The 52,120-nt window shown below is 45.0% G+C and carries 44 protein-coding genes, 1 tRNA gene, 7 pseudogenes, 1 CRISPR repeat array and 1 riboswitch; of the genes and pseudogenes, 23 read left to right on the forward strand and 29 right to left on the reverse strand.

Features of this window, described 5'->3' with window-relative positions; all coding sequences use genetic code 11:
• The coding region (locus tag QTN94_RS10305) for a hypothetical protein (RefSeq protein ID WP_331427589.1) at nucleotides 1–236 on the reverse strand (236 nt) is incomplete at its 3' end.
• Nucleotides 237–436: 200 nt separating this feature from the next.
• Between QTN94_RS10305 and QTN94_RS10310 the strand changes: the two are divergent.
• Nucleotides 437–642: pseudogene (locus QTN94_RS10310) on the forward strand (hypothetical protein); the annotation flags it as partial.
• 363 nt (nucleotides 643–1,005) lie between these two features.
• Nucleotides 1,006–2,205, forward strand: coding sequence for a type III PLP-dependent enzyme (locus QTN94_RS10315; RefSeq protein WP_331427590.1), 1,200 nt, complete (start codon nucleotides 1,006–1,008; stop codon nucleotides 2,203–2,205).
• Between the two features lie 95 nt (nucleotides 2,206–2,300).
• Here QTN94_RS10315 and udp read toward each other — a convergent pair whose 3' ends face one another.
• The 9 genes and pseudogenes from udp to moaA form a co-directional block, all read right to left on the reverse strand.
• The gene (gene udp, locus QTN94_RS10320) at nucleotides 2,301–3,059 is read right to left on the reverse strand and encodes a uridine phosphorylase (protein ID WP_331427591.1); all 759 of its coding nucleotides are present in this window, start codon (nucleotides 3,057–3,059) and stop codon (nucleotides 2,301–2,303) included.
• Between the two features lie 255 nt (nucleotides 3,060–3,314).
• Nucleotides 3,315–5,615: a zinc/cadmium/mercury/lead-transporting ATPase gene (locus tag QTN94_RS10325; protein ID WP_331427592.1), complete on the reverse strand. Its 2,301-nt coding sequence runs from the start codon at nucleotides 5,613–5,615 to the stop codon at nucleotides 3,315–3,317.
• A 57-nt stretch (nucleotides 5,616–5,672) separates the two neighbouring features.
• Nucleotides 5,673–5,975: pseudogene (locus QTN94_RS10330) on the reverse strand (MATE family efflux transporter); the annotation flags it as partial.
• 187 nt (nucleotides 5,976–6,162) lie between these two features.
• Nucleotides 6,163–6,579 (reverse strand): CBS domain-containing protein, encoded by a 417-nt coding sequence (locus QTN94_RS10335; protein ID WP_138973601.1) that lies wholly within the window; start codon nucleotides 6,577–6,579, stop codon nucleotides 6,163–6,165.
• A gap of 317 nt (nucleotides 6,580–6,896) precedes the next feature.
• Nucleotides 6,897–7,355, reverse strand: a complete 459-nt coding sequence (moaE, locus tag QTN94_RS10340; RefSeq protein ID WP_138973602.1) for a molybdopterin synthase catalytic subunit MoaE — start codon at nucleotides 7,353–7,355, stop codon at nucleotides 6,897–6,899.
• 2 nt (nucleotides 7,356–7,357) lie between these two features.
• Complete coding sequence (gene moaD, locus QTN94_RS10345) at nucleotides 7,358–7,603, reverse strand: molybdopterin synthase sulfur carrier subunit (protein WP_331417375.1); 246 nt, start codon at nucleotides 7,601–7,603, stop codon at nucleotides 7,358–7,360.
• Nucleotides 7,600–8,079, reverse strand: a complete 480-nt coding sequence (gene moaC / locus QTN94_RS10350) for a cyclic pyranopterin monophosphate synthase MoaC (RefSeq protein WP_331427593.1) — start codon at nucleotides 8,077–8,079, stop codon at nucleotides 7,600–7,602. Before moaC ends, moaD begins: the two co-directional genes overlap by 4 nt.
• Before the next feature lie 15 nt (nucleotides 8,080–8,094).
• Nucleotides 8,095–8,607 (reverse strand): molybdenum cofactor biosynthesis protein B, encoded by a 513-nt coding sequence (moaB, locus tag QTN94_RS10355; protein WP_331427594.1) that lies wholly within the window; start codon nucleotides 8,605–8,607, stop codon nucleotides 8,095–8,097.
• A 76-nt stretch (nucleotides 8,608–8,683) separates the two neighbouring features.
• A complete protein-coding gene (gene moaA, locus QTN94_RS10360) occupies nucleotides 8,684–9,673 on the reverse strand; it encodes a GTP 3',8-cyclase MoaA (protein WP_331427595.1) in 990 nt (329 codons plus the stop codon).
• Nucleotides 9,662–9,798: riboswitch (molybdenum cofactor riboswitch) on the reverse strand. It overlaps the preceding gene by 12 nt.
• 168 nt (nucleotides 9,799–9,966) lie before the next feature.
• Between moaA and QTN94_RS10365 the strand changes: the two genes are divergently transcribed.
• Nucleotides 9,967–10,854, forward strand: a complete 888-nt coding sequence (locus tag QTN94_RS10365) for a YvcK family protein (protein ID WP_331427597.1) — start codon at nucleotides 9,967–9,969, stop codon at nucleotides 10,852–10,854.
• Here the strand turns inward: QTN94_RS10365 and luxU are convergent.
• The 3 genes from luxU to uvrB form a co-directional block, all read right to left on the reverse strand.
• Entirely contained in the window at nucleotides 10,840–11,181 is a 342-nt protein-coding gene (luxU, locus tag QTN94_RS10370) for a quorum-sensing phosphorelay protein LuxU (protein WP_138973608.1), read from the reverse strand. The genes QTN94_RS10365 and luxU overlap by 15 nt on opposite strands.
• Nucleotides 11,181–12,575, reverse strand: coding sequence for a quorum-sensing sigma-54 dependent transcriptional regulator LuxO (gene luxO / locus QTN94_RS10375; RefSeq protein WP_331427598.1), 1,395 nt, complete (start codon nucleotides 12,573–12,575; stop codon nucleotides 11,181–11,183). Before luxO ends, luxU begins: the two co-directional genes overlap by 1 nt.
• A 265-nt stretch (nucleotides 12,576–12,840) precedes the next feature.
• Nucleotides 12,841–14,871: an excinuclease ABC subunit UvrB gene (uvrB, locus tag QTN94_RS10380; RefSeq protein WP_331427599.1), complete on the reverse strand. Its 2,031-nt coding sequence runs from the start codon at nucleotides 14,869–14,871 to the stop codon at nucleotides 12,841–12,843.
• Between the two features lie 537 nt (nucleotides 14,872–15,408).
• Between uvrB and QTN94_RS10385 the strand changes: the two genes are divergently transcribed.
• Both QTN94_RS10385 and QTN94_RS10390 read left to right on the forward strand, forming a co-directional pair.
• Nucleotides 15,409–15,484: transfer RNA gene (locus tag QTN94_RS10385), tRNA-Asn, on the forward strand.
• A gap of 165 nt (nucleotides 15,485–15,649) precedes the next feature.
• Nucleotides 15,650–15,919 (forward strand): annotated as a pseudogene (locus QTN94_RS10390) (Arm DNA-binding domain-containing protein); the annotation flags it as partial.
• A 39-nt stretch (nucleotides 15,920–15,958) separates the two neighbouring features.
• Nucleotides 15,959–20,126: direct repeats of the CRISPR family, unit length 28 nt; unit sequence TTTCTAAGCTGCCTGTGCGGCAGTGAAC.
• Nucleotides 20,127–20,280: 154 nt separating this feature from the next.
• On the opposite strand, the gene cas6f reads toward QTN94_RS10390, so the two are convergent.
• The 7 genes from cas6f to QTN94_RS10425 form a co-directional block, all read right to left on the reverse strand.
• Entirely contained in the window at nucleotides 20,281–20,919 is a 639-nt protein-coding gene (gene cas6f, locus QTN94_RS10395; protein ID WP_331427600.1) for a type I-F CRISPR-associated endoribonuclease Cas6/Csy4, read from the reverse strand.
• A gap of 9 nt (nucleotides 20,920–20,928) precedes the next feature.
• Nucleotides 20,929–21,912 carry a type I-F CRISPR-associated protein Csy3 gene (gene csy3 / locus QTN94_RS10400; RefSeq protein ID WP_331417367.1) on the reverse strand — a complete coding sequence of 328 codons (984 nt, stop codon included), beginning with the start codon at nucleotides 21,910–21,912 and terminating at the stop codon, nucleotides 20,929–20,931.
• An 18-nt stretch (nucleotides 21,913–21,930) separates the two neighbouring features.
• Complete coding sequence (csy2, locus tag QTN94_RS10405; protein ID WP_331417366.1) at nucleotides 21,931–22,923, reverse strand: type I-F CRISPR-associated protein Csy2; 993 nt, start codon at nucleotides 22,921–22,923, stop codon at nucleotides 21,931–21,933.
• Between the two features lies 1 nt (nucleotide 22,924).
• On the reverse strand, nucleotides 22,925–24,277 hold the full coding sequence (gene csy1 / locus QTN94_RS10410) for a type I-F CRISPR-associated protein Csy1 (protein ID WP_331417365.1): 1,353 nt from the start codon (nucleotides 24,275–24,277) through the stop codon (nucleotides 22,925–22,927).
• Entirely contained in the window at nucleotides 24,262–27,651 is a 3,390-nt protein-coding gene (gene cas3f, locus QTN94_RS10415; protein ID WP_331417364.1) for a type I-F CRISPR-associated helicase Cas3f, read from the reverse strand. The genes csy1 and cas3f overlap by 16 nt, the downstream gene beginning before the upstream one ends.
• Nucleotides 27,648–28,637 (reverse strand): type I-F CRISPR-associated endonuclease Cas1f, encoded by a 990-nt coding sequence (gene cas1f / locus QTN94_RS10420; protein ID WP_331427601.1) that lies wholly within the window; start codon nucleotides 28,635–28,637, stop codon nucleotides 27,648–27,650. The genes cas3f and cas1f overlap by 4 nt, the downstream gene beginning before the upstream one ends.
• Nucleotides 28,638–28,751: 114 nt before the next feature.
• Nucleotides 28,752–29,546: a WYL domain-containing protein gene (locus QTN94_RS10425; RefSeq protein WP_331427602.1), complete on the reverse strand. Its 795-nt coding sequence runs from the start codon at nucleotides 29,544–29,546 to the stop codon at nucleotides 28,752–28,754.
• 571 nt (nucleotides 29,547–30,117) lie between these two features.
• Here QTN94_RS10425 and QTN94_RS10430 point away from each other — a divergent pair.
• Nucleotides 30,118–30,984 carry a universal stress protein gene (locus QTN94_RS10430; protein WP_240800967.1) on the forward strand — a complete coding sequence of 289 codons (867 nt, stop codon included), beginning with the start codon at nucleotides 30,118–30,120 and terminating at the stop codon, nucleotides 30,982–30,984.
• Nucleotides 30,985–31,095: 111 nt separating this feature from the next.
• On the opposite strand, the gene QTN94_RS10435 is transcribed toward QTN94_RS10430, so the two are convergent.
• The 3 genes from QTN94_RS10435 to QTN94_RS10445 form a co-directional block, all read right to left on the reverse strand.
• Nucleotides 31,096–31,965: a mechanosensitive ion channel family protein gene (locus QTN94_RS10435; RefSeq protein ID WP_331427603.1), complete on the reverse strand. Its 870-nt coding sequence runs from the start codon at nucleotides 31,963–31,965 to the stop codon at nucleotides 31,096–31,098.
• A gap of 113 nt (nucleotides 31,966–32,078) precedes the next feature.
• Entirely contained in the window at nucleotides 32,079–32,534 is a 456-nt protein-coding gene (locus QTN94_RS10440; protein WP_331427604.1) for a bactofilin family protein, read from the reverse strand.
• The gene (locus QTN94_RS10445) at nucleotides 32,420–33,388 is read right to left on the reverse strand and encodes a M23 family metallopeptidase (RefSeq protein ID WP_331427605.1); all 969 of its coding nucleotides are present in this window, start codon (nucleotides 33,386–33,388) and stop codon (nucleotides 32,420–32,422) included. The genes QTN94_RS10440 and QTN94_RS10445 overlap by 115 nt, the downstream gene beginning before the upstream one ends.
• Nucleotides 33,389–33,690: 302 nt before the next feature.
• Here QTN94_RS10445 and QTN94_RS10450 point away from each other — a divergent pair.
• The 13 genes and pseudogenes from QTN94_RS10450 (at nucleotide 33,691) to QTN94_RS10510 (ending at nucleotide 43,959) form a co-directional block, all read left to right on the forward strand.
• A pseudogene (locus QTN94_RS10450) lies at nucleotides 33,691–34,022 on the forward strand (PBPRA1643 family SWIM/SEC-C metal-binding motif protein).
• A 257-nt stretch (nucleotides 34,023–34,279) separates the two neighbouring features.
• Complete coding sequence (locus QTN94_RS10455) at nucleotides 34,280–35,272, forward strand: OmpA family protein (protein WP_331427606.1); 993 nt, start codon at nucleotides 34,280–34,282, stop codon at nucleotides 35,270–35,272.
• Nucleotides 35,273–35,281: 9 nt separating this feature from the next.
• Nucleotides 35,282–36,088, forward strand: a complete 807-nt coding sequence (locus QTN94_RS10460; RefSeq protein WP_331427607.1) for an Ig-like domain-containing protein — start codon at nucleotides 35,282–35,284, stop codon at nucleotides 36,086–36,088.
• A 54-nt stretch (nucleotides 36,089–36,142) separates the two neighbouring features.
• Complete coding sequence (gene flgN / locus QTN94_RS10465; RefSeq protein WP_331427608.1) at nucleotides 36,143–36,475, forward strand: flagellar export chaperone FlgN; 333 nt, start codon at nucleotides 36,143–36,145, stop codon at nucleotides 36,473–36,475.
• Between the two features lie 293 nt (nucleotides 36,476–36,768).
• Nucleotides 36,769–37,350, forward strand: coding sequence for an electron transport complex subunit RsxA (gene rsxA, locus QTN94_RS10470; protein WP_006878603.1), 582 nt, complete (start codon nucleotides 36,769–36,771; stop codon nucleotides 37,348–37,350).
• Nucleotides 37,350–37,934, forward strand: a complete 585-nt coding sequence (gene rsxB / locus QTN94_RS10475; RefSeq protein WP_138973624.1) for an electron transport complex subunit RsxB — start codon at nucleotides 37,350–37,352, stop codon at nucleotides 37,932–37,934. Before rsxA ends, rsxB begins: the two co-directional genes overlap by 1 nt.
• Nucleotides 37,935–37,942: 8 nt before the next feature.
• Nucleotides 37,943–39,904 carry an electron transport complex subunit RsxC gene (gene rsxC, locus QTN94_RS10480; protein ID WP_331427609.1) on the forward strand — a complete coding sequence of 654 codons (1,962 nt, stop codon included), beginning with the start codon at nucleotides 37,943–37,945 and terminating at the stop codon, nucleotides 39,902–39,904.
• Nucleotides 39,904–40,950: an electron transport complex subunit RsxD gene (gene rsxD / locus QTN94_RS10485; protein WP_331427610.1), complete on the forward strand. Its 1,047-nt coding sequence runs from the start codon at nucleotides 39,904–39,906 to the stop codon at nucleotides 40,948–40,950. Before rsxC ends, rsxD begins: the two co-directional genes overlap by 1 nt.
• A gap of 9 nt (nucleotides 40,951–40,959) precedes the next feature.
• The gene (gene rsxG / locus QTN94_RS10490; RefSeq protein ID WP_331427611.1) at nucleotides 40,960–41,595 is read left to right on the forward strand and encodes an electron transport complex subunit RsxG; all 636 of its coding nucleotides are present in this window, start codon (nucleotides 40,960–40,962) and stop codon (nucleotides 41,593–41,595) included.
• Nucleotides 41,588–42,280: an electron transport complex subunit E gene (locus QTN94_RS10495; protein WP_331427612.1), complete on the forward strand. Its 693-nt coding sequence runs from the start codon at nucleotides 41,588–41,590 to the stop codon at nucleotides 42,278–42,280. Before rsxG ends, QTN94_RS10495 begins: the two co-directional genes overlap by 8 nt.
• A 54-nt stretch (nucleotides 42,281–42,334) precedes the next feature.
• Entirely contained in the window at nucleotides 42,335–42,976 is a 642-nt protein-coding gene (gene nth / locus QTN94_RS10500) for an endonuclease III (RefSeq protein WP_331427613.1), read from the forward strand.
• 12 nt (nucleotides 42,977–42,988) lie between these two features.
• Nucleotides 42,989–43,405: a lactoylglutathione lyase gene (gloA, locus tag QTN94_RS10505; protein ID WP_138972078.1), complete on the forward strand. Its 417-nt coding sequence runs from the start codon at nucleotides 42,989–42,991 to the stop codon at nucleotides 43,403–43,405.
• A 116-nt stretch (nucleotides 43,406–43,521) separates the two neighbouring features.
• The gene (locus tag QTN94_RS10510) at nucleotides 43,522–43,959 is read left to right on the forward strand and encodes a DUF2753 domain-containing protein (protein ID WP_331427614.1); all 438 of its coding nucleotides are present in this window, start codon (nucleotides 43,522–43,524) and stop codon (nucleotides 43,957–43,959) included.
• A 66-nt stretch (nucleotides 43,960–44,025) separates the two neighbouring features.
• Here QTN94_RS10510 and motY read toward each other — a convergent pair whose 3' ends face one another.
• On the reverse strand, nucleotides 44,026–44,871 hold the full coding sequence (gene motY / locus QTN94_RS10515; protein ID WP_331427619.1) for a flagellar protein MotY: 846 nt from the start codon (nucleotides 44,869–44,871) through the stop codon (nucleotides 44,026–44,028).
• A gap of 236 nt (nucleotides 44,872–45,107) precedes the next feature.
• On the opposite strand from motY, the gene rnt reads away from it, so the two are divergent.
• Together rnt and QTN94_RS10525 are read left to right on the forward strand one after the other, a co-directional pair.
• The gene (gene rnt, locus QTN94_RS10520; RefSeq protein ID WP_138972075.1) at nucleotides 45,108–45,767 is read left to right on the forward strand and encodes a ribonuclease T; all 660 of its coding nucleotides are present in this window, start codon (nucleotides 45,108–45,110) and stop codon (nucleotides 45,765–45,767) included.
• 28 nt (nucleotides 45,768–45,795) lie between these two features.
• Nucleotides 45,796–47,121, forward strand: coding sequence for a Na+/H+ antiporter family protein (locus QTN94_RS10525; RefSeq protein ID WP_331427615.1), 1,326 nt, complete (start codon nucleotides 45,796–45,798; stop codon nucleotides 47,119–47,121).
• A gap of 64 nt (nucleotides 47,122–47,185) precedes the next feature.
• On the opposite strand, the gene bamC is transcribed toward QTN94_RS10525, so the two are convergent.
• A complete protein-coding gene (bamC, locus tag QTN94_RS10530; RefSeq protein WP_331427616.1) occupies nucleotides 47,186–48,211 on the reverse strand; it encodes an outer membrane protein assembly factor BamC in 1,026 nt (341 codons plus the stop codon).
• 55 nt (nucleotides 48,212–48,266) lie between these two features.
• The gene (gene dapA, locus QTN94_RS10535; protein ID WP_331427617.1) at nucleotides 48,267–49,145 is read right to left on the reverse strand and encodes a 4-hydroxy-tetrahydrodipicolinate synthase; all 879 of its coding nucleotides are present in this window, start codon (nucleotides 49,143–49,145) and stop codon (nucleotides 48,267–48,269) included.
• 300 nt (nucleotides 49,146–49,445) lie between these two features.
• Here dapA and QTN94_RS10540 point away from each other — a divergent pair, with 300 nt between their 5' ends.
• Both QTN94_RS10540 and bcp read left to right on the forward strand, forming a co-directional pair.
• Entirely contained in the window at nucleotides 49,446–49,988 is a 543-nt protein-coding gene (locus QTN94_RS10540) for a glycine cleavage system protein R (RefSeq protein WP_138972071.1), read from the forward strand.
• Nucleotides 49,989–50,111: 123 nt separating this feature from the next.
• Nucleotides 50,112–50,582, forward strand: a complete 471-nt coding sequence (gene bcp / locus QTN94_RS10545) for a thioredoxin-dependent thiol peroxidase (protein ID WP_331427618.1) — start codon at nucleotides 50,112–50,114, stop codon at nucleotides 50,580–50,582.
• Nucleotides 50,583–50,635: 53 nt separating this feature from the next.
• Here the strand turns inward: bcp and QTN94_RS10550 are convergent.
• From QTN94_RS10550 to QTN94_RS10560, 3 pseudogenes are all read right to left on the reverse strand, one after another.
• Nucleotides 50,636–51,347 (reverse strand): annotated as a pseudogene (locus tag QTN94_RS10550) (IS5 family transposase); the annotation flags it as partial.
• 25 nt (nucleotides 51,348–51,372) lie between these two features.
• A pseudogene (locus QTN94_RS10555) lies at nucleotides 51,373–51,985 on the reverse strand (IS66 family transposase); the annotation flags it as partial.
• 24 nt (nucleotides 51,986–52,009) lie between these two features.
• A pseudogene (locus QTN94_RS10560) lies at nucleotides 52,010–52,120 on the reverse strand (IS5/IS1182 family transposase); the annotation flags it as partial.

Raw genomic sequence — 52,120 nt, forward strand, 5'->3', positions numbered from 1 at the left:
CCGTTAGACAACCTAAAATAATCAAATCGTAATTCTGAAATAGCCACACCACCGTTTTCACTGCCCTTAATCCTCTCAGACTGAGTATCAGTCGACATTTCACTTTCATCACCACAAGCAATAAGTGAAATTGCCAAAGGAAAAATAACAATGATATAAAGAAATCGCTTAAAAAAACCAAGCTGAGTTGAGCTTATCGCAACATTCATAAATACACCAACTTTATCCCGCAACATCGTTATACTTTAAGCCCTCTAAGAAAAGCACCTCAACACAACTGATAATAAACAAAACAATAAAAACAATTGTATCAACTAAGTATCGATATTAACAATTAACTTATTTACCATTCTTTAAAGGCTTTGATGCTTAAATCGAAGGAACTAATTCACGAAGCTACGATCTGATCGCTACAGCCATCAATTGTCGTAGTCTCATGCCTAAGCCTCGTCATAAAACAACGAACTGGAAACATGACAACAAAGCCCTAATCAACCGCGGTTCTCTGACCTTTTGGATTGATGAGGAAGCGCGTTTTCTCATTACCATTGTGAGCACTGCAAGGTTTATGGCGAAGGTGAATGGAAGGTTAAGAAACATGGCCTTGAAGGGAAGCGTAGGTGTTGGCGTAAGCTGCATATCGACCAGATACAAGCACCCTCTCAACTTAGCAGTAGCCTGTTAGAATCTCTACGGCTCCAACAAAAAGTGGAAAAACGCTATGGCTACCATGTCTTCTCATCGAATTAAGCATCAAAGCTTGTCGTAACAACAAAAATTATTCACTTTCTTTTGTTCATCCAGCTATTGATTGCAAAGATTGATGCTTTTACTATCACTTTGCTTCTTGATGATAGCCAATCCGAGTACATCACAGCAGATTTGTGGCAAGGCGATAGAGCAACTATCCAAGAGTGACTTTGACTGCGCTTTGCGCATTTTTTGACGCTCCATGTTTCTTTGTCATCACATTGAAACATGCCTATAACTTGTTGGAGACTGGCTATGGCTGCTGCTCACTCTGTTTTAGATTTTCAATCTTATTCTGCTGGTGCTCTATCTGCACCAGAATCTCAACTTATTCAATCCTCGGTAGAGCAATTTGGCGCACCACTGCTGCTGCTAGATTGTGATATTGTTCGCCAACAATATCGTGCCCTAAACAACGCACTACCTAATGTCACTTTGCATTTTGCGCTTAAGCCACTGCCGCACCCAGCCGTTGTACAGACACTATTGGCTGAAGGAGCCAGTTTTGACTTAGCAACCAGTGGTGAAGTTGACCTAGTGGCAGAGCAAGGTGTACCAGCAGAGCGTACTATCCATACTCACCCAATCAAGCGTGACCGTGATATTCGTGACGCACTGGCGTATGGTTGCAGTGTTTTTGTTGTCGACAACATTAACGAGTTAGAAAAATTCATCGCCTACCGTGACGAAGTGGAATTGCTCGTGCGCCTGAGCTTTCGTAACTCAGAAGCATTCGCGGATCTTTCGAAGAAGTTTGGCTGTACTCCTCAACAAGCGCTAGAGCTAATTGCGCAAGCACAAGAGTGGAATATTCGTATCAAGGGGCTCTCGTTCCACGTTGGGTCACAAACCATGAATCCACAGAAATACGTTGACGCAATCGACACCTGTAATCACCTCATGGAGCAAGTTGTTGAGCATGGTTTACCTGCGTTAAGTACTCTTGACATCGGTGGCGGATTCCCTGTGAGTTATAACACTCAGGTAATGCCGATTGAACTGTTTTGCCAGCCGATCAATGCGGCTTTAAACCAACTACCAGAAACGGTTCAGGTTATTGCCGAACCAGGGCGTTTTATTGTTGCTCAAGCGATGACGGGCGTTGCATCAGTGATGGGACAAGCAGAGCGTGATGGACAGATTTGGTACTACCTAGATGATGGTATCTACGGTTCATTCAGTGGTTTGATGTTTGATGATGCTAAATACCCTCTCACGACGATAAAACAGGATGGAGAGTGGCTACCGAGTATTCTTGCAGGCCCTACATGCGATAGCATTGATGTGATTGCGGAAAACATCATGCTGCCAAAACTGAGCAATGGTGACTTAATTGTCAGCCGCATGATGGGCGCTTACACGAGTGCCACAGCAACTGACTTTAACTTCTTCAAGCGTGCACAAACCATTCTGCTCAATGAAGAAGCAACCGAGCAAGCTCGCTTGCTTGGTTAAAAACAAACAAATCCGGCGCGTAACCGATAATCCGAAATAAATAAAAAGGCCCTGCGTATCAACGCAGGGCCTTATCTATTCAGTCACTGTAATCTTTACAGCATCTTACGTGCAGCTTCAACTACCACTTTGATTGAACGAGCTTCTGCCTCTTTTAGAGTTGAATGATCCGGGATTTCTTTCTGAGTACGGTTGATGATTACACCCGCTACACAGCCAGCTTTAAGACCAGAACTTGCACACATAGTAAGAAGTGTTGCAGATTCCATTTCAAAGTTGAGAACGCCCATCTCTTGCCACTCTTTCATAGAGCCTTGGAAGCGCTTAACAACACGACCCGAGAAAGTATCGTAACGCTCTTGGCCTGGGTAGAATGTGTCACTTGATGCCGTTACGCCCATATGAACCGTAGCGCCACTTTCTTCAACCGCTGCTTTCATTGCTGTCGCAACTTCAAAGTCTGCTACCGCTGGAAATTCCATTGGAGCAAAGTGCAAACTTGCACCATCAAGACGAACAGAACCTGTAGAGACAATCATGTCACCCACGTTAACGTGTGGTTGAATTGCACCAGTCGTGCCTACGCGTAGGAAGGTACGAACGCCAAGTTGCGCTAATTCTTCAACTGCAATAGAAGTAGAAGGGCCACCAATACCAGTTGAACATACGACAACAGGCTTGCCATCAAGCTCAGCACGGTAAAGTGTGTATTCACGGTGGCTAGCAAGGAAAACTGGGTTCTCCATTTCTTCTGCAATTTTTTGAACGCGTGCTGGGTCACCAGGAATGATCGCTAATGTTGCGCCAGCGAGATCAGATTCAGTAACACCAAGGTGGAATACAGCTTGAGACATAGGGGACTCCTTATTGTGGCGAAATTTGGTTGATTAAATTTTACCATTCGCTCTATAAATTCATCGGGTACAGAACATACTGTAACCAACTACTAAGAGCTTTATAGTGATACCGATCACAACAACGATCGCAACAAAAAAGCACATTGCAAACAAAATCGTTTTCGATCACATTTTTTAGCAAATCCAATTTGTCAGTTGCATAAAAAATAGCCCTTACATCATAAATGTAAGGGCTATTTATTGTTCTATCCACTAATCGAGTTGGGACTTAAACTTTAACAATCGCAACGCATTGAGTGTCACTATCGCTGTCGCGCCACTATCAGCCAGTACCGCCACCCACAAACCCATTAAGCCGAGCAAGCTGGTAATAAGGAAGACTCCTTTTAAACCGAGTGCCAAAGCGATATTTTGACGAATTATGCCTAACGTTGATCTCGATAACTCAATCATTCCCGCAAGCTCAGTCAAGCGGTTATGAGTCAAAGCTGCATCGGCCGTTTCTAGTGCTACATCAGTACCACCCCCCATGGCAATACCAATACTTGACGCTTTCATCGCAGGAGCATCGTTAATACCGTCTCCAACCATGGCGACATTATCGACCGCCGATAGCTGTTCAACGTAACTCACCTTATCTTGTGGCAGCAGACCAGCCTGGTAGTCAATACCGATCATTGAGCTAATAGCCCGTGCACTGCGAGGGTTGTCACCCGTCAACATGATAGAGCGAACACCCAATTTTTGTAACGCTTTAACCGCTTGTGCTGAATCATCTCGCAAGGTATCTTGCCACGCAATTACCCCCATTACTCTTGCTTGATTTTCAATCGCGACCACAACGGTTTTACCTTGCTGCTCTAACCCTTCAATCTGCGTCAGCCAATTTTCACTAAGTGGAAGAGTCACTTTACTTGGTGCTGTAACCTGATATTCAACATTATCAACGACACCTCGAACGCCAACGCCAACCAAAGCTTGCTTATCTTGGGCTTCGGGAATGTCAATGCCCATGAGTTTGGCTTTGTTCACTAGAGACAACGCCAATGGATGGCTTGAGCCGACTTCAATAGCAGCTATTTTCTCCATTAAGGTCATTTCGGTCCATTCACCAAAGGCAATAAGATCGGTCACTTCTGGTTTACCTTTGGTTAAGGTACCCGTTTTATCGAAGGCGACTGTGTCGATTTTTCCAAGCTGCTCTAAAGCTGCCCCACCTTTGATCAACGCCCCACGCCTTGCTGCCGCCGCAAGCCCAGACGTAATCGCTGCCGGTGTAGATATAACCAAAGCACAGGGACAGGCAATAAGCAGTAATGCCAAACCTCGATAGACCCAAGTTTCCCAAGGTTGAGCAAACAGAAGCGGAGGCGTGATGATGACAAATAGTGACACCAACATCATCAAAGGGGTATACCAACGACTGAACTTATCCAAGAAACGTTCTAATGGTGCTTTACGCGATTCCGCCTCTTCGATGAGGTGGAGAATACGATCAATAGCGTTTTCACCCTGTTTGGAGGTAATGGTCAGTCGAACAACTTTATCCACGACAACCGCGCCAGCCATGACAGATTCATCTTGGTATCGTTCAACAGGCACAGATTCGCCTGTTAAAGCACTTTCATCGAAGCTAGCGACCTCTGCCAGTAACTTGCCATCAGCAGGAAGACGGGAACCGGGTGACACTTCAATCACATCGCCAGGAAGCAACTGACTTGCTGATACCTCAACACGTTTACCATCGATGATTTGGATTGCATTTTCAGGAACTAGCTCCATCAATGCCTGCACACCACTTCGTGCCCTTGAGGCAGCAAACGCTTCTAACCGCTCGCCAATGAGAAACAAGAGTAATACCATCGCCGCTTCGATAGTTTCCCCCAAATAGAGAGCACCAAGTGCCGCAACACTCATCAGGGTTTCAATAGCGAAAGGGGTACCCGAACGAGCAAGGGCGATCGCCTTTTTACTGATTGGATAAAGACCTGCAAGACAGGTGAAGATAAACATCCACTCACTGATGAGCGGAAATGAGGGGTTGATGAGTGCGGCGACCGCCATAGCAGAGGCTATCGCAATGATTTGACTGTTCTGAATAAATACCGACTTCCAGCCCTGTGAACGTTTTTTGTCTTCACGCGTGCTAGCGCTAGAAAATGTAAATCCGCTATCAATGACGGCTTGCTCAACTAACTGAATGACACTAGCGCTATCGGTTTTAATGATGAGCTTTTCGGTCGCAAACAGTACCTTGGCTTCAGCAACACCACTTACTCGGTTTACTGCGGTCTCAATTTTTCTTGCGCAAGATGGACAATCCATCCCTTCAATTATCCAGCTTTGAGTAAAACGTGTCGAAAGACTGGGCTCACCCTCATCTTCACTAGGGTCTGAGCCGCTGCTACAACTGTTCGAGCTGCAACAGCCCGCTTCTGTAGTTTCGACACCGGCCATTTTAATTGACGAAATATTTGGGCTAGCGCAAGAACCAGATTGGCTTGGAACTGGTGCCATTTTGATTGATTGGCATGCTTTGTGTTTTGTGCACATATGTTTATCTCCGTTCACTGTACACTCGAAGTGTAAACCTTAGAGCTAGCTCCAAGGTCAACCTTTTTCTCGATTTTGTTGTGTAACATCTGTGGTTGCGGCAACATCATCAATGAGCACAGCATCATGACTACAGAAAGGCTGGCTGTTCACACTGGTAATAGCGGGATCAGAGGTCGCATGTTCAAGACACGCCGAACGCATCAAATCATTAATATGCTTACGAAGCACCACGATGGCGATCAAACCAAAAACAACCGTGCCAAGCGCTTGACCATAAAGTACGCCCAGCGCACCAAACCACATTGCCCCCAAGTGGACAAAGGGCAGCGTCCCCAACGTTGCTTTACCAAGATTGAGAAAAACAGCACAGTAAATTGAGCGAAAACGGATGCCTGCGCCGGCCCCGACATCACGAGTATGTGACGCATGGTTGACCCCTGAACAAACTTAGCACTCTGATCGGACATACGCTTCCCTTTTGAGCTTGATGGGAAAACAACAAGAGGTGCACGTGGCACCTCTTATTATTTTCATGTTCTAACTGTTATACAGGATGTTTAAAGCAATCCTCAATATTTTTGCCTATTGCTCTGAGCACATCTCGTCGCGTAATGATGCCGACCAGTTTACCCGCGTCAATGACAGGATAGACTTTCGGACGCCCTACCTTCATCATCTCTGCCAACTCAATAATCGATGTATCAGACGTAACGGATAGCACTTCGCGATGCATACAATCTGCAACAATGTGACTGTCCTGACAGTAGTAACTCACATTAATGAGTTTATCGAGTAGATCTTGCCCAGAAAGAAAACCGATGACCTCTTTCTGTTCGTTAATAACTGGACCACCTAGATAGCGTGAATTCATTACCTTGTCGAGAGCTGCCGTCAATGACATCTCTGGGGTAAAGGTTACCGCTTGCAGGGTCATGTAGTCTTTTACTTTTAATGATTCCATCTGTGTCTCCTTGCGTGCAAGCTTTGCTGTATATTGTAATTGTTGTCTAATTTCTTGATTTTACTAAATGGAAATCAACAATTTTTGCAATAGGCTAAGTCTATTAAACCTCACGCCACCACTTACAATGCTTCTGAACATCCGTATTCGCTCGCAATCCGCCTATCAAATGCCCTGCAAATGACATGCTATGACTAGAAAGTATTTAATCCAACAACCACAGTTTCAGATCTTGCCAGAGAGACTCTTTCGCTGTTGTAATAAACAATAAAAAAGCTTCCCTAAGGAAGCTTTCATTCTCGCAACTCGCTCTGTCACTATTTCTGCTGCCAGCGTTCAGCAGCTTTGGCGTCAGAGTCTCTTGACTCGACCCAACGCGTGGTATCTGTGGTGCGTTCTTTTTTCCAAAAGGGGGCTTTGGTTTTAAGATAATCCATCACAAACTCACACGCATCGAAGGCCGCTCCACGGTGCGCGCTCGACACACCAACAAACACGATTTGATCACCGATATCCAAATCTCCAACACGGTGGATGACTCGGATATTTAAAAGTGGCCAACGTCGCTCTGCTTCATCACAGATTTCACCTAGTGCCTTTTCAGTCATACCAGGATAATGCTCGAGCGATAAGCCAGTAACATTATCGCCCAAGTTTATATCACGAACCTTACCAACAAACGTCACCACAGCACCAGCTGAAGTACCATCCGATAACGCCTGATATTCATCACTGAGAGAAAAATCTTCAAACTGAACCGATACACGACTGTCCATGTTTATCCCCCAGTAACTGGCGGGAAGAAGGCCACTTCGTCACCAGATTGAGTCGGATGATCCAAAGGTACAATCGATTGATTAACCGCGGCCAGCAGTTTACCCGGCTCCAGAGCTAAGTCCCACTTACCTTCTTGCTGAACGAGATGCGCGCGAATGGCTTCAACAGTAGCAAAGTCACCCTCTAGCTCGAGTTCATCCTTGCCAACAAGTTCACGCGTCTGTGCAAAAAAAAGAACTTTAATCATTGTTCCACCTTAAAGTGACCCGATTTGCCACCTGTTTTTTCCAGTAAGCGAACCTGTCCAATGACCATGTCTTTCTGCACCGCTTTACACATGTCGTAAATCGTCAGTGCCGCGACAGATGCAGCAGTCAACGCTTCCATCTCAACGCCAGTTTTGCCTGACAACTTACATACAGATTCAATTCGTACCATATTTTCTGCTTCAATCGCTTCTAGCTGTACTTCAACCTTAGAAAGCAATAGAGGGTGGCACAGTGGAATAAGATCCCACGTTTTCTTCGCTGCTTGAATCCCTGCGATTCGCGCCGTAGCAAATACATCACCTTTATGATGTTGACCAGAGACAATCAGCTCTAGAGTTTCAGCGGCCATGTGGACAAAAGCTTCTGCACGAGCTTCACGCACTGTTTCTGCCTTAGCCGATACATCAACCATGTTTGCTTCACCGGAAGCGTTAATATGAGTCAACTCGCTCATTGTTCGCTCCAAAAATTATACCGATAGGTGAGGCATAAAGTTACAAGGACGGTGGCTAGCATCTAGCTGCTGCTTGATGATCTTAGTCCAACCCGTGCGGCAAGCGCCTGTCGAACCAGGCATCGCAAAAATAACCGTGTGGTTAGCAAAACCGGCGATCGCGCGTGATTGAATGGTTGACGTGCCAATCTCTTCGTATGAAACCATACGGAACAATTCACCAAAGCCTTCAACTTCTTTGTCGAATAATGGCTTCAGTGCTTCTGGTGTACTGTCACGAGAAGTAAAGCCTGTACCACCAGTAATCATAATCGCTTGAACATTTTCATCCGCAATCCACTGTGAAACGATAGCGCGGATTTTGTACATATCATCGATAACAATCTGCTTATCAACCACGTTATGACCTGCTTCTTTAGCGTTTTCAGCTAAGAAGCCGCCTGACGTATCGTTTTCTTCAGTACGAGTATCTGAAACGGTTAAAACTGCAATGTTTGCTGGTTGGAATTTGCTTTCTGCGTGACCCATTTGTTCACCTATATTTTTCAAAGTAATGTTCGCACCCTGCTGTCACTGAAGTGCGTTATATGTTTGTTGATGTGTATTAGCCGCCAATTGAGGCCAAGTGCGGAGTCATACCTGAATTTCCATCGTGAAGGAAGTGGCTGACCGACTTGGTTTGCAGCTGTGCTTGAATTCGTTCAATTAGCTCGTTTTCTTGCGTATCTTGCTGAAGCAAGTCGCGTAACTCGATGCCATGATCACCAAATAGACACAAGTGAAGCTTACCCGTTGCCGATACTCGCAAACGATTACAGCTTTCACAGAAATCTTTTTCATACGGCATAATCAAGCCGATTTCGCCTTGGTAATCAGGGTGGACAAAGACTTGCGCCGGACCATCGTTTTTATCACGGACTTTAAGTAACCAACCATTTGCAATCAGTTGATTACGAATCGCAACGCCTGAAACATGGTGGCGCTTAAATAATTCATCCATTTCACCGGTTTTCATTAATTCGATAAAACGTAATTGAATCGGTCTGTCTTTAATCCAGTTTAGAAAGGCAGGTAACTCGTGAGCATTGAGATCTTTCATCAACACAACATTTACTTTGACCTGCTCATAGCCCACTTCAAACGCTCGATCAATTCCTGCCATAACCTGAGTGAACTTGTTCTCACCTGTGATCTGATGAAACATACGAGGATCTAAGCTATCAACACTCACATTGACGTGAGTAAGACCAGCTTGCTTCCATTCAGCGACCTGCTTCTCCATACGATAGCCATTGGTCGTAGTTGCAACTTTTTGAATACCGTCAGTCGAGGCGATGGTATGAATTATGTCGGTGAAATCTTTGCGTAAGCTCGGCTCACCACCAGTGATACGAACTTTTGACGTGCCACAATCAGAAAACGCGCGTACGACACGCTTAATCTCTGGTAAGGCTAGAAAAGACGAGTTTTTTTGCCCGGAAGGTTGATAACCATCAGGCAGGCAGTATGTGCATTTAAAGTTACAGACATCTGTAACAGAAAGACGCAAGTAGTAAAACTTGCGATGAAATCTATCTTCGAATTGTTGCGCCACGGAACACCTTTCCAAACACGGGAGGCATAATCATTTCCAATTATGCCCTTGTGACAACGCGCCACTGGCTCAAAACGCTTATTCAGTATGAACTTAGCTTTGTGAGCTCGGAGTTATGGCAACTACCCCTATATCGGGTAGTAGCTTTACATTAAAATACTTAATAATTGTACGTGATTCTACCCTCTAAACGAAAAAATCATGCTTAGAGCCCAAATTACCTATTATTGAGTATTTGATGTTAATGCAATAATCTAAATTGTAGTTGATTATGAATAAAATAGAAGCTCAGCATGACAGTTTACGCTAGCAAGAAAGTCGTCGCAGTCGGTGGAGGCCATGGCCTTGGTCGCATGCTTGCGGCGCTAAAGGATTTTGGCAGCAACGCCACGGGTATCGTCGCAACCACAGATAATGGTGGTTCGACAGGACGGATCCGCCATTGTCAGGGAGGGATAGCTTGGGGTGATACACGTAACTGTATCAACCAGTTGATTACCGACCCTTCCATCAGTTCAATGATGTTTGAATATCGATTTAAAGGCGCAGGCGAACTCGATGGCCATAATCTCGGCAACCTGATGCTGACGGCACTTGACAACCTTTCCGTTCGTCCATTAGACGCCACAAATCTTATACGCAATATGCTGAAAGTCGATGTGAATATCATTCCTATGTCGGAACATCCTTCAGATCTAAAGGCATTGGCACCGAACGGGCGTTGGGTGACCGGAGAAACCAGTGTTGACGAGATGCCGGATAAACTTCTCAGGCTGGATTTGGAACCCGAAGTACCCGCCACAAAAGAAGGTGTTATCGCACTCGAACAGGCCGATGCTATTATTCTCGGCCCAGGTAGCTTTTTGACCAGTATCATGCCGCCATTACTGCTGCCGGAGATTGGTCGTGCTATTGCCAATAACCGTAAGGCAAAATTGATCTTCGTAGAAAACCTCTCTGCCGAACATGGCCCTGCAGGAAAAATGACACTTCAAGAGAAGCTCGAATGGTGTGAGCGCTCATGCCAAGGTCGACGAATTGACGTAGTGCTGGGTGAAGAGCCTCATCCAGAACTTGAAGAGTGGAACTGCGTCACGACGCCGTTAGCATCACCAAACCGTGATTGGCGCCATGATCGAAGCAAACTCCAGCAAGCGATAGAGTACTTACTGTGTGAGTAATTGTTGGTATCTCTGCTCAGTTTGATTGAGCAGAGATAGCATTTTGTCTTTGTGATCAGCGAGCTCAAGCGTCGCGCCCGTCTTTCCTCGCGCATCAAGTTCAATCGAGTAAGCACACAACGCTTCTGCCCCAAAACTTGCGGCGCTGCTCTTTAAAGCGTGGCTGATTTCCTTGAGATACGCCTGCAGCCCTTCCCCTTCTTGTTGAGATAAGGTCTCAATATACATAGCAAGCTCGTTCAAAAATATCTCTAGCAACACTGGCACGTTTTCAGGGCCAATCTCACTCGCCAGCCTGTCAATCTTACTTTGGTTCAAAATATCCACTATTGCACTTCCTTCGCGTTCCAAGCCTGTAGCTTACGGTAGATAGTCGACGGACTGACATCTAAATAGCCAGCGGCTTTGGGAATATTGCCATCACACGCTTTAATGGCTTGCTCTATCGCACTTTTCTCGGTCAACCATAGAGGGAAGATATCTTGTACCGAGACCGTTTCGCTTTGCGCTAATGGGACTCTAATCTCATTGGTCGCAGGCTTATTCAACGGTGGTGGCAACATCTCTAACAATATTTCCCTGCCGTTGTTGAGCACTACAACGTTGCGCAATACGTTCTGTAACTGACGCACGTTACCAGGCCATTCGTAGCGAGCAAAACGTTCAACAACATCCGGTGCTAACCGGACAAAATCTTTCCCCTCTTCCTTAGACATAAAGCCCAATAGAGAGTACGCAATCTCAATGATATCATCACCACGTTCTCTCAAAGGAGGTAGATGAAGTGGGATAACGTAGAGGCGGTAGTACAAGTCTTCGCGAAAACGCCCTTCCTCCACCTCTTTCCAAGGGTCGCGGTTCGTTGCGCATACAAAACGTACATCGACACTTTTCATCTTAGAGGATCCGACCTTTTGGAAGGTACCTGTCTGGATGAATCTCAACAGTTTCGTTTGCAACTCTAGATCCATCTCACACAACTCATCGAGGAATAGCGTACCACCATCTGCCAACTCAGCTGCACCTTGTCGGTCAGTCGCGGCACCAGTAAATGCCCCTTTAACATGACCAAACAACTCACTTTCAATCAGATCTTTCGGGATTGCAGCACAGTTAATCGCTATAAAAGGTTTATCCCCACGTTTGCTTGTCGCGTGAATCGCTTCTGCACACACTTCTTTACCGGTGCCACTTTCGCCAGTTATAAAGATGCTCGCCTTACTCGCCGCTGCGGAATCTATGGTTCGATAGACCGCTTGCATGGTTTGGCTACTGCCAATAAAACCTTGATAACCTTGGCTTGAAAGACTGTCACCTTCGTTCTTTAACTTATTCGCTTTGCGTAAAGCATTGTTCACGGTGACACGCAAACGGTCCGCTTCACAGGGCTTAATCAAAAAATCCTGAGCGCCATGGCGCATTGCTTCAACCGCAGTATCAATTGAACCGTGTGCAGTCATAAAGATAACTGGAACATCTGGGTTCTTCTCTTTGACCGCATGAAGTACATCCATGCCTGTCATATCAGGCAAACGTAGGTCAAGAAGGATCAAATCAGGGGTTCGAAAGTTGAGACTTTCGATAGCATCACGCCCAGTGCCGACGATGTTGATGTCGATCTGAAGTGGAGTAAGATAAGAGCGGTAGAGTGCAGCCACGGAAGCCGTATCCTCTACCATAAGCAGATATTTTGATTTTTGTGTTTGAGTGTTATGTTGCATAACCTAGCCAATGGTTTGTTTGCATCTTGTATAATCATTGCATTGCGCTTTGCAATTTGCAATTCAAATACCCATAAATGCCCTATTTGAGCGAAATATGGCTCATTTTGACCGCAAAAATTTTGGCACACTATATGCTATCAATTTCAATGACCCTAACGGGTCACCTAGCCAACTGACGTTGTTAGTGAATTTTATATTCACAAATTACAGCCAATAGATTAAAGATTTCTATTGGCTATTTTTTTAGTCCTGCACCAACCAATTAGCTGTTAGTAATAAACTTTTGTCTTAACCGATCTATCTGATCACGCTTCTCCGCCGCCAGTTCAAACTCCAGATCTTGAGCATGTTGATACATCTGCGCTTCAAGCTTCGCGATCTCTTTATCAAGCTGCTGAGGTGTCATTACATCGTAGCTTTGTGAGGACTCAGCCACTTTAGACAACGGCACGGTTTTGCTCACTCGCTGCTTCTTGCTCTTAGCAATATCACCCAGTTCCATAATGTCTTTGACATTACGCTTAAGCGCTTGAGGCTCAATACCCATTTTCTGGTTGTACTCTTGCTGCTTCTCTCGACGACGGTTGGTCTCATCCACCGCCTTTTCCATCGATTTAGTGATCCGGTCCGCATACAAAATCGCTTTGCCAGCAACATTTCGCGCTGCACGACCTATGGTCTGAATCAGTGAGCGCTCGGAGCGTAAGAAGCCTTCTTTATCCGCATCTAAAATCGCCACTAAAGAGACTTCAGGCATATCAAGACCTTCTCGCAATAAGTTGATACCGACAAGCACATCAAACTCACCAAGACGTAAATCACGAATGATTTCTACCCGTTCTACAGTATCAATATCTGAGTGAAGGTAGCGAACCTTTACATCATGCTCAGTGAGGTACTCTGTGAGATCCTCAGCCATACGTTTAGTTAACGTCGTCACAAGTACTCGTTCATCCTTGGCCGAACGAATACGAATTTCTGAGAGAAGATCATCAACCTGAGTTGCAACCGGACGAACCTCCAACTCGGGATCAAGCAAACCCGTTGGACGCACTACCTGATCGGCCACTTCGCCATCCGACTTCTCTAGCTCATAGTTACCAGGAGTCGCAGAAACAAAGATAGTTTGGGGAGCCAAAGATTCAAACTCTTCGAACTTCAGTGGGCGGTTGTCCAGTGCGGAAGGTAAACGAAAGCCAAATTCCACCAGCGTTTCTTTTCTAGAGCGATCACCTTTAAACATTGCGCCTATTTGCGGCACAGTCACATGGGACTCATCAATGATGAGCAGGCCATCGTGAGGTAAGTAGTCAAAGAGCGTCGGAGGCGGCTCACCTTCTTTGCGGCCACTAAGATAACGGGAATAGTTTTCGATACCTGAGCAAAACCCAAGCTCATTCATCATCTCAATGTCAAATTGGGTACGCTGGGAAATACGCTGCTCTTCTAGCAATTTATTATTTTCTAGTAAATATTTTTTGCGCCCCTCCAGCTCGACCTTAATCTCTTCGATGGCATCAAGAATTCGATCTCTCGGCGTAACATAGTGGGTTTTGGGATAGATGGTATATCGCGCTAAGTCACGTTGCTTGATCGCCCCAGTAAGCGGGTCGAAGACACTGATACAGTCAATCTCGTCATCAAACATCTCGATACGCACTGCGTCCTGATCCGATTCTGCTGGAAAAATATCAATCACTTCCCCACGGACTCGAAACTGACCTCGCTCAAATGCGACATCATTACGACTGTACTGAAGCTCCGCTAAACGACGCAGGATATCCCTCTGATCCATCATGTCTCCACGACGAATGTGAAGCATCATCTTTAGATAAGACTCAGGATCACCCAAACCATAGATCGCAGAGACTGATGCTACAATAATGGCATCTTTACGCTCTAACAGCGCTTTTGTTGCTGAGAGACGCATCTGCTCAATATGAGCATTGACGGAAGCATCTTTTTCAATAAACGTATCTGTCGTTGGAACGTAAGCCTCTGGCTGGTAATAATCGTAGTAAGAGACAAAGAACTCAACAGCATTGTTAGGGAAAAAGGATTTCATTTCACCATACAACTGGGCGGCCAGCGTTTTATTCGGAGCAAGTAAAATAGCGGGACGTTGCGCCGTCGCAATAACATTAGCTAACGTAAATGTCTTACCCGACCCTGTCACACCCAGCAAAGTTTGGTGAGCTAAACCCGCATCTAGCCCATCTAGCAACTGGCTGATCGCAGTCGGCTGATCACCAGAAGGCTGATAATCAGACACTAAATCAAATACTTTACTCATGACGCATCTCTGTCCTTGGCTGAGGGAAGGCTTCTATTGTGTCTGTATATATATACAGACTCAAGAGCCGATTATAAAATTAATCGCTGTTTTGCTTAAAGTCGTACCTTATGGCTAGATCATTCACTTCAATCCTGATATTATTCTTCGCCCTGCTAGAGATCTCCCTCTAAAAACCCCGAATAAATACTCACAGCTTATTCACATTTTTCGTTATTTTTGCATTCAATCCACAATTACAGCCAAGATTTTCACGTCAGTAATCTAAGTGAATAAATTCTAAAAATCCTTATTTAGCAAGCGATTAGATCCCGTGTTCTTTGAGTATCAATTCCATCAAGTTTGCATAAATCTGACTTACTCAAATTTAACACACACACTTACCCACAATTTTGGTGGATAAGTAAATATAGCCCTTGGTGGATAAGGGCTACAGAAAAGTAAAGACTTTTTTCTACATTTTAATTCACTTATTTTGCCGTTTGATAGTTGACACCTGAATAGGTGCTCGCTAACATTCGCAGCGCAAAATGCAAATCCCCCTTAGTTCAGTTGGTAGAACGGCGGACTGTTAATCCGTATGTCGCAGGTTCGAGTCCCGCAGGGGGAGCCAAATTCAAGAAGAAAGACGTCCTAGGACGTCTTTTTTTGTATCTAAACTTAGATATTTCAAGGAATTGCGTTCTCTTAACGTCTTTTCCTGACTCGTACTGGCTTAGAAGTTTAGCTACACAAATAGGTACATTGTCCGTATGTTCCAATTTACGGTTTGCCAATCATGGCAAGAACAACTAAATCTTTAACAGATAAACAAATCTCTAACGCTAAACCACAAAATAAAGAGTACACACTCTTCGATGGTAACGGTCTTCGTCTACGTGTAAAACCAAACGGTACAAAGACGTGGCTATTCAACTATACACGTCCACACAACGGTAAACGCGCTAACATGACGTTTGGTAGTTACCCTAGCCTTTCCCTTAATAATGCCAGAAAGAAGGCTCTAGGCGCGATAGAAACGCTACAAGCTGGCATTGATCCTCAAGTCAAACTCAAGAACCAACAAACGATAGAGCAAGCTCGATGTTTTCTAAGCTGCCTGTGCGGCAGTGAACGACAACATCGCTGTTAAGTTCATTATCAAAAATTTCTAAGCTGCCTGTGTGGCAGTGAACGTGTTTTCTTCGCCCCTGGTATCGTCATAAGCTTTCTAGGCTGCCTGTGCGGCAGTGAACCTACGCCGATGGATAACGCAGGAACGCGAAAGTTTCTAAGCTGCCTGTGCGGCAGTGAACGAGTGGATGTCCCTACAATCCACTTAATGCTTTTTCTAAGCTGCCTGTGCGGCAGTGAACTTCGATTAAAGCGATTACAAGCAAATTTTGATTTTCTAAGCTGCCTGTGCGGCAGTGAACAAAGCATCTTTCCGAGCGTAAAAACAGTATTCTTTCTAAGCTGCCTGTGCGGCAGTGAACCATTATTCATATTCTGAATTTTTGCGATGACGTTTCTAAGCTGCCTGTGCGGCAGTGAACTTTTGGGCGAGTGTTTAATGGAACTCGAAATGTTTCTAAGCTGCCTGTGCGGCAGTGAACCTCAGCCAGCTTCCAATCTTCTGCGGTTACAGTTTCTAAGCTGCCTGTGCGGCAGTGAACAAAAGCTTTTTTTCTGTTCACTGTTCCAGATCTTTCTAAGCTGCCTGTGCGGCAGTGAACCGAGTAAAATACTCAAAACCCATCTGGAGAATTTTCTAAGCTGCCTGTGCGGCAGTGAACAGCAATCTTAACCGCCTTGAATGTTCGATATGTTTCTAAGCTGCCTGTGCGGCAGTGAACGTCATAAGCTCAAAGGTAACCGCTGTATTCACTTTCTAAGCTGCCTGTGCGGCAGTGAACGTACCGAAAAGCCGACTCATATTTTTGTGCCATTTCTAAGCTGCCTGTGCGGCAGTGAACACGAACGGACTGTTTTAGATGCACACGCTAACTTTCTAAGCTGCCTGTGCGGCAGTGAACGAGTTGATTGTTAAGCAGGACTTAAACCCAACTTTCTAAGCTGCCTGTGCGGCAGTGAACACCAGCGCAATGCCACTCCGAGTGTTAATCCTTTTCTAAGCTGCCTGTGCGGCAGTGAACAATTTACCAAAGCTAATAAAGCAGCAGCGCTGTTTCTAAGCTGCCTGTGCGGCAGTGAACGCATCGGCAATGGCGCGAACGTCTGCCAATTTTTTCTAAGCTGCCTGTGCGGCAGTGAACTTTCGCCTGCCACCCTGAGTCAGATTTTAAATTTTCTAAGCTGCCTGTGCGGCAGTGAACTTGGGCTGATGTATTACCGATGCCCTGAATGTTTTCTAAGCTGCCTGTGCGGCAGTGAACCGTTGCCACTAATGCTAAGGCGATTGCTCGCTTTTCTAAGCTGCCTGTGCGGCAGTGAACTGGGTAATATCAGGGTGGGCTCTGGCGGCTCTTTTCTAAGCTGCCTGTGCGGCAGTGAACAATAAAGCCCCTGCCATGCGCAATATTGGGGTTTTCTAAGCTGCCTGTGCGGCAGTGAACTATATGACGATGAAACGGCACGAATCGTATTATTTCTAAGCTGCCTGTGCGGCAGTGAACAGTATTGCTGCATTAGACGTATCGGATACAGATTTCTAAGCTGCCTGTGCGGCAGTGAACTTCGGAGATGATTACAGCTTAGGTCTTTTCAATTTCTAAGCTGCCTGTGCGGCAGTGAACTATTTATAGTCAATTTGATGGTGACCTTTTCTTTTCTAAGCTGCCTGTGCGGCAGTGAACTTTGTTTCGATAAGGCAATATTAAGCTTATCCTTTCTAAGCTGCCTGTGCGGCAGTGAACCAATTTGATGGGGAGCTTTTCTGGCATATAGTTTTCTAAGCTGCCTGTGCGGCAGTGAACTCGGATAAGAAAGAAATAAACAACTCCTCTTTTTTCTAAGCTGCCTGTGCGGCAGTGAACGACTATCTTGGTTCTATGGTTTACTCTCTGAATTTCTAAGCTGCCTGTGCGGCAGTGAACATCAAAGAGTATAACAATAAGCAATCCTTAGCTTTCTAAGCTGCCTGTGCGGCAGTGAACTAATTGTACTCAAAGCCTCTGCACGGTCTTCTTTTCTAAGCTGCCTGTGCGGCAGTGAACGTTACAGAAAGCTTTAAACAAGGTATCTTTGTTTTCTAAGCTGCCTGTGCGGCAGTGAACACCATTACAAGAGTTATCGGATAGACTATCTTTTTCTAAGCTGCCTGTGCGGCAGTGAACTCAAAGACTAAGGTTTTCTCATACCCTGGTAATTTCTAAGCTGCCTGTGCGGCAGTGAACTTCATCACTGACGAAACTATCCTTCCTGTTATTTTCTAAGCTGCCTGTGCGGCAGTGAACAGGGATGCTCTGAAACGTTTCGTTTATCTCTTTTTCTAAGCTGCCTGTGCGGCAGTGAACGGCAATACAGACAAACCATTACAAGAGTTATCTTTCTAAGCTGCCTGTGCGGCAGTGAACAAAGACAGATAGCTGCTGCGTGGTTCTCTGTTTTTCTAAGCTGCCTGTGCGGCAGTGAACGGGATACTAGCCAGTAATAAACCCTGGTATGATTTCTAAGCTGCCTGTGCGGCAGTGAACACTAGGACAAATTATCGATATTGTTAACGGAGTTTCTAAGCTGCCTGTGCGGCAGTGAACAAACAAAGGAATGTGATATTTCATCCTGCTTTTTTCTAAGCTGCCTGTGCGGCAGTGAACTTCATCACTGACGAAACTATCCTTTTTGTTATTTTCTAAGCTGCCTGTGCGGCAGTGAACACGATTAAGTTTAATCTGTTCTTCAGTTGGGATTTCTAAGCTGCCTGTGCGGCAGTGAACTAAGTCATCAGCTTGATCCTTAGTCAGCCACATTTCTAAGCTGCCTGTGCGGCAGTGAACTTATCAAATACGTGAAACATAACACCGTTAAATTTCTAAGCTGCCTGTGCGGCAGTGAACTAGTTGGCGACGATTCACTTTTCCACCTTTACTTTCTAAGCTGCCTGTGCGGCAGTGAACCAATACAGCTAGTAAGACTGATGGTCAAATAATTTCTAAGCTGCCTGTGCGGCAGTGAACACTAGGACAAATTATCGATATTGTTAACGGAATTTCTAAGCTGCCTGTGCGGCAGTGAACAGGGATGCTCTGAAATGTTTCGTTTATTTCTTTTTCTAAGCTGCCTGTGCGGCAGTGAACAATCTTTTTGTGAAGAGTATGCAGGTGTTGACTTTCTAAGCTGCCTGTGCGGCAGTGAACCTAGTGGTATTATGAAATTCATTGCCCCACAATTTCTAAGCTGCCTGTGCGGCAGTGAACTTATTATGTAATATGTAATGTGTATGTCGAGCTTTCTAAGCTGCCTGTGCGGCAGTGAACAAGCTTTATATATTCAAACTGGGCAAAGTGTATTTCTAAGCTGCCTGTGCGGCAGTGAACGTTATATGGTTAAGTGGTGGAAACTGTATATATTTCTAAGCTGCCTGTGCGGCAGTGAACGAGGTTATATATTGCAGAAACAATTATTATCCTTTCTAAGCTGCCTGTGCGGCAGTGAACGAAGACCTAGAAAGTCAGATTGAAGATTTAGATTTCTAAGCTGCCTGTGCGGCAGTGAACAATATGGATTTATCGAAACGAAATAAGCAGAGTTTCTAAGCTGCCTGTGCGGCAGTGAACGGATTAAATGATTACTGTGACAGCAAGGATGTTTTCTAAGCTGCCTGTGCGGCAGTGAACATCAAAGAGTATAACAATAAGCAATCCTTAGCTTTCTAAGCTGCCTGTGCGGCAGTGAACTTATTGGAGTGTTTTGGCTGGCCTATAAGAACTTTCTAAGCTGCCTGTGCGGCAGTGAACGCCTTTTTTAATAATTCTTCTAGCTCATCTAGTTTCTAAGCTGCCTGTGCGGCAGTGAACTTCCGTGAGGTACTATCTTGTATCTTAAACGATTTCTAAGCTGCCTGTGCGGCAGTGAACATAAAACATCTCAAACAATCAAACAAAAACAATTTCTAAGCTGCCTGTGCGGCAGTGAACATCTCCGAAAATCTCATCAACCATCACAGAAATTTCTAAGCTGCCTGTGCGGCAGTGAACATAAAATTCCATAAGAGATACCACCCTCTATGTTTCTAAGCTGCCTGTGCGGCAGTGAACAATCTTTTTGTGAAGAGTATGCAGGTGTTGATTTTCTAAGCTGCCTGTGCGGCAGTGAACAATAGAATAAACCAATAAAAATAAGCTGCAACAGGCTATTAGGATAAAAATTGTCATTTTACCTTGTTAAAAACCGCCTGCTGCAACCATTTGTATTTAAAGTACATTTTTAAAGAGTAAAAATAAAGGGTAAAACTACCTTTTTTCGTTCAATTTAAAAGTGCGGTACGGTAGCCAATACTGACTGCCCATGCCTTTTGCTGCTCAAACCATAGCAATCGAAGCTCCCATCTTGTGATGTACTTTGCTGCTGCATCTGAATAAACAGCGGAAACTTGCTGTTTCTTTCTGGTGAGCGTTGCTTGGTTTGCTGGCTATGCAAGTAAATAAAGGGCAAGGAGCACAAAGCTTTCGGCTTGCTTTGTTGCAAATCCGCTAAACATTCCACCAGCGGTTTACCGGATTTTGCTGCCCATAGTGCGGCCTTTTGCTGCATATCCCGCTCAATCCGCTCAGGCGATTTCACCTGCTTGCGTACAAAACTGACGTAAGTTACATCGCTTGGTACGGGTTTGACCCCTTTGATGTGCACATAGTCTTCTAGCCGAGTTAGCCAGCGGTGGATATCCAACTTTTCCAATGTCGCTTGCTCTTTTGCAAAAAGACGCAACTTACTGCCAAGCGGAAACTGCGCTTGACGATAATCAGGAAAACCGACCGCAACCAAAGATTGGTTACTAGCCACTTTGTGCTCCACCAAAGCAATATGCACCTGTTGAAAGACGTTTTGCCAGAGAAAGCCCAAGGCAATGTCGGCATCTGGCAATAGAGTGATCTCTTGGTAGTAGTTCATGACAACTCCTTATTCACCAAACACACCACCGCGGATCAACATCGCCATGACATAATGTTGCGACTCCAACGATGGTGTTTTCCCTTTTAGTAGCCACGCATCTAACAAGTTATAAAAATCCGTTTTTTCCTTTGGCTGGCGATATGCTGCGCCACGATTCGTGACTGAGCCGTAAGGTTCTACGGCAATCGCGCCTATTTCATCAGCTTGCGGATGCCATGTATCAATGGTTCTTAGGGCATTGCCAATTTTTTGCGAGTGCATTGCTGCCTGACCGTCAAGTTGATATAAAAACTTGCTCTTATCACCTTTACCTGCCCCCATTACTAACTCTTGTGAAGGGAAAACCGTTTGACCTTGCCCTAATTGGCTATAAGCCTCGACTTTGATCAATGCATGACGCTCAATCAAACCTTGCTGAATAATTTGAGCTAACTCGTTCAGTTTTTCACCGCTGTCAAAGTCTCTTAAACTAAACTCGTAGCTATCGAAGCTAAATTGCTTTTCACCCACGCTCACGACAACTTTAACTTGCTCAGCGCCAACGCGATTACGCCATAAAAAGCGCCCATTTGCGATATTGTGGGCATAGCGCTTTGCCAGCTCTTTAAATTCCGTTTCTATTTGGTACTGCTTTACGATCTCACCGAGTGCCGCTTGGTAAGCAGGGTTATTACAGGTAGACGGCACATGTAAACCACTTAATATACGTAGGGTGAAAACTAATTTAAGCGTGTCGCAATTATGAGGTAATGCGGCGACATCAACGGTTTGTAAATTCGCTTTTGATACTTCGGCATCTAATTTTGCAGGGTCATTGGCCGTTGCCGCCTTTAGACGGTTAGAAATCGTGCCTCGAACGGCTTTTTCACCCACGAGAATAGGCAGCCAAGTGGCTTCATTCATATTGCCCGCAAACATTAGTGCATCAGAAGGGAGTAATTTCGCTTCAAAAGCCAATACCGAAGGCGTTGTTAGTTTTACGTCTGCCATAGTTAAATCTCCATATTCTTAAAAATCATCTGGGTTAAACGCCGCTTCGCTATCGATGAAGTCAGGCTCAATGATGGGTTGTATAAAGTTATTTGTGGTCGCAATGTACCAAGGGTGATTGTCCACGTAATGCCATAGTGCAGTTTCGATGCTTTGCAGGCGGTGTACGCTTAGCCACTCCCCCACACTGTATGTTGTTTCAGCAAAAGTCACAGGTACAGTGTTGTCTCGGACGTTGGCCACTTCGCCAGATGCATATAAGGGGGAAATGGCACAATATCCTGTAGCAATTGGTACTAGATAGCCCGGCTTTGGCTTGGCTACATAGCTCCATTGCGCTTTGATAGCTGTCGCCTCTATATCGCGATTTTCTTCAAATTGTTCGGATTCAGTTTGACTGGCACGATAGGTTAACTGAGCAAAATCGCACCATGCATCGAATAAACAAGCATCATCTTGTTCCGCTTTTAATTGCTCATAGTGCTCAGCAAGATAGTCATGGCGATCGATAAGCACAAACCCCGGCATTAAACGGCGCACTGCATAGGCTTGCTTTTCTTCGGTATTTAACAGCTCGCAAGATTCAAAGCCGAGTATTTGCCCACCTGCCAACCTTAAGGTTGGGATCAACTGATTAAGCTGAGCTTTAAGCTCGGCTTCTGTGAGTGTGTCGCCTGCCACTAGCCCTTTGACTTCAACCAATAAAGACACTTGCATGTTCATGCGGCCTTCTTCATTAATCGGGGCCGTTTTACCTTGGTGAGAAAGCGGGTTACGTGTTAGTGCAAAAACAAAATCTCCCCACCCTTTGGGTTGACGAGCATGGACTTGATTTTTGTGACTCACTACCACGACACCACCTAAATGAACATTCAAGATTGACGGTAACTTCCTAGAAAGGGCATGTGCGAAACCTAAAAAGTTGGTGATTGCTGGAAAACCATAGGTAAGCCCTGCAATGGCGTTAGCGTTTTGCACATTGAGCTTTTTGATTAATACATATTGGCTCATTTTATTGACCTCCCCATTTTGGCGTGTGCCGTTCAAACGCTTTTAACTGCTGAAAACACAATTTTTTGAAGTAGTGATGCTCTTTGTCTCCTAGGATATAGACATCTTTGTTTTCTAACTTTCTCAGCAACCAAGTGGCAAAATCGTTGGCAACTTCCTCTAACCATTCACCTTTTTCGCGCTCTGCTTGAAACGCAGGGTGACGATTAAATACATCAAGCCACAAACGATGTGCTTTTTTCATTTTGGCTGAAGGCTCTGTCGACCAGCCTGTTATTTCGGTTTGGTTTTGTAGTAAAGCAGCACGTTCAAACATGGTGTCTAATATGGGCTGTGTGTACCAGAAGTCACGCTTGTAACGGGTTTTAAAGTTACGGTCACTGTCCTTTGAGTTGGCTAAAAATGCTTTAAACTCTTTAATGTGTTGCGCAGTTTGATAACTGAACTCTCGATTAAAAAAGCTAGTGTGTTGCGCTGGTGATGTGATCTGGGCTTGGTACGTAGGCGGCGCACAATTGAGTAAAAAACTTTGCCCATAACGCTCGCTATTTAACTGCGAGATATTTTGTGGCTTTGAGCCTCCAAAATTCTGAATAGCAGTCGCGACAAAACTGACAGAATCTTGTGGGTGATAATGCCCTTTTTTACGCGCTTCTTTTATTGCTTTAGCTTCATCGCCAAAACGGGTTTGAGTAATTGCATTATGCAGTTTATGGGCAAGCGCTGAAGAGGTTAATGGCACTAATAAGTGATATGCCTGTGCATCTTGGTTACCTTGCTTCACTGGGTAATAAAGCTGCTTGGTTAAAGTATGCCCGGCGAGTTTTGCATCGCCCAGCGCTTCGTTAAAGCCCGATTGCCATTCGTTTAACAACCACTCATCTTGGGTAAACGGTTTTAAAGCACTAAGGTGATTCGCTTGTAATTGTGTTACTAAACTTTCGCCTTTTACTTCTATCTTTAACAATTTTGCCACATCAAGAGCAGCCGCATTACCTACCGCATCAATGGTTTTTGTTTTAAGGCAACTTGTTGTTACGTAACTGCTATTCACCTCATACTGTGTCACTAATATGCTGCTAGCTTTAGCATCACTGTGAGTAAATTTTGCAGCGTGAGTTGCCAAACTGATTTGCTTGGCACGTTTTGCTGCATCAGTTAACCAGATAGCAGGTTTAAACGCCTCTTCAATTGGCGTTGCTTGCTCTGCATAATCGGCTTTAGCTTTTGCTATCTCAACCGGATCGTCGCTTTTATCGAGCACTTTGTTTAAGGCTTTTAAAAGTGGCTCGAGCTTAGTTTGCTTGCGTTGCTCGATATAATCGGCAATGGCATCGCTCAAGGTGTTGTCCATTCGTCTTCCTTCGTTGTTATATCCTGATAAATACCCAGTTGTGGGTGCCAACTCCAGGTAATAGATTGTTCATTTTGTTCTGCCCGCAAACTCACTTCGCCGAGTTGTTCACTGGCCCGTTGTAAGGTTGAATTAAGTGCATTAGCGTAATGCTGGTAAGTATCGAGCACACTGTGTGAAAACCACCAATGACACCCTTGTGCTAAAGGGGGGTTATCTTGTGTAAAACGCGTTTCTTTGCTGACGTAACAATACGGTTTTTTGCTGGTATCAAGTTGGCTCCAACATAGCGCCTCATCTTCGACGCGCAAAACAAACGCTTCTTGTGGCTGCGATTGTCTGAATTCCGTTTGGCGAATAAATTCGGCATTCCAGTGGGCATCATGTGGGTGAGTTGAGCGCCACCAAAGGTTGGCTTCTTTGTCGTTGCGGTAAAACTGCTTTTGATAATTATCTCCGCCTATCTTTTCTAACGTAAATCTAAGCGCTCTATGCTCTTGTACCAAAAAGTTCGTCACTTTATTGGCTTGTTTACCAGTGCTGTGGACGTCAAACATAAAATCTCCACCCTTGAAATTAGGCTCAGTGATTCGCGATATCGCCGATATATTTTCAAGCTCCGTATCCAGCAAATGATTAAGATCGTGCTCAGCAAGCGGCAAGGCTTTACTTTCAAAACCGGGTTTACAATAGGCCGTTGATTCACCATTCAGAGCGCGAATATTCTGATTCAGCACATACAAATTATTATCGCTTGGCACTTGTTGGCGGTGGCGTTGAATACGGCCTGCCAGTTGGATCAATGATCGCATTGAGCTTGGCTCAGCTATTGCCCAGTCATAATCGTGGTCACGTCCAACTTCTACTACCGACGTACCCATGACCACAAAAACTAAGTTATTTGCTTTGCTGGCTTTTAATGCCTTGTTAATTTCTGGCTGCTGCCAAAGATCACTCTCATTATGTCGTGACAATATATTATCGAGGCGTGTTTCTTTATAAGAGCGAAGTGCCAAAGGATATTGAGAATGGTACACACAATAATATATTTCATGATCTGGTATGGCTGGCATCGCAAGCAGTGCTTTTGCCGTGGTGACCATCGGATTAATGTTTGCCAGTCGCACGACCCCTAGCGACACCTTTTTACCACATGGGCTTTGTGTATGGTGCGCAGCGTGTAGTCGATGCATGTTGGTGTAAATCGTCTGAGCGACTTGTTGATACACGGAACTCGCTTTAGCTGGCTCTAGTTTAATAATCTGGCCTTTCCTCAACACTTTCTGCTGTTTTTGCAGTTTTGCAATGCGTTTATCTACATAGATTTTGTGTTGCTCAAGGTAACTGTCTTTGTCACTGATTTCTTTTGTTATACTCGAAAACTCGTCAATCCATGCGCACACCACAGAGCCATTTTGATTGTCGCCAAACTGCGCTTGATTAAACTGTTGCCTTCCACTTTGATAGGCATCAAATAGATTTTTAATCAATGCTGGTGGCAAGGTAGCCGATGACAGTAGCACTCGAGAGCCAAGCATCCCCGCCCAGTTCACCAACCGGCATAGTGCTGGTAAATCTTCTAAACCAAAGTCATCTGGCTCGTCGAGCACTAAATCGGAGGTTAACAAACGTAGCATAGGTGCGATCTGCTTACCGCCACGCTTACTTTCAGTCGCTGGCATTAAATGATCTATCGTACTGACAACAACAGGAGCACTAACTAGCTGCTCTAGCTTGGGGCTACTACTTAGCCAATGCTTGAGCCGACCATCGTAAATTTGACCTTGGTAGCTAACATAAAGGTCAGCAAATAAGTCATCCGCCGATTCACTCCCAGACCCAACGATTTCTTGTTCTTTGCTTAACTGATGAAGGGTTTTTACCGCTTGAGAGCCAACAAGTACCGCCAATTCATCATCGCCTAATTTTAAAAGATCTCTGTAGGCATCTCCCGTTTGTAAAGTGAGCGTTCTCAATCCCAATGCTACTGAAAATCGGCAACCCTCCCTTTCGTCAGCCAAAGCGTACATGATACGAGCATTTGCAATGGTTTTACCGCAGCCAGTTGACGCCATATTGACTCCAAAAAAACCTCTTTTTTCGGATTCTTTTGCAACCGTTTTAATTTCGCCAAACGCTTTATCTTGCCAACGATACTTTGCTTGTTCGGCACTTTTAGTAAACAACCTGTGTTGCGTAATAGCGGGCAAAGTCATTTTAAGCGCTGGTAAATTTTGAATAAAACGCTGCGTATTAGACGCTACGCCAATGTTGTGTTCATCAAGCTGTTGCTTCGCCGAACTTTTTCCCGAGCTTGCTGTTTTATCTGTGTTTGCAATAGGTTGGTAATTTATGTCACGCCATGCCGTTTTACATTTTTCAATAGGCAATGATGAATAATAGTGGTCTGCCAGCATCAAACTCATTCGCGCAATATGGGAAACAAAGCTTTGGCCTAACCAATCTGAGTTCTTAGCGCTAAAAATCGGATTTTTTAGTGCTCTTATCGCCAGTTTTTGTGCCTTATTTTGCCAAGTACGGCTTAATAAAGGTGTGCCAAATTTAAACAGCCAGTTTTGCGTAACCGCTTCTGCACTGTAAACATTTAGATCAAGGGCATTCGCTGAATTCCAATGGCTGGAAGCGCATGTGTTTAACCATTGATCCATTTGTTCTATTCGTGATTCGCAACGGTGATCTAAGGGCAGTCTGTGGTGTGACACCACTAACCAAGCGACAAGCTTTGCCAAAGGCGATAAATGCTCAAACACACGTTGTTGCTTTTCGTGATCCTTGCACAGGTTTCTGAGCATAGATTGCTCTAACTCTGCCGCTTTTGTAGCAGAAAGCGTTGCCAATTCTGTGAGCCAAGCTTCATCTGCTTTACCTTTGACAAGGGCTTCAAATAACCTCAGTGATACCCATTCATGGCGATACGGTTCACCTTTTTGCTTGGTTTTTCCGGCTAGTTTAGCTTGAAATAAGTTGTTGGCTTTACCGAAGTCATGAAACAAACCTGCTATGCTTGCTGCCAGCAATATGACTTCATTAAGCTGCCACCCTTGTTCCCATTCTTTGTGTTCAAGATTTAGCGCGGTTCTATTGACTGGTACCACACCTTCCAAAGTAAATTTCCGCCTATTACCCACTACCCACAAAAACTGGCTGCGCGAGCGGGAGCGGATCCAGTGACAACTCACTGCAGTGCTGCGGCTGGCGGTTTGGCGCAGCATTTTTTTCACCGTGAGTAACCCTTCTTCGGTGATGAGGGTTTGCCAGGTGTTATCACCAATTCGGTTAGCGAAAGCATCCAGTACACGGCGGGTTTTCTTGAGAGCGTTTTTCTCGCATTGACTCACAAAAGTGACCATCATAATTGGTGTGCCTCGCGCTTTTCTTCCTCTTTGCCTTGCAACGCGACGTGTTTCACTGTGTCGAACATGAAGTCGAGCGCTTTGTGTTCGATGAAGGCTTGCAGAATTTGTTGGCGGAACTCTTGTTCTGTGGCGTTTTCTTTGGCGCAAACAAAAGCCCACGGCAGCACAATGGCATCTTTGATTAAGTCCGCGACATCAAATACCAAAGCACCACGGCGGGTTTTGCCATGCATGACGGCAAAACCGTGCGGAATGCCCAGCACCCACAGGCAGCTTGCCGCAAGCCCGTAGGCTAAATAGTTGCCGTGATTGAGAAAATCGTTGGCTTTGTCGGTGCATTTTTTATCCGGCTGATGCTGACGCGTAAAGCCTTCTTTGCCTGTGTTATTGGCGGCGTACTTGTACAGAGCTTTGGTGAGTTGCGCTTCAGTGAGGAGCAGATCGGCTGGTTTACTCGCGGCTTCAGTACGTTGGTGAAAGGTATCAAGGGATTGCTTGATGACTTCATCTTGTAGATTAAATTTCTCATGGGTTAATTCTCGATCGGAGCGCCAAACACGCTGCAAATAATCAATCCGTGCGTTTTGAAATTGTTTGGCGGCGGCCAAGCGCTTTTCATCATCAAACCAGAATGAGAGCCAGCCTTGTAAGTATTCTGTTGGGCGATATTCGCTCTGTGGCGTGAACCATTCCACCTCGCAAGCCATGTGCAATGGCGTACCGCCGCCGCCACAAAATCCGACCAATACGCCAGCCTGTGAGAGCATGCGCATTGCGGCTTGAGTAATGGAGGTGCCGTTGCCGAGCATGAGTACGGTAGTATTGGCAATCGGAATATTGAAGTAGAGGTTTTCTTTGTCGGCTTCGGTCAAATAGAGCACGCGGCCATCTTTTTGCATCACACGGCAATATTCCAAGTAATACATATTGGCGCGCTTTGAGTGTAGGATGACTTTAAGATCGGAGGATGAGAGATCGTCCATAACTTGCTCCATGTTTCACGGTTATGCATACACTTTATGTGATTGTTGCTAAAGCTCAATCCTGCACATTTATTCAGGTAAAGTGACTTTACCTAAGCGTCCCTTGCCCTCGCTTTAACGTTCAAATAACCAGGGTTTGACGTCACGTGGGTTAAGCAAAATCAGTTGTTGGGCTTCTGGCGTGCCTTCGAGATAGTGGGTTTTTACTTGCATCTCTTTGAGTAGGTAATCGACCAATGCAGCGCGCGTGGTTATGCGCAGTTGTCCGTTTTCCATTTGGTAATCGTGGGCGATGACTTCTTTTTGCTCGTCATTTAAACGTGGATCAGGGGCGAAAATTAATACCACCTGCGTATTCCAAACCAGATCATCCTCTTTGGTGTGCTCAGAAGCATCGAGTAACTCAACATCACCGCGGCAGCGGCTTAAGACCAAATCGCGATAGCCCTGCGATTTTTCACAATAACCACGAACATGCCAACGCAAACCAGTTTTAACCAATGTATGGGGGTGGAAAATTCGCCCTTCCCATTCGGGATTGGACAGTGACACATAGCCAAGCTCAAGGCGTTTTTGCTGACGAATCGCTGCCGTTAGCGCTGCAATCACCTGTGGTGCAACATAACGCTGTGGAACGGAGCTGTGCTCACCCAGTGCTGCATTGAATGATGACTGAGGTGCATAAAACTGACCCGTGCTGAACCACTGTAAATAATGCTCAAGCGAGTGTTTGGGGGCTTCAAAGAGATATTGCGCGCTAAATTGATAAGGACCAGACACCATCTTCTTTAACCGTTCAGGATGTTGCTCTTGGTAGGCTCGGATATCCTGATAGGCTTGTTGGCGGGTAATCGAAAACTGATCGACCAGATCTTTGTTACGAACATAGCCTTGCCACACGGCAAGCATTTCTAAAAATCGATGCCGTTCTTGAAGAGTGTGTATGGTCAAGCTGTATATACCTATCGTCTAACAATGAGCATAACATAGCATAATCAATAAGATGTGTTCATGATTATTTCGACATTACACATCGAAAATCACAATAATGGAATGAGGGATATCGAGCAAGGAATGTATTTCAAAGTATAACTTTGAAAACGACTGCAACTTTGCTCCAAAGCCATAATGGAGAATTTTAGAGTGGCACAACTTTTACTGAAGCATTCGAAACTGGATGCACCATTCGTTGAGTTAGAATTGGTCTTAAAAGGAGGTAGAAGGTAAGCTTCGTTCCTTGCCGACTGGCTAAAGCGAATCTAGCCATTATTAAACGTTTCTATATCTTCCCCTATCGTTAGCGGAAAACATGCTTTGCTATTGGTCGAGGTCATGAGGCTAGGTGAAGTATGATATCTATCGGCTGGTCACCAATATTTCTATTGGTGTACCAATTAAAACTTGACTAAGCTTAGTTACAGGATTAAATCTTTTCTATACAAAGACTTATTGTCGCATTTAATCGCAAATGGATATTGAAATGAATGCAGTCTACCTATTGACCAAGGTCAGTGCCAAACCATCACGTCGGGTGTTAAAGAAAGCGGTTCTTTTTGCTCTGGCATCCAACAAGTCCTTGCGTATCTACGCTGAAGACTACAGGCGCAGTGAGGAGCACACCTTTCTAGACTTTCTCCTTCACTCTGAAGAAAGTTCTGTTCGTTACGATGATTACTTTATGCAGTGGTGTGACTCTGTCTTAGAGCAAATCGAAGAGATTCGAGCAGAGTATGAACTGGCCGCACTCGAAGTAAATTTCGAACTACTTTCGGGCAGTAACTGGGAGAAGCAACTCACTCACCAATGTCAGGGATACAACGATCTGTTTCTTATTGATTACGCCAAAGGCGTACTGGCACCACAGATACTTAGAAAGCTCTCTAGTCAAAGTAACGACATACTACTGCTGACCGAAAAAAAATGGTCACAGAAATTGAAGCTCGCCACCGCTATTGACCCACTTCATCGTGGGGACAAAAACGCCGAAATTGATAAAGCGATTATCAACCGCAGTATAGATATTGGCTCTAGACTCAACGCCAGTACCACACTCGTCTACTGTCAGTATGTCGCACCTTATCTATATCGTTACTCAAAAGAGATTCTCTCCAACCAAAAGCTAGCGATACAAGAATTTCTCAATCTCAATAAGTTTTATCAGCTTCCTTTGCGACTGATTGAAGCGAACCCAGAAGAAGGGTTGCCTAATGCGGCAATCTCAATCGACGCTTCTATTTTGGCAATGGGGGCGTGTAAACGGACCGCGTTGTCTCGCTATTGGTCTGGTAGCACCGTGGATGTTCTGATAGCCAACCCGCCATGTGATTTATTGCTTATCACCAAGTAGGCAACCTAAAGCACGATGGCAAAGCCTACGGATTAACCATAGCGATCATTGCTATCAATACGATTAAAAAACGCCAAAAGAGCATGGTAACTCTTTTGGCGTCAACTCCGTTTAGGCTTTTTTCGACTCTCTAACGATGGTGAGGGCACCATCTAGATGTATATCACGTTGTGGGTAAGCGATTGTTATGTCGTGCTGTTTGAACATAGCGTCAATCTCAAAACGAATATCGCTGGTTACTGCCCGAACCTCGCCTTCTACCTGTGAGTTAATCCAGAAAAACGTTTCAAAGACTAATGCGTTGTCTCCAAAATCCTGGAAAAAAACCGCAACTTCAGGGGTTGAAAGTACTTTGGGTTGGTTGATGGTAATATCACGCATTAACTTCTCAACTAACCGAACATCACTTCCGTACGCCACTCCAACAATGACTGAACCTCTTACCAATTTATCCCTCAGAGTCCAGTTAATCACCGTATTTTCAAGCAGTTTACTGTTAGGAATCAGCATATGAACCCCATCAACACGTCGAATTCGTGTCGAGCGAGTGTTAATTTGTTCCACCGTTCCTTTTGCCCCTTCAACCTCCAGAAAGTCACCAATACGAATCGGTTTTTCACCTATCAATATCCAACCACTGATAAAGTTGTTAATGATATTCTGCGCACCAAAACCAAATCCAATCGCTATAGCACCGGAAAGAAAGGCAAATGCGGTGATAGGAATGTTCAGCATTGATAACGTGGTAAGGAAAATAACACCAAGTGCGAAAACAAAGAGCACTCGCTCGATTAAGTGCACAATATTTGGGTCCTTACCCGATGATGTTAGTTTTGCACGAACGCCTTTTATGAGTAACTTAGAGACCCATAAACTGACCACAACCCAAGTGGGTACCGCCAGAATAGCCCATAGTGTCACTGGTTGATCGTTAAAGGTAAAAAGTGTCATTTCCAACCAAGAAATTACCCTTTCCAACATACTCATCCCTCTTAGTACATCAACTATTTGTTTTGTCGTTATCTATATCATGAACTCATGATTATCGCTGCGGGGTATTCGTATGCGCCATAACAACTTTTGCTTTGGCGCAATCAAGCACACTGGCCGACAGCTTCTTTATTATCGTTGCGTTTGTCTTTACTAGCTTGGCTGGCGTTAATCTTTTTTACCGAATCAATGGTGACCACTTCTTCTGCGGTAACGTTTTTCGAGTTACCTAGGAATACACCGCCTTTTTGAATCGTAAACTCTCCCGAAGAAACCTCACCTTCTAGGCGACCGTCACCCAGTATCTCAACACTCTTGGTGTACACTTTGCCACGAAAATGGCCATTAACGACCAAACGATCCGCTTTCACTGAACCTTCAACCGAACCAGTTGCACTGATAGTCACGGTTTGGTCTGTCTCAATACTGCCTGTGACTCGGCCATCTATTTGGATATTACAAGTAAGTCTGAGTTCTCCGCTGATGTCGGCTCCGTCAGCGATGACAGTCTGTGTGAGGTGGCGATTCGATTCTCTATTTTGTTTACTAAATAATCCCATTCTATGTCCTTATTCGATTCAAAAATCGCGGCAAAGTTATTCATTTCCCATTGAGTAAATGGCAGTGGGTCAAGGGCGCGTCCTACCATACGGATCTCATAATGGAGATGGTAACCCGTCGACAGGCCAGTATTTCCAGACAAACCAATCAGGTCGCCTTTTTTAACGTATTCTCCAGGCTTCACTTTGAAAGCTTTTAAGTGGGAATACGATGACGTAAAACCAAATGAGTGAATGATGCGCAGAAAGTTACCTGAGCCCTGATTACTCTTGCGTGTCAACTCAACTACACCATCAGCAGGTGCGTAAATTGGCGTACCAATATTGACAGCATAATCTATACCACGGTGCATAGATCGCGTCTTTTTCACTGGATGAGTACGCGTGCCAAATGTAGACGACAAGTAACCAATTTTCACTGGCTTGCCGCTGGGAATTAATTGCAACATCTGGTGACGAGCAGCGGTGCTGAGTGCGGCGAGATCGGCGCGCTCACGCAATTCTAACTCTCCATCCGGCAGTGACATCGCTTTCTCTATTCCACTCAGTTTCTGCTCGACATACACCAGCTCTTTCTTGAGCGACTCAGCATCTTGAAGCTGTTGTTTCAATTGTTGCTCTTTGGCAACCAATTGCTGCTCAAGCCGCTGGGTTTTATCTGCCAGCTGCTGCGCTTGATATTGAGAGTCTGCAACATTAGTTAGTTGTGTCAACAGTACAGTGACCAGAGCGCCAAACACCAGCACAGCGAATAATAAACTGAGTTTGATGCGACGAATAGTTTGCGGCGATAGGTTTAGGAATCGAGTTCCCGTTACACTAGAGACCGCCACTGTAAAATTACTGGATTTCATAACGTCAAAAATACAAGGTGTTACATTCATTTGTTCTCAAGGCTGGCAATTCTAGCAATCTAATTCCTCTAAATCAGATTGGAAGGGCAAATTCGTTGACTCGATTCCAGTCTTATAAAATCCGTTTAATATCAGATTTAAACTTGTCGCCTATTGGCAAGCATAGCTCCGATACTGTGCCAAGTTTATTGCTATACCGCTTTTCTACGACACTAAATTTTCACCAATTTCAGCTTTATCATTTTAATACGATACGTATAATCCCTGCTCAATTTCTTACATACCAAGTAAAGAGTATCTGCATGTCTAAGCTGTTTTTTAAAGGTCGAATCGAAACTCGACAAAATCACGTACTGTCAGGCTACAACGTTAATCGTACCATCAAAGCAGGTACTGAAGAAGCACCGATCAATATCGTTGTTCCGACAGAGTTACGCAAACAAGAAATCGAGACCATCACTCAGGAGCATTCGATTGTCGCTAACATCACTGTAGATGAAAGCCAAGAGGAAAATACGATCGAGCTAGATACGCTCTTGAACAAGGCAAAAACAACGGTTTTCGAAAAAAACCAAACAGAAACGACCTTTGTAGTTGTGGTAGCGGCAAAAAATACAAAAAGTGCTGCGCTTAGATTGCTAATACCGCCCTCACGCGGCGGTATAACGCTTATAAACCTCCAACCTGCCTATATTGACGCCTAAGCCCCCTAGTTGCATTGACTTACGCATCAAAGCCTATGTTTAAACCTCAACCTTATAATTTAAATAACTTATAACCGAACTCGCCAACATCGCGCGTAGGAATAATCTGTGTTTTCATTAAACGTTATGATATTTCCATATAATAGCGTTAACATTACGGTTAATTACTATTTGAATTATAAAAGCCATGAAAAATATGATATTACTCGCAAGTATGTTAAGTGTTCCTGTATTGGCTACGGATGAGTCTCCTCGGTTTTTTATTGGACTAAAGGGCGGATACCAATGGGCTCTAGACGATACTTACAATCAATCAAATCCAGAAGGAACAATCGTTGGTGTATATGGTGGATTGCAGTTTACTCCATCTTGGAGTTGGGATGTCGGCTATCAACATCATGAGAAATTAAAAGCTACTGCCACATCAGTTGACGTAAAAACTTGGTTAATAGAAAGTGCCCTGCGTTACGATTGGTATCTACAAGACAATTTGAGCTTATATGGTCGACTAGGCGTTGCTTATTGGGATATGGAAAAAACAATCAACTTATCTGATAAGCTCGAGGCCTCTGGTTTTTCTCCTCTCGGCGAGGTTGGGGTGCACTATCACTTTAATTCTAACGTCAGCTTATCAGCAGGCTACCAGTATATTGATAGTATAGGTAAGTTAAATACGGGAAGGTATGATAGTCAAGGAATGATTTTTGGTCTTATGTACACATTTGATGTTACAAGTCAGCCTACGTTAGTCGGGGACACTTCCACTTCTATGATTGAAGAAACTCCGGTTAAGGAAACTTCCACTGTTACCCCCCCCCCTCAAACGCTTGTTTTTTCGTCGAAAAACACGAGTGGATTATTTGATTTGGATTCTATTAAGCACAGTAATGATTTTATTGACCAGTTAGCTGAAGTTGCTGCAGTGTTAAAAACTTATCCCAACGCTAAAGCTGTTGTGGTTGGACACACTGACTCGACAGGCTCAGCATCTTACAATCAAAAACTCTCTGAATATCGTGCACAAACATCTGTCAGTAAACTGATTGAATTGGGAGTAGCACCGAAACAACTTGAATGGCAAGGAGAAGGGGAATCTCGACCTATTGCTGACAACAATACAGAAGATGGGAGAGCCAAAAACCGCAGAGTTGAAATTACTATCACCAATTTTAAAATTTAACGGGAAATTATGATTCAGTTTTTTAATAATTTTTTTACCCTAGTGGGCTTGACATTGTTGGTTGGCTGTAATTCTGAGGGGGCATTCAATTCGTTACCTCAGCCGTCAGTCGACGCGACAGTAATAGAGATTTCAGTAACTCCTTCACCTATTTCGGTGTTAAAAGGACGCACGAAACAGTTAGTGGCTCTGGCCAAATTTGACGATGGAACTGAATTTGATATAAGTGATTCTGTGACATGGGCGATAGTTGGAGATCCAACCATCGCATCAATTTCAGCTTCAGGTTTATTAACTGGTATCGCTAAAGGTAGTACCGCGGTCACTGCCATGAAAGGCGGCGTTATAAGTAATACGGTGAATGTCAATGTGTGTGATCTAGCTGGTGCATGTATTGATATTTTCGATGTCGGTAATGGAAAATTGTTTACCAACTCCCCATCTGTAGCTTATTTAGACAGTATTAATGTAGGTGCCATAACTAATGGAACTTATACTGAAAATGGGAGTTACGGCCCCACAGGTGATTTCTATCAATTCAACTGGGCTAACGCCAACGCTCTATGTGTTAACTATAACACCTATAGTATCGGTGGGCGTACTAACTGGCGCCTAGCAACAAAAGACGAGTTAAAAGTGGAGCTGTTTGATAGATTTGGTAACATGTTTACTGCGCATGGTTGGCCGACCTACCAAAGTTACTGGTCGTTTACGTCTGACGGATCTCTTTATTACGAAGTAGATCTTAACTCTGGTATCATCATCAGCATAAACCCAAGTGTCACGTTCTACGTATCCTGTATCTCAGAGCCTTAATTCACTCATTCAGTATAAAAACAAGAAAGTCGCTCATTAGGGGAGGTTTACAATGTGTATCTGACCTTCGATGCGACCAGCTTGCAATACAACATTGATCAGCAAGCGCCACTGCTTAAACAGTTAGAGCATCATGCAAATATACGGAGTCAGGCCATGAAAACACTTGGTCTGACCGCCGTTCAACAAGGTATTGAACGGCTGTTTAAGGTTCTGCCCGCTCAACTGGCAAAACAGATTAACCAGCAGTGGTTAACCTTGCATTCATTAGTTGATCAATGCCAGCAATATAATCATGAAAACGGGGTAAGCTCAGCGAGTTTTCATGAACTGATTAGTCAACTCAAACGCCCCGCCTCACACACCTATGTGGAAACGGTTGAATAAAATTTCAGCGTTATCCGGTTGCGGAATCAAGCGCAGATTCAAGCCCGACTCAATGCTAACCGCTTGGGCTAGAAGTCAGTCAACAAAACGACCAACGTTTCGACTGAGAGGCAACTTCCCCCTAATCACTCTGTAAACTCGATTTTTAGCCTTTACGCCAGCAATTTACCCACAAATGATTCAATATCCCGTATAATTTTTACTCAACAATAGAAAACCTTATCTTTCGTTGGTTGTTATTGGACGAGCAAAGCAGGATAATGTCGGGATCGGAATTTCAACACTATATAATTATGACCGAATATCTTTTGTTGTTGGTTGGTACTGTGCTGGTCAACAACTTTGTACTGGTGAAGTTTCTGGGTTTATGTCCATTCATGGGCGTGTCGAAAAAGCTAGAAACAGCAATTGGAATGGGGTTAGCGACTACGTTCGTTTTAACCTTAGCGTCAGTGTGTGCGTATCTCGTGGAGAGCTACATCCTTGATCCGCTCAATCTTCAATACCTAAGAACCATGAGTTTCATTCTGGTTATTGCAGTCGTTGTGCAGTTCACAGAGATGGTGGTGCACAAAACCAGCCCAACACTTTATCGCCTGCTTGGTATCTTTTTACCCCTAATCACCACCAACTGTGCAGTGTTAGGTGTCGCTCTGTTAAACATCAATGAAAACCACAACTTTATTGAATCGATCATTTACGGCTTTGGTGCTGCGGTTGGTTTCTCACTGGTTCTGATTTTGTTTGCCTCTATGCGTGAGCGAATTGCAGCGGCCGATGTACCTATGCCTTTTAAAGGTGCCTCGATCGCAATGATTACCGCAGGACTGATGTCGCTAGCCTTCATGGGCTTTACAGGTTTGGTGAAGTTGTAATGAGCTCAATATTAATCGCGATTATAGCCATTGCTGTGCTGGCGGCGGTATTTGGTGCCGTGCTTGGTTTTGCTTCGATTCGCTTCAAAGTAGAAGCCGATCCTATTGTCGATCAAATCGATAGCATTCTCCCTCAAACCCAGTGTGGTCAGTGTGGTTACCCTGGCTGTCGCCCTTACGCGGAAGCCATCGCCAATGGTGATGACATCAACAAATGTCCTCCAGGCGGCCAAGCGACAATAGAAAAACTGGCTGATTTAATGGGGGTGGAAGCGACAGACTCTGCTCATGACCTTGAGAATGCGGTAAAAACCGTCGCCTTTATCCATGAAGATATGTGTATTGGCTGTACTAAGTGTATTCAGGCATGCCCTGTTGACGCGATTGTCGGCGGCACAAAAGCGCTGCACACAGTCATTAAGGATGAATGCACTGGCTGTGACCTTTGTGTCGCACCGTGCCCAACTGACTGTATCGAAATGATCCCTGTAGAAACGACTACAGCGAGCTGGAAGTGGCAGATGGACGCCATTCCTGTTGTTGATATTACCGATTCTGCGCCAGCGCAGAAAAGTGTGAATTAAGGACTGGCATGTTGTCACTAATCGAAAAAATAAAATCAGGTGCACTTTGGAGCTTCCCTGGTGGTGTGCACCCAGCGGAAAACAAAGCTCAATCGGTCTCGCTGCCGCTGAGTCGCGCATCTGTTCCGGCACAAATTATCCTGCCTATCAAACAGCATATCGGTAAGCCGGGCAACCTTGCAGTTGAGGTTGGAGCTAAGGTTCTCAAAGGGCAGCCACTCACCAAGTATGACTCCAGCTTTATGTTACCTGTTCACGCGCCAACCTCAGGTACTGTGGTGGCGATTGAACCACGAACCACCGCGCATCCGTCGGGTTTAAGCGAAGTTTGTATCGTTATCGAACCGGACTTCACAGACCAATGGCAAGAACGCGAGGCTTGGCCTGATTTCGCTCAGCGAACGCCAGATGAACTGATTGAAAAGATCCGTCAGGCGGGTGTTTCCGGCATGGGTGGCGCAGGTTTCCCAACGGCTAAGAAAATTCAATCTGGACTTGCTCGTACTGAAATTTTAATCATCAATGCCGCTGAATGTGAACCTTACATTACCGCCGATGATGTACTGATGCGTGAGCATGCAGATGAAATCATCAAAGGCATTGAAATTGTTGAACATATTCTAAAGCCAACACTGACCGTGATCGGGATTGAGGATAATAAACCTCAAGCGGTTGAGGCCCTTCAGCAAGCCGCCGAAGATAAAGATATTGTCATCCGTGTTATTCCGACCAAATACCCTTCTGGTGGTGAGAAACAGTTAATTAAGATTCTGACCAATAAAGAAGTTCCTAATGGCGGTATCCCAGCAGATATCGGCATCTTGGTACAAAACGTAGGCTCACTTCAGGCTATCAAACGAGCCGTTTGTAATGGTGAAGCATTGGTTGAGCGTGTAGTGACGTTAACTGGTGATACCTTCAAGCAGCCTAGAAACGTCTGGGCTTTGATTGGAACGCCAGTTCAGGCTTTGTTAGATGAATTTGGCTACAAAGCTGATAAGAAGCTGCCACGCTTGATCATGGGTGGACCGATGATGGGCTTTACCTTGCCTCACGCACAGGTTCCTATAACTAAGACATCGAATTGTATTTTGGCACCAACGCGCAAAGAAATTTCGCCAAATCAATATGAGATGGCGTGTATTCGTTGTGGTCAGTGTGCGGAAGCTTGTCCTGCCTCACTTCTTCCTCAGCAATTGGTCTGGCACGCCAAGGCGGAAGAGTACGACAAGTGTGAAGAGCAAAATATTAAGGATTGTATTGAATGTGGTGCTTGTGCTTTTGTCTGCCCAAGTGAAATACCTCTGGTTCAATATTACCGCCAAGCTAAAGCCGAAATTCGTACTCGCAAAGAAGAATCTGAAGCGGCCGAACGCGCCAGAATTCGCTTTGAAGAGAAGAAGGCTCGTCTTGAAAGAGACAAAGCTCAACGTGAAAATCGCTTCAAGAAAGCGGCTGAAGATCGTCGTAAAGAGATGAAAAACAGCGGCGAAGATGATGCCATTGCAGCGGCCATTGCTCGCGTAAAAGCTCAGAAATCTGCTGACGCTGAAGAAGGTCAAGCGGTCAGACCTGCTGTTGCCGCTGCCATTGCCAAAGCGAAAGCTAAGCAAGCTGCCGCCCAACAACAAGGTAAATCTGAGCCAGACAACAGCGAAATGGCAAAACTGCGTGAAGAGCGTAAACGTCAAGCCCGCGAACGCAAAGCCGAGAAATCGCAACACGTCGAGGGCGCATCAGAAGATAAAAAGGATGCCGTTGCTGCGGCTATCGCTCGTGCTAAAGCACGTAAGGCGCAGCAAAATAGTGCTGAGACTGAGCTACCATCTGAAACACCTCCGGAACCATCTCAGGAAAGCACGACAACCGAGCAAGATCCTAAGAAGGCAGCGGTTGCCGCGGCTATTGCCCGAGCTAAAGCTCGTAAAGCACAGCAAGAACAACAAAAACAATTTGAGGAGAAAGAGTAGTGGCCTTTTTTATTGCCAGCTCACCCCATGCGCACAGTCGTAGAAGCACTCCTGATCTTATGAAATGGGTCGCGCTTTGCGCCCTACCCGGTTTGGCAGCCCAAACCTACTTCTTTGGTTGGGGAACCATCATCCAATTGATGATGGCAATTGTGATTGGTTTATCGTTAGAAGCCTTGGTGATGGTCGCTCGAAAGCGCCATCCTATGTCTGCCTTGAGAGACAACAGTGCGTTAGTCACGGCTTGGCTATTAGCCATCGCGATTCCACCTTTGTCTCCTTGGTGGGTGATTACTATTGGCCTTATCTTTGCCATCATCATTGCAAAACATTTGTACGGTGGTATCGGTCAAAACCTGTTTAACCCAGCTATGGTTGCTTACGTTGTACTGCTGATTTCATTCCCAGTACAGATGACCAGTTGGATCTCTCCAGCCGAGTTACAAGCCACACCGATCTCCAGTAGTGATGCATTATCGCTGATTTTTACAGGCCTAAATTTAGAAGGGCTGTCGCTGCAGCAAATTCGTAGTGGCATTGATGGTATTACCATGGCGACGCCACTTGATGCCTTTAAAACTTCACTTTTAGCCGGCCAAACGAGCAGCGAAGCTTTGAGTCAACCTCAATTTAGTGGTCTTGCTGGCATTGGTTGGGAGTGGGTTAACCTCGCCTATCTCGCTGGTGGACTATTGCTAATTAAACTAAGAGTCATTAATTGGCACATCCCAGTAGGTTTTCTGATCGGTTTAACGCTAATCAGCAGCCTATTTACGCTGTTTATGCCTGGCACAACCGCTTCGCCTATCGTACATCTGTTATCTGGTGCAACCATGGTTGGCGCCTTCTTTATCGCAACCGATCCCGTTTCAGCGTCTACAACAGTTAAGGGGCGTCTCATCTTCGGTGCTTTTATCGGTGCTATGGTGTTTATTATTCGGAGTTGGGGTGGATTCCCTGATGGTGTAGCGTTCGCTGTACTGCTTGGCAACATGTGTGTACCTCTGGTTGATTACTACACCAAACCAAGAACTTATGGGCATTAAGGTTACATCATGTTAAACGCTATTCGAAAAAATGGTGCCGTACTGGCTATTTTTGCCTGCGCTTCTACAGGTGTGGTGGCACTGACAAACTCTCTGACTAAAGATCAGATCAACTTGCAGCAACAGAAACAATTGCTATCAGTACTCAATCAGGTGATCCCTCACGATCTGCACGATAATGAGCTCTATAAGGCCTGTACTCTGGTCAATAGCCCACTTCTGGGCACTGATGCAGACATGCCTGTGTACATGGCGACACTGAATGGTCAACCTTCCGCCATGGCAATTGAAGCTATCGCACCAGATGGCTATAACGGAGCGATTAAGATCATCGTCGGTATCAAACAAGATGGTACGATTTCTGGTACTCGTGTTCTTAGCCATCAAGAAACACCCGGGCTTGGTGATAAAATTGATCTACGCATCAGCGACTGGATTTTAGGGTTTGCGGGTAAGTCTTTAACTGATAGTAATCAAGCCGATTGGAAAGTTCGCAAAGATGGCGGTCAATTTGATCAGTTTACCGGTGCAACCATTACACCACGAGCCGTTGTGAAAGCGATCAAAAAGACGGCTGAGTACGTCAATACTCACCGAGATCAAATACTGGCTCAGCCACTCACATGTGGAGGCAACAATGAGTGATCATAAAACACTGATTAAGAACGGCATGTGGGATAACAACCCTGCGTTAGTTCAACTTCTTGGTCTGTGCCCACTGTTAGCGGTATCTTCTACCGTGACCAACGCACTTGGACTTGGAATCGCAACGCTATTGGTGCTGGTTAGCTCAAACGTCACCGTATCATTAGTCCGTGATTACGTACCTAAAGAGGTACGTATTCCGGTGTTTGTGATGATCATTGCCGCATTGGTGACTTGCGTGCAGTTGTTGATGAACGCCTATGCTTACGGTTTATACCTATCACTAGGCATCTTCATCCCTTTGATTGTGACCAACTGTATCATCATTGGTCGCGCTGAAGCTTTTGCGTCGAAAAACGATGTTCTACCCTCTGCACAAGATGGGTTTTGGATGGGCTTAGGCATGACGAGTGTACTCGTGGTGTTGGGTGCTATACGTGAGATCATCGGTAACGGCACTCTATTTGATGGTGCAGATTTGCTATTGGGTGAATGGGCAACATCTTTGCGCATAGAAATTTTCCACTTCGATAACAGCTTCCTACTGGCGCTGTTACCACCGGGTGCCTTCATCGGCGTGGGACTACTGATCGCAGCGAAAAACGTCATCGACAAACAAGTCCAAGCTCGTCAGCCAAAACAACAAAAACAGACTATTGAACGAGCTCGCGTAACCAACCAATAAAAAACCGCGCATTCTTTTATTCGCGTGGCATAAAACACTGGAAAGCAGCCTAAAATGAACAAAGAGAAACGAATACTAATACTGGAACGCTTGAGGGAAGATAACCCGAACCCTCAAACAGAGCTGAACTGGAGCACACCTTTTGAGCTTTTAATTGCCGTTCTGTTATCAGCACAAGCAACGGATGTCAGTGTCAACAAAGCCACAGACAAGCTCTATCCGGTTGCAAACACACCACAAGGGCTGCTCGATCTTGGTGTTGATGGCGTCAAGGAATACATTAAGACCATCGGTCTGTTCAACTCCAAAGCCGAAAATGTTATCAAGACTTGTAAGATCTTAATCGAACAGCACGGCGGCGAAGTACCTGAAAATAGAGAAGCGTTAGAAGCACTGCCAGGGGTGGGACGAAAGACCGCCAACGTCGTTCTCAATACCGCGTTTGGCTGGCCAACAATTGCTGTCGACACTCATATCTTCCGCGTTGCCAACCGTACCAAGCTTGCGGTGGGGAAAAACGTTGACCAAGTGGAAGAGAAGCTACTCAAAGTTGTGCCTAAAGAATTCAAACTCGATGTTCATCATTGGTTAATCCTCCATGGTCGCTACACTTGTGTAGCACGCAAACCACGTTGTGGCAGCTGTATCATAGAAGACCTTTGTGAATTTAAAGAAAAAGTATATCCAGAAAACTAGGAGAGCATAACAATGTCAAATGGACGCATCTTGCACACGATGCTTCGTGTTGGTGACTTAGATAAATCAATCAAGTTTTACACTGAAGTAATGGGAATGCAGCTACTTCGTACTAATGAAAATAAAGAGTACGAATACACGCTAGCCTTCATTGGCTTTGGTGACGAATCTCAAGGCGCTGTGATTGAGCTGACCTACAACTGGGGAACGACGGAATACGACCTAGGAACAGCATTTGGACACATCGCTATTGGCGTCGACGACATTTACTCAACTTGTGAGGCTATCAAAGCTGCAGGAGGCAATGTGACTCGTGAACCTGGCCCTGTTAAAGGCGGTACAACACATATCGCGTTTGTTAAAGACCCAGACGGTTACATGATCGAGCTGATCCAAAACAAGCAAGCTTCTGCAGGTTTGGAAGGCTAAAACGCCCTAACATCAATCAAACATTAGGACAGCAACTCGCTGTCCTAATTTTTAGACTTTACTTGATAATGATTATCACTTAATCTCTAACTGTTCGCACCGAGGAGATTGATAACATGGGCATTACCGAATGGGAGAAGCATACCTTGCTGGCTGATCTAGCCATGAGTGATGATGACCATCTACGTGGCATACTTCATTACCAACAAGCGCTCACTCTGAGTGAACGTATTAGTGAGCAAGACGAGGTCGATGTAGAAGATCGTTTGATGATTTCAGTGATATCGTGCCACAACATGGCGATGTTCTGGCGCAATATTGGCGACGAGAAATATGAACTGAAGTATCTTCAACTAGCATCAGAAAAAGTACTGACTCTCGTCCCACAATGCCCAAATAACCAGTGCGATGCTTTCATTGACTCGATGGGATGCTGCAAGAAAGCCCTGATCGAATTTATGAAAAGACACCCTAATCCAAACATCGCTAGAATGGTGCAAGATATTGATACTGCTACCAATTGTAATCTGATTGCTAAATTCAGATTAAACTGATCTGGTGCCCTCAATAGCTAAAAACCAGCGATATGCTGGCTTTTAGCTATTGAGTTGCTCAGCGGTTTAAACCTGAGTACGACCCAAGGATATAACGACACGGCGGTTTCTGTCTTTGCCAATTGGTGATGAGTTATCATCAATCGGTCGACGTTTACCATAGCCTTGAACCCGGATACGATCTTCCTGCAAGCCTAACGACTTAAAGTATTCTTGCAACACTTCTGCACGTCGTTCCGATAAGTTTTGGCTCGAACTCTTACTATCATCGGCATCGGTATAGGTTGAGACGAGCACTAAATCGATATCTTGGTTGTGCTTAATATATTCAGCAATTTGCGCCAAGCGTTTCTGTGACTGTTTATTTAGCTCTACGCTAGTACGGTCATAGTGAAGAATAGTAAATGCGATATCTTCGAAGCTGTAAGGCAGTAAATTGGCAATACAATCACTAAAGACATTGTAAGAACGTTGGAAAAGCACCGATGAGAGTGCAACCTCTATTCTTTCGTCACGGCTGCGCCATTCTTGATAACTGAATGTCGGGTATCGCCCCTTCTCTAACTCACCCAGAATATTCCACGCAGTTTGTCCGCCAACATAGCCATCAAACTGTTGGAAAAAGCGGATACTGGTTATCCGGTCGGCACCTTCTCCTGGTCGCCATGCTGGAGGCATAGAGACAAGGCTAACATCACGAGTTTGCCCCATAGGGCGTTTCATCTTGAGCTCAAAGTCGAGATTGATTTTCTTACTGGCGTAAGAAGAAAACACCGCATCACCATAATTGGGGATAGGATGTACGAGTCGACATTCCAATGGTGTATTGGCAACCATTTGCCACGTCGATTGCTGAGGCTTTGCAACATACTGCTTATCCAACGCATACGCTTGGGCAGTAAACGCTGTCATGGACAAGGCTAAACTGGTTGCAAACAACTTCTTCATACGATACTTCTTCTCTTAACTGAACTCTGGCGAGGTGGCTTTTGCCGCTCAATCGCCCGCGACAAATACAATGCAAAAATCTAGCCAACACATTTGTATAGTACAAATTTCCAATGTTTCTTTTTCAATCAGCATTAACGGTTTTTCTTGCTGAAAGAATCTGCAATAATGCCTGCCCTGTCACATAATACGAAGCACACATGACTATAGAAAACGAAGCATTGACGCTAAAAAAACGATTCCGTGGTTACTTTCCCGTCGTTATTGACGTGGAAACTGCAGGATTCAACGCCAAAACAGATGCCCTACTGGAAATCTGTGCCATTACTCTAAAGATGGACGAAAACGGCGATCTTGTCCCCGCGTCAACCATTCATTTTCATGTCGAACCTTTTGAGGGCGCTAACATTGAAAAAGAAGCGCTCGACTTTAATGGGATTCGCGATCCATATAGTCCGCTGCGAGGTGCTGTGACAGAAGACCATGCTCTCAAGGAAATCTACAAGCTTGTGCGCAAGGAACAAAAAGCTGCAGATTGTAGCCGCGCCATCATGGTCGCTCACAACGCAACTTTCGATCACAATTTCGTGATGGAAGCGAGTGAGCGCTGCAAGCTAAAGCGTGTCCCATTTCACCCCTTCGCTACCTTTGATACTGCAACACTAAGTGGTTTGGCCTACGGTCAGACTGTTTTGGCTAAAGCGTGCAAAACGGCTGGGATGGAATTTGACAATAAAGAAGCCCACTCAGCTCTATACGATACTCAAAAAACGGCTGAGCTCTTTTGCGGCATTGTCAATAAATGGAAAGCTCTTGGTGGCTGGCCACTCGTTGCATCGGATGCTGAAACAATAAAATAAAAATGTAAACACAACTTACGAGTAAATTATGAACCCTGTTGTCATTTCTGTATGTGTCATGCTTGCTTTAGCACTGATGCGAGTCAATGTCGTGGTCGCACTGACATTCAGTGCTATCGTCGGTGGCTTGGTTTCATGTATGGAACTGAATCAAGCTATCTCCGCATTTGAAAGTGGTCTAGGTGGTGGCGCTACCATCGCTCTAAGCTATGCAATGCTCGGTACTTTTGCTGTTGCTATCTCTCGCTCTGGAATCACAGACCTGCTAGCAAATAGCGTGATTAAACGTATTCACGGTAAAGAAAACGCATCGGCGTCAACTGGCTTGAAGTACGCGGTGCTGGTTGCATTAGTTTTGGTGACTATGTCATCACAAAACATTATTCCTGTTCACATCGCCTTTATCCCAATTCTTATTCCACCTCTACTAGGCGTGTTTGCCAAGCTAAACCTCGATCGTCGTATGATTGCTTGTGTACTGACGTTTGGTCTCGTTACACCCTACATGGTGCTACCGATTGGTTTTGGCGGTATCTTCCTCAACAACATTCTGCTGAAAAACTTGCACGAGAACGGCCTAGAAAGCGTCGTTGCAAGCCAAGTGCCTGTTGCTATGCTGCTTCCTGCTGCTGGTATGGTTTTTGGTCTTGTTACTGCGATTTTCTTTAGCTATCGCAAGCCTCGCCAGTACAAAGAAACTGAGCTGACTCATGTTGAAGAAGGTCCAAAGGAGATCAACAAGAAAAACGTATTGGTTGCCGCTGTCGGTATTGTTGCCGCTCTTAGCGTTCAGCTTTCAACTGGTTCTATGATTATTGGTGGCCTTGCTGGTTTCATGGTGTTTACTTTCGGCGGTGTGATTGCGTGGAAAGAAACCCATGACGTGTTCACTAAAGGTGTTCACATGATGGCAATGATCGGCTTTATCATGATTGCAGCGGCAGGTTTTGCCGCAGTGATGAAACAAACGGGTGGTGTTGAATCTCTCGTTGAAGCACTTTCAACCAGTATTGGTGATAACAAACCTATGGCGGCACTACTGATGCTGGTTGTTGGCCTGTTGGTAACAATGGGGATTGGTTCATCATTCTCAACCATTCCAATTCTTGCCACTATTTACGTACCACTCGCTGCGGCTTTCGGCTTCTCACCGATGGCCACTATCGCACTAGTTGGTACCGCAGCAGCTTTGGGTGATGCAGGTTCTCCGGCTTCTGATTCAACCTTAGGCCCAACATCTGGTCTAAATGCTGATGGTCAACACGAACATATCTGGGAAACCGTGGTACCAACCTTTATCCACTACAATATCCCACTGATTGTATTTGGTTGGATTGCAGCAATGGTGTTGTAATCACGACAAACACATACAAAAAAAGCTGACCTTAGGTCAGCTTTTTTATTGGGAACAATCGGTATTACCGCGCTTGTTTTTCAACAACCGCAGCCAACACCGGCACCATATCTTCAAGCAGTTTTGCTTCGACTGGCTTACCAGATGAATCGGTCACGTTAATTGAAGTACGGTTACCAAGATCACCAAATAGGAAGGTGTAAGTCCCAGAGTTTAGACCAATTGGTTTGACACCAATATCGTTCCAGAACTTATCATCAGGTGCCGCATACTTCGCTTTGACCGTACCTTGAGATTGGTTACGCTCTTCAAGAGTAAAGCCCATAGTCGGCAGAAGAGTCGGTAGACGGTTCCACAGTACGTTGTATTGAGTTCGAGCAATAATAACAGGGAAGCCACTGCGGTCTGAACCCATTGTGATCGGGATCTGCTTCACTAACTGTTCTGCTTTACGAGCTGCTTCTTCACGTAAGTCTAGGTCATAACGAGCCGTCACTAAGTTAGTCATCAGCGCATTGTAACGTTCTTTGTTAGTAGCAGTAACAGGTAGCTTTTTACCTGCTTCACGCCAATCAATTAGAGAAATACGAAAGCCATGACGGCCATCAGCAACGACGCGCTCAATTTGGTAACGTGCGCCAAGCTCAACGTCCTCGTCTTCAGACATCCAACTTACCCAATCCGTCTCTATACGTGTTGAAGTCTGTTCGCGAATCGCTATGTTTCGCTCTTGCAGCATCTTCTCTGCGGTTTGCCAAACTTTCTCAACTTCATCTTCACGGAGTAGCCAAAGTGTCGTTTCACCGCGCCTACGTTCAGCTCTCGCACCCGGAATCAATTCTAATACTTGCTGAGGAGGACGAATATCAACCTCTTTACCCACACCACCAGAAAACTCCCCCTGAGGAATTTGATAGTTAGTGTAAAACTGCGGAGTTGCCCCTTCAGCCAACTTCCACTCTTGCATCGGTGCCGTATTTAAGTATTCAAAGTCATCCTTAGCCTGACGACGTTGTGTCGCGCTGCCTGAACATGCACTTAAAACAAAAACAGCTAGTGAACTGACGACTAGCTGGTAAGACAATTTCATTGAAACTCCTGATACTTGTAAGCCGGAGCAGTGCTCCGGCCATCCATATTCAAATTTAGTAAATGCAAGCATCCGTCATTGCTTGAGCCACAGTCGGGCGAGCACTTTCAGATAGCTCTGTCAGTGGCAGACGCAAACTACCATGTTCAATCAGGCCTAGTTTATGCGCAGCCCATTTGACTGGAATTGGGTTCGACTCGATAAACAGGTTTTTATGTAAAGGCATCAAGCGTTGGTTAATAATTTCCGCTTCTTCGTACTTACCTTCACGAGCCAGTTTGAACATTTTCGCCATGTCTGCGGCTGCAATGTTATTGGTTACCGAGATAACACCATTGCCGCCCTGTTTAACGAATTCCAAACCTGTTAGGTCGTCACCACTTAGTAAGATAAAATCTTCGCCACAAAGTTCACGGTGAATTGCAATTCTGCTTAAATCGCCTGTCGCATCTTTAAGTGCAACAATATTTTCGATTTCAGACAAACGTGCCACTGTTTCTGGCAGTAAGTCTACCGCAGTACGGCCTGGTACGTTGTACAAAATTTGTGGTACATCGCTCTCTTCTGCGATGGCTTTGTAGTGCTGGTACAAACCTTCTTGCGTTGGTTTGTTGTAGTAAGGCGTAACACTTAAACAACCTGCAATCCCTGAGTTGTTTAGTAGACGGCTGAATGTGACAGACTCGTGCGTTGCATTTGCACCCGTTCCAGCAATAATAGGGATTCGCCCGTCAGCAAATTCGACCGACTTCATCACGACCTTGACATGCTCTTCAATAGTCAGCGTTGCCGATTCACCGGTCGTACCGACTGCTACGATGCCATCGCTGCCCGCTGCAATATGGTACTCCACCAGCTTCTTCAGGCTCACGTAATCTACTTCGCCATCATGATTAAACGGTGTAATTAACGCTACAATACTTCCTGAAAACATGTCTTTCTCCCTAATTTAGATACTTATCGCATGGTACTGTAAGGCGATTGATAAAGACAAGCACTTAGATGCGCTTAAATCACCTAAATGAATGAATATTTATTGGATGTTAGAACTCTGGCAACATACTCCTTCTATTTTCCGCCGTGTCAGTACTAAGTGAAGAATTCAGTGCTCGTAGTGGATCCGATTAAAGCATACTCAATTCGGTAACAAAAAGCGTTGTCTGGCGCATTTTTCTCACTCGCTTCTGTGCTAAGCTCTCTCATTAATAAAAATAACTTTGATAAAAGTGAACCTATGACTCAACATCTAGTGATTACTGCGGTAGGAACAGATCGCCCAGGTGTCTGCAACCAAGTTGTACACCTAGTCACTCAGTCTGGATGCAATATTGTTGACAGTCGTATCGCCCTATTCGGCAATGAATTTACTCTCATTATGTTACTTTCAGGCAACAATGCTGCCATCACTCGGGTAGAAACGACCCTTCCCCTGCTTGGTCAAGAGCATGATCTGATCACGATAATGAAACGTACATCTACTCACGCTTATCTAGAAAACGCCTACACGCTTGAAGTGTTTGTAGAATCGGCTGATAAGCCTGGACTGACGGAAAAATTTACTCACTTTTTTGCTCAAAAAGAGATCGGTTTATCCTCGCTCAGTGCTCAGACCATAGATAAAGCCAAAATCGATGCGGCGTCAGATCAATTTCACATTGCCATCACGGCTACCGTTGGGTCCGAGTGTAACCTGATGCAATTACAAGAAGAGTTCGACACGCTTTGCCGTGACCTAGAGGTACAAGGCTCACTTAATTTCATAAAAAATAGTCAATAAGGCATTGTCATGAACACTCGGCTTTGATGTGATGGACGCACACTAACAAAATAAAGGCTCACAACACGGCGTAGGGGTTCACTCTACGGCGGATATAATATATTAGAAAGTAAGGAAAAACCGATGGCAATTGAAACTGGACAAACAGCACCAGATTTTACCCTGAATGATCAGGACAATAACCCAGTGACACTATCTGAGCTTCAAGGAAAAAAAGTACTGATCTACTTCTACCCACGCGCTTCAACACCAGGCTGCACCGTTCAGGCTCAAGGATTACGTGACAATAAAGCTGAACTGGATGATCACAATGTTGTGGTTCTTGGCGTCAGCCCTGACACCCCAAAAAAGCTAACCAACTTTATCAATAAGCAAGAGCTAAACTTCACGTTGCTAGCCGATGAAGAACACGCTGTTTGTGAAAAGTACGGTGTTTGGCAACTTAAGAAGTTCATGGGTCGTGAAAATATGGGAGTTGTTAGAACCAGTTTCCTAATTGATGAAGCTGGTAACCTCGAACATGTATTCCAAAAATTCAAAACCAAAGATCACCATGAAGTGGTCCTAGATTACCTAAAACAGAAGTCAAAATAGGCTTTGTTTCTGAATTCAGCTTACGAGCGGACGCTGACTAAATCGTACACCTTTTAAACGATATACTGAGTTTCGGGCATACTTATCCCAGTTAACTTGTGGAGGGCTTTGATCATGGCGTAAGTTTCCCCAACTTGTGCATTGTAATTACGAAGAGTGAGTGAAGCTCCAAGTAACTGTTTCACGCGATACATAGCGGTTTCAGACAGTGAACGTCTGTGGTAACCATACTTCTGTTTTCACTTTTTGTTCGACCCATAGAGTTTCTGGCAGCCAATCGCCAGATTGCGTGGATGCCCCTTTTCCCAGAAAGCTGCCCCCTCACGCGGAGGGATTATAGGTATCGCTTTCTTAACCTTAATCGCCCTGTGGCACTCCCTTGTATCGTATGCGCCATCTCCCGAGATCTCCTTCATGACTCGGCGTGTTTGTTTGAGTAGATTAGGGAGGACTTCCGCATCTGTCACGCCTGATAGTGTCAGCTCAGCTGCGATAATTTCATGAGTATCGGTATCAACGGCAAGATGGAGTTTACGCCAGACTCGACGTTTACCATCGGTTCCATGCTTTTTCACTTTCCATTCATCCTCACCGTATACCTTAAGTCCAGTTGCATCAATGGCTAGGTGCTGAATAGTGCCTCGTGAAGAGGATTAAAGCTAACCTCGACATCCTTTGCTCGGCGATTTATACAGGTATAGTGGGGACAAACCAATGGAACCTTCGCCAATCAATAAAGCCTTGCAACGCCCTTAAAGTAAGCGTTCACCAGTGGGTAGTTGACTTTCTTCTACAAGCCAAGAACGTTTGGATATGACTGACGCACAGTGACCGCTTGCACGATCTCCGTCAGTACAGATAAGCTTGATAGCCCACGCTTCTTGCAGGTTTCTACCAGCGTGTGCATTCTGCCTCTGAACTTATCACCGGCATCTGAGGTGGTGCCAAAGCTGATTTATTCTCCGTTCCGCTTCATTGTTGGTTAACGGGATGGATTCATGTTTCAGGATCAGCCATAAGCTTTGCCGGTGTTGTTCCAGTTTTTCACAGCGACCTTTATACCTCTGAACAACGATGGAACGCCCCTTCTCAAGCCCGTAATCGAACGCTTTTTGAAGTCGGTGCATCCGGCGGATGTACTGCCCATGATGCAGTTCACCTCGCTCAAAGCGATGACGTGTTCTGAAGATGGCACCGGTAATAAGAGTCAGATATTGGCCCACTCTGGCGGTATATCCACCGCCACTGTAATCGGCTATTTGCTGCAGGTTCCGTATAATAAGGGACCAGCAGAGCTGACGCTGCCCCTGAGGTATCCAGTTGTAGCTCGGGCATTGGTCACTAACGACAACCCCTCAGTAATCCTCACCCAGGATAACTTTGGCTGAGTGACTAGGGCGTGTTGATCTTTGCTGTACGTTTTATGCTCAGCAATACATTGGTAGCCACATTAACATAAATGCCAGCGATACCATGCTGGCATAGTTCCTTTTCAACTTGTCATATCTAGTGGATATTGCTCGATAATGCTTGATTTT

The sequence above is a fragment of the Vibrio sp. M250220 genome (genome assembly GCF_036533795.1).
GTDB lineage: Bacteria > Pseudomonadota > Gammaproteobacteria > Enterobacterales > Vibrionaceae > Vibrio.

Bases quoted from the DNA above. Each gene is read 5' to 3' on its own strand.
- QTN94_RS10315 (WP_331427590.1), top strand. From the start codon at position 1,006: ATGGCTGCTGCTCACTCTGTTTTAGATTTTCAATCTTATTCTGCTGGT.
- udp (WP_331427591.1), bottom strand. From the start codon at position 3,059: ATGTCTCAAGCTGTATTCCACCTTGGTGTTACTGAATCTGATCTCGCT.
- QTN94_RS10325 (WP_331427592.1), bottom strand. From the start codon at position 5,615: ATGTGCACAAAACACAAAGCATGCCAATCAATCAAAATGGCACCAGTT.
- QTN94_RS10335 (WP_138973601.1), bottom strand. From the start codon at position 6,579: ATGGAATCATTAAAAGTAAAAGACTACATGACCCTGCAAGCGGTAACC.
- moaE (WP_138973602.1), bottom strand. From the start codon at position 7,355: ATGGACAGTCGTGTATCGGTTCAGTTTGAAGATTTTTCTCTCAGTGAT.
- moaD (WP_331417375.1), bottom strand. From the start codon at position 7,603: ATGATTAAAGTTCTTTTTTTTGCACAGACGCGTGAACTTGTTGGCAAG.
- moaC (WP_331427593.1), bottom strand. From the start codon at position 8,079: ATGAGCGAGTTGACTCATATTAACGCTTCCGGTGAAGCAAACATGGTT.
- moaB (WP_331427594.1), bottom strand. From the start codon at position 8,607: ATGGGTCACGCAGAAAGCAAATTCCAACCAGCAAACATTGCAGTTTTA.
- QTN94_RS10365 (WP_331427597.1), top strand. From the start codon at position 9,967: ATGACAGTTTACGCTAGCAAGAAAGTCGTCGCAGTCGGTGGAGGCCAT.
- luxO (WP_331427598.1), bottom strand. From the start codon at position 12,575: ATGCAACATAACACTCAAACACAAAAATCAAAATATCTGCTTATGGTA.
- uvrB (WP_331427599.1), bottom strand. From the start codon at position 14,871: ATGAGTAAAGTATTTGATTTAGTGTCTGATTATCAGCCTTCTGGTGAT.
- cas6f (WP_331427600.1), bottom strand. From the start codon at position 20,919: ATGAACTACTACCAAGAGATCACTCTATTGCCAGATGCCGACATTGCC.
- csy3 (WP_331417367.1), bottom strand. From the start codon at position 21,912: ATGGCAGACGTAAAACTAACAACGCCTTCGGTATTGGCTTTTGAAGCG.
- csy2 (WP_331417366.1), bottom strand. From the start codon at position 22,923: ATGAGCCAATATGTATTAATCAAAAAGCTCAATGTGCAAAACGCTAAC.
- csy1 (WP_331417365.1), bottom strand. From the start codon at position 24,277: ATGGACAACACCTTGAGCGATGCCATTGCCGATTATATCGAGCAACGC.
- cas3f (WP_331417364.1), bottom strand. From the start codon at position 27,651: ATGATGGTCACTTTTGTGAGTCAATGCGAGAAAAACGCTCTCAAGAAA.
- cas1f (WP_331427601.1), bottom strand. From the start codon at position 28,637: ATGGACGATCTCTCATCCTCCGATCTTAAAGTCATCCTACACTCAAAG.
- QTN94_RS10425 (WP_331427602.1), bottom strand. From the start codon at position 29,546: ATGCTTGCCGTGTGGCAAGGCTATGTTCGTAACAAAGATCTGGTCGAT.
- QTN94_RS10430 (WP_240800967.1), top strand. From the start codon at position 30,118: ATGAATGCAGTCTACCTATTGACCAAGGTCAGTGCCAAACCATCACGT.
- QTN94_RS10435 (WP_331427603.1), bottom strand. From the start codon at position 31,965: ATGTTGGAAAGGGTAATTTCTTGGTTGGAAATGACACTTTTTACCTTT.
- QTN94_RS10440 (WP_331427604.1), bottom strand. From the start codon at position 32,534: ATGGGATTATTTAGTAAACAAAATAGAGAATCGAATCGCCACCTCACA.
- QTN94_RS10445 (WP_331427605.1), bottom strand. From the start codon at position 33,388: ATGAAATCCAGTAATTTTACAGTGGCGGTCTCTAGTGTAACGGGAACT.
- QTN94_RS10455 (WP_331427606.1), top strand. From the start codon at position 34,280: ATGAAAAATATGATATTACTCGCAAGTATGTTAAGTGTTCCTGTATTG.
- QTN94_RS10460 (WP_331427607.1), top strand. From the start codon at position 35,282: ATGATTCAGTTTTTTAATAATTTTTTTACCCTAGTGGGCTTGACATTG.
- rsxA (WP_006878603.1), top strand. From the start codon at position 36,769: ATGACCGAATATCTTTTGTTGTTGGTTGGTACTGTGCTGGTCAACAAC.
- rsxB (WP_138973624.1), top strand. From the start codon at position 37,350: ATGAGCTCAATATTAATCGCGATTATAGCCATTGCTGTGCTGGCGGCG.
- rsxC (WP_331427609.1), top strand. From the start codon at position 37,943: ATGTTGTCACTAATCGAAAAAATAAAATCAGGTGCACTTTGGAGCTTC.
- rsxG (WP_331427611.1), top strand. From the start codon at position 40,960: ATGTTAAACGCTATTCGAAAAAATGGTGCCGTACTGGCTATTTTTGCC.
- QTN94_RS10495 (WP_331427612.1), top strand. From the start codon at position 41,588: ATGAGTGATCATAAAACACTGATTAAGAACGGCATGTGGGATAACAAC.
- nth (WP_331427613.1), top strand. From the start codon at position 42,335: ATGAACAAAGAGAAACGAATACTAATACTGGAACGCTTGAGGGAAGAT.
- gloA (WP_138972078.1), top strand. From the start codon at position 42,989: ATGTCAAATGGACGCATCTTGCACACGATGCTTCGTGTTGGTGACTTA.
- QTN94_RS10510 (WP_331427614.1), top strand. From the start codon at position 43,522: ATGGGCATTACCGAATGGGAGAAGCATACCTTGCTGGCTGATCTAGCC.
- motY (WP_331427619.1), bottom strand. From the start codon at position 44,871: ATGACAGCGTTTACTGCCCAAGCGTATGCGTTGGATAAGCAGTATGTT.
- rnt (WP_138972075.1), top strand. From the start codon at position 45,108: ATGACTATAGAAAACGAAGCATTGACGCTAAAAAAACGATTCCGTGGT.
- QTN94_RS10525 (WP_331427615.1), top strand. From the start codon at position 45,796: ATGAACCCTGTTGTCATTTCTGTATGTGTCATGCTTGCTTTAGCACTG.
- bamC (WP_331427616.1), bottom strand. From the start codon at position 48,211: ATGAAATTGTCTTACCAGCTAGTCGTCAGTTCACTAGCTGTTTTTGTT.
- dapA (WP_331427617.1), bottom strand. From the start codon at position 49,145: ATGTTTTCAGGAAGTATTGTAGCGTTAATTACACCGTTTAATCATGAT.
- QTN94_RS10540 (WP_138972071.1), top strand. From the start codon at position 49,446: ATGACTCAACATCTAGTGATTACTGCGGTAGGAACAGATCGCCCAGGT.
- bcp (WP_331427618.1), top strand. From the start codon at position 50,112: ATGGCAATTGAAACTGGACAAACAGCACCAGATTTTACCCTGAATGAT.